Annotated in this window: 58 protein-coding genes, 3 pseudogenes and 1 riboswitch (1 of these 62 running past the window's edge); of the genes and pseudogenes, 23 read left to right on the top strand and 38 right to left on the bottom strand. The window is 63.9% G+C overall.

Features of this window, described 5'->3' with window-relative positions:
- The 5 genes from A3E1_RS0118365 to A3E1_RS0118340 form a co-directional block, all read right to left on the bottom strand.
- Positions 1–113 carry the start of a hypothetical protein gene (locus A3E1_RS0118365; protein WP_026208567.1) on the bottom strand. Its footprint begins 1,114 nt before the window's first position, so only the first 113 of its 1,227 coding nucleotides appear in the window; its start codon is at positions 111–113; its stop codon lies beyond the left edge, outside the window.
- Entirely contained in the window at positions 94–558 is a 465-nt protein-coding gene (locus A3E1_RS0118360) for an RNA polymerase sigma factor (RefSeq protein WP_020522262.1), read from the bottom strand. Before A3E1_RS0118360 ends, A3E1_RS0118365 begins: the two co-directional genes overlap by 20 nt.
- A 5-nt stretch (positions 559–563) precedes the next feature.
- Positions 564–1,364 (bottom strand): sugar phosphate isomerase/epimerase family protein, encoded by an 801-nt coding sequence (locus tag A3E1_RS0118355; RefSeq protein WP_020522261.1) that lies wholly within the window; start codon positions 1,362–1,364, stop codon positions 564–566.
- Between the two features lie 369 nt (positions 1,365–1,733).
- On the bottom strand, positions 1,734–2,747 hold the full coding sequence (locus A3E1_RS40865; RefSeq protein WP_020522259.1) for a dihydrodipicolinate synthase family protein: 1,014 nt from the start codon (positions 2,745–2,747) through the stop codon (positions 1,734–1,736).
- Positions 2,744–3,892, bottom strand: a complete 1,149-nt coding sequence (locus A3E1_RS0118340) for a Gfo/Idh/MocA family protein (protein WP_020522258.1) — start codon at positions 3,890–3,892, stop codon at positions 2,744–2,746. The genes A3E1_RS40865 and A3E1_RS0118340 overlap by 4 nt, the downstream gene beginning before the upstream one ends.
- A gap of 49 nt (positions 3,893–3,941) precedes the next feature.
- Between A3E1_RS0118340 and A3E1_RS0118335 the strand changes: the two genes are divergently transcribed.
- The 3 genes from A3E1_RS0118335 (at position 3,942) to A3E1_RS0118325 (ending at position 6,697) form a co-directional block, all read left to right on the top strand.
- Positions 3,942–4,919: a LacI family DNA-binding transcriptional regulator gene (locus A3E1_RS0118335; RefSeq protein WP_020522257.1), complete on the top strand. Its 978-nt coding sequence runs from the start codon at positions 3,942–3,944 to the stop codon at positions 4,917–4,919.
- A gap of 988 nt (positions 4,920–5,907) precedes the next feature.
- Positions 5,908–6,273 carry an ArsR/SmtB family transcription factor gene (locus A3E1_RS0118330; RefSeq protein ID WP_020522256.1) on the top strand — a complete coding sequence of 122 codons (366 nt, stop codon included), beginning with the start codon at positions 5,908–5,910 and terminating at the stop codon, positions 6,271–6,273.
- The gene (locus A3E1_RS0118325; RefSeq protein WP_020522255.1) at positions 6,239–6,697 is read left to right on the top strand and encodes an SRPBCC family protein; all 459 of its coding nucleotides are present in this window, start codon (positions 6,239–6,241) and stop codon (positions 6,695–6,697) included. The genes A3E1_RS0118330 and A3E1_RS0118325 overlap by 35 nt, the downstream gene beginning before the upstream one ends.
- Here A3E1_RS0118325 and A3E1_RS0118320 read toward each other — a convergent pair.
- Both A3E1_RS0118320 and A3E1_RS0118315 read right to left on the bottom strand, forming a co-directional pair.
- Positions 6,681–7,955, bottom strand: coding sequence for an FAD-dependent oxidoreductase (locus A3E1_RS0118320; protein WP_020522254.1), 1,275 nt, complete (start codon positions 7,953–7,955; stop codon positions 6,681–6,683). The two genes, A3E1_RS0118325 and A3E1_RS0118320, sit on opposite strands and share 17 nt — an antisense overlap.
- Positions 7,956–8,012: 57 nt before the next feature.
- Entirely contained in the window at positions 8,013–8,840 is an 828-nt protein-coding gene (locus A3E1_RS0118315; RefSeq protein ID WP_020522253.1) for a phosphoribosylaminoimidazolesuccinocarboxamide synthase, read from the bottom strand.
- Between the two features lie 18 nt (positions 8,841–8,858).
- Here A3E1_RS0118315 and era point away from each other — a divergent pair, with 18 nt between their 5' ends.
- Genes era through A3E1_RS0118300 form a run of 3 tightly spaced genes read left to right on the top strand, consistent with a single transcriptional unit; the run spans position 8,859 to position 11,280 of the window.
- On the top strand, positions 8,859–9,755 hold the full coding sequence (gene era, locus A3E1_RS0118310; protein ID WP_020522252.1) for a GTPase Era: 897 nt from the start codon (positions 8,859–8,861) through the stop codon (positions 9,753–9,755).
- Complete coding sequence (gene recO / locus A3E1_RS0118305; RefSeq protein ID WP_051105063.1) at positions 9,713–10,507, top strand: DNA repair protein RecO; 795 nt, start codon at positions 9,713–9,715, stop codon at positions 10,505–10,507. The genes era and recO overlap by 43 nt, the downstream gene beginning before the upstream one ends.
- The gene (locus A3E1_RS0118300; RefSeq protein WP_026208566.1) at positions 10,504–11,280 is read left to right on the top strand and encodes an isoprenyl transferase; all 777 of its coding nucleotides are present in this window, start codon (positions 10,504–10,506) and stop codon (positions 11,278–11,280) included. Before recO ends, A3E1_RS0118300 begins: the two co-directional genes overlap by 4 nt.
- A 218-nt stretch (positions 11,281–11,498) precedes the next feature.
- Here A3E1_RS0118300 and A3E1_RS0118295 read toward each other — a convergent pair whose 3' ends face one another.
- From A3E1_RS0118295 to A3E1_RS0118275, 5 genes are all read right to left on the bottom strand, one after another.
- A complete protein-coding gene (locus tag A3E1_RS0118295) occupies positions 11,499–12,854 on the bottom strand; it encodes a DUF222 domain-containing protein (protein WP_083929542.1) in 1,356 nt (451 codons plus the stop codon).
- An 18-nt stretch (positions 12,855–12,872) separates the two neighbouring features.
- Positions 12,873–13,700, bottom strand: a complete 828-nt coding sequence (lgt, locus tag A3E1_RS0118290; protein ID WP_020522249.1) for a prolipoprotein diacylglyceryl transferase — start codon at positions 13,698–13,700, stop codon at positions 12,873–12,875.
- A gap of 117 nt (positions 13,701–13,817) precedes the next feature.
- On the bottom strand, positions 13,818–14,540 hold the full coding sequence (locus tag A3E1_RS0118285) for an energy-coupling factor transporter transmembrane component T family protein (RefSeq protein WP_020522248.1): 723 nt from the start codon (positions 14,538–14,540) through the stop codon (positions 13,818–13,820).
- A 91-nt stretch (positions 14,541–14,631) separates the two neighbouring features.
- The gene (locus A3E1_RS0118280; protein WP_020522247.1) at positions 14,632–15,975 is read right to left on the bottom strand and encodes an ABC transporter ATP-binding protein; all 1,344 of its coding nucleotides are present in this window, start codon (positions 15,973–15,975) and stop codon (positions 14,632–14,634) included.
- Positions 15,972–16,556 carry an ECF transporter S component gene (locus tag A3E1_RS0118275; protein ID WP_026208564.1) on the bottom strand — a complete coding sequence of 195 codons (585 nt, stop codon included), beginning with the start codon at positions 16,554–16,556 and terminating at the stop codon, positions 15,972–15,974. Before A3E1_RS0118275 ends, A3E1_RS0118280 begins: the two co-directional genes overlap by 4 nt.
- 1 nt (position 16,557) lies before the next feature.
- Positions 16,558–16,699: riboswitch (TPP riboswitch) on the bottom strand.
- A 36-nt stretch (positions 16,700–16,735) separates the two neighbouring features.
- Here A3E1_RS0118275 and A3E1_RS0118270 point away from each other — a divergent pair.
- Genes A3E1_RS0118270 through A3E1_RS0118260 form a run of 3 tightly spaced genes read left to right on the top strand, consistent with a single transcriptional unit; the run spans position 16,736 to position 20,391 of the window.
- Positions 16,736–17,743: a permease gene (locus tag A3E1_RS0118270; protein ID WP_020522245.1), complete on the top strand. Its 1,008-nt coding sequence runs from the start codon at positions 16,736–16,738 to the stop codon at positions 17,741–17,743.
- Entirely contained in the window at positions 17,740–18,471 is a 732-nt protein-coding gene (locus A3E1_RS0118265; protein WP_020522244.1) for a TIGR03943 family putative permease subunit, read from the top strand. Before A3E1_RS0118270 ends, A3E1_RS0118265 begins: the two co-directional genes overlap by 4 nt.
- A 39-nt stretch (positions 18,472–18,510) precedes the next feature.
- Positions 18,511–20,391, top strand: a complete 1,881-nt coding sequence (locus A3E1_RS0118260) for an acyl-CoA dehydrogenase family protein (protein ID WP_020522243.1) — start codon at positions 18,511–18,513, stop codon at positions 20,389–20,391.
- Here the strand turns inward: A3E1_RS0118260 and A3E1_RS0118255 are convergent.
- From A3E1_RS0118255 to A3E1_RS0118225, 7 genes are all read right to left on the bottom strand, one after another.
- Positions 20,384–20,998 carry a hypothetical protein gene (locus tag A3E1_RS0118255; protein WP_020522242.1) on the bottom strand — a complete coding sequence of 205 codons (615 nt, stop codon included), beginning with the start codon at positions 20,996–20,998 and terminating at the stop codon, positions 20,384–20,386. The two genes, A3E1_RS0118260 and A3E1_RS0118255, sit on opposite strands and share 8 nt — an antisense overlap.
- 20 nt (positions 20,999–21,018) lie before the next feature.
- Entirely contained in the window at positions 21,019–21,417 is a 399-nt protein-coding gene (locus A3E1_RS0118250; protein ID WP_020522241.1) for a Fur family transcriptional regulator, read from the bottom strand.
- Complete coding sequence (locus A3E1_RS0118245; protein ID WP_051105066.1) at positions 21,414–21,743, bottom strand: ArsR/SmtB family transcription factor; 330 nt, start codon at positions 21,741–21,743, stop codon at positions 21,414–21,416. The genes A3E1_RS0118250 and A3E1_RS0118245 overlap by 4 nt, the downstream gene beginning before the upstream one ends.
- 14 nt (positions 21,744–21,757) lie before the next feature.
- Positions 21,758–22,621 carry a metal ABC transporter permease gene (locus tag A3E1_RS0118240; RefSeq protein WP_040391160.1) on the bottom strand — a complete coding sequence of 288 codons (864 nt, stop codon included), beginning with the start codon at positions 22,619–22,621 and terminating at the stop codon, positions 21,758–21,760.
- Positions 22,621–23,382: a metal ABC transporter ATP-binding protein gene (locus A3E1_RS0118235; RefSeq protein WP_020522238.1), complete on the bottom strand. Its 762-nt coding sequence runs from the start codon at positions 23,380–23,382 to the stop codon at positions 22,621–22,623. Before A3E1_RS0118235 ends, A3E1_RS0118240 begins: the two co-directional genes overlap by 1 nt.
- Complete coding sequence (locus A3E1_RS0118230) at positions 23,379–24,293, bottom strand: metal ABC transporter substrate-binding protein (RefSeq protein WP_020522237.1); 915 nt, start codon at positions 24,291–24,293, stop codon at positions 23,379–23,381. Before A3E1_RS0118230 ends, A3E1_RS0118235 begins: the two co-directional genes overlap by 4 nt.
- A gap of 64 nt (positions 24,294–24,357) precedes the next feature.
- Positions 24,358–24,600 (bottom strand): hypothetical protein, encoded by a 243-nt coding sequence (locus tag A3E1_RS0118225; RefSeq protein WP_020522236.1) that lies wholly within the window; start codon positions 24,598–24,600, stop codon positions 24,358–24,360.
- A gap of 17 nt (positions 24,601–24,617) precedes the next feature.
- On the opposite strand from A3E1_RS0118225, the gene A3E1_RS0118220 reads away from it, so the two are divergent.
- The 5 genes from A3E1_RS0118220 to A3E1_RS40855 all read left to right on the top strand — a co-directional run bounded on the left by A3E1_RS0118220 (position 24,618) and on the right by A3E1_RS40855 (position 27,994).
- Entirely contained in the window at positions 24,618–24,944 is a 327-nt protein-coding gene (locus A3E1_RS0118220; protein ID WP_020522235.1) for an antibiotic biosynthesis monooxygenase family protein, read from the top strand.
- An 8-nt stretch (positions 24,945–24,952) separates the two neighbouring features.
- A complete protein-coding gene (locus A3E1_RS44875; protein ID WP_157631593.1) occupies positions 24,953–25,555 on the top strand; it encodes a hypothetical protein in 603 nt (200 codons plus the stop codon).
- 75 nt (positions 25,556–25,630) lie between these two features.
- On the top strand, positions 25,631–27,004 hold the full coding sequence (locus A3E1_RS0118210; RefSeq protein WP_020522233.1) for a glycine--tRNA ligase: 1,374 nt from the start codon (positions 25,631–25,633) through the stop codon (positions 27,002–27,004).
- A gap of 32 nt (positions 27,005–27,036) precedes the next feature.
- On the top strand, positions 27,037–27,522 hold the full coding sequence (locus tag A3E1_RS0118205; protein WP_020522232.1) for a hypothetical protein: 486 nt from the start codon (positions 27,037–27,039) through the stop codon (positions 27,520–27,522).
- A 52-nt stretch (positions 27,523–27,574) separates the two neighbouring features.
- A complete protein-coding gene (locus A3E1_RS40855) occupies positions 27,575–27,994 on the top strand; it encodes a potassium channel family protein (protein WP_020522231.1) in 420 nt (139 codons plus the stop codon).
- On the opposite strand, the pseudogene A3E1_RS49315 reads toward A3E1_RS40855, so the two are convergent.
- The 4 genes and pseudogenes from A3E1_RS49315 to A3E1_RS40850 all read right to left on the bottom strand — a co-directional run.
- Positions 27,981–28,268, bottom strand: a pseudogene (locus A3E1_RS49315) (Clp protease N-terminal domain-containing protein); the annotation flags it as partial. The gene A3E1_RS40855 and the pseudogene A3E1_RS49315 sit on opposite strands and share 14 nt — an antisense overlap.
- A gap of 30 nt (positions 28,269–28,298) precedes the next feature.
- A pseudogene (locus tag A3E1_RS49310) lies at positions 28,299–28,475 on the bottom strand (Clp protease N-terminal domain-containing protein); the annotation flags it as partial.
- Positions 28,475–28,690, bottom strand: coding sequence for a hypothetical protein (locus tag A3E1_RS0118190; RefSeq protein WP_020522229.1), 216 nt, complete (start codon positions 28,688–28,690; stop codon positions 28,475–28,477). The pseudogene A3E1_RS49310 and the gene A3E1_RS0118190, both read right to left, overlap by 1 nt.
- 9 nt (positions 28,691–28,699) lie before the next feature.
- Positions 28,700–29,344: a hypothetical protein gene (locus A3E1_RS40850; protein WP_020522228.1), complete on the bottom strand. Its 645-nt coding sequence runs from the start codon at positions 29,342–29,344 to the stop codon at positions 28,700–28,702.
- 71 nt (positions 29,345–29,415) lie between these two features.
- Here A3E1_RS40850 and A3E1_RS0118180 point away from each other — a divergent pair, with 71 nt between their 5' ends.
- Together A3E1_RS0118180 and A3E1_RS0118175 are read left to right on the top strand one after the other, a co-directional pair.
- Entirely contained in the window at positions 29,416–30,579 is a 1,164-nt protein-coding gene (locus A3E1_RS0118180) for a trans-sulfuration enzyme family protein (protein WP_020522227.1), read from the top strand.
- Positions 30,580–30,624: 45 nt separating this feature from the next.
- On the top strand, positions 30,625–31,494 hold the full coding sequence (locus A3E1_RS0118175; RefSeq protein WP_020522226.1) for a HEAT repeat domain-containing protein: 870 nt from the start codon (positions 30,625–30,627) through the stop codon (positions 31,492–31,494).
- A gap of 44 nt (positions 31,495–31,538) precedes the next feature.
- On the opposite strand, the gene A3E1_RS0118170 is transcribed toward A3E1_RS0118175, so the two are convergent.
- Positions 31,539–32,018, bottom strand: a complete 480-nt coding sequence (locus tag A3E1_RS0118170) for an RICIN domain-containing protein (RefSeq protein WP_040391140.1) — start codon at positions 32,016–32,018, stop codon at positions 31,539–31,541.
- A gap of 237 nt (positions 32,019–32,255) precedes the next feature.
- Between A3E1_RS0118170 and A3E1_RS0118165 the strand changes: the two genes are divergently transcribed.
- Complete coding sequence (locus A3E1_RS0118165; RefSeq protein ID WP_157631592.1) at positions 32,256–33,875, top strand: hypothetical protein; 1,620 nt, start codon at positions 32,256–32,258, stop codon at positions 33,873–33,875.
- Positions 33,876–33,926: 51 nt separating this feature from the next.
- Here the strand turns inward: A3E1_RS0118165 and A3E1_RS0118160 are convergent, their stop codons facing one another.
- From A3E1_RS0118160 to A3E1_RS0118125, 9 genes and pseudogenes are all read right to left on the bottom strand, one after another.
- Positions 33,927–35,042 carry a peptidoglycan recognition protein family protein gene (locus A3E1_RS0118160; RefSeq protein WP_020522223.1) on the bottom strand — a complete coding sequence of 372 codons (1,116 nt, stop codon included), beginning with the start codon at positions 35,040–35,042 and terminating at the stop codon, positions 33,927–33,929.
- Positions 35,043–35,099: 57 nt separating this feature from the next.
- Positions 35,100–37,169: a RecQ family ATP-dependent DNA helicase gene (locus A3E1_RS0118155; protein WP_026208560.1), complete on the bottom strand. Its 2,070-nt coding sequence runs from the start codon at positions 37,167–37,169 to the stop codon at positions 35,100–35,102.
- A pseudogene (locus A3E1_RS49190) lies at positions 37,120–37,772 on the bottom strand (family 1 glycosylhydrolase); the annotation flags it as partial. The pseudogene A3E1_RS49190 and the gene A3E1_RS0118155, both read right to left, overlap by 50 nt.
- Positions 37,747–37,851 carry a family 1 glycosylhydrolase gene (locus A3E1_RS48460; RefSeq protein WP_245571254.1) on the bottom strand — a complete coding sequence of 35 codons (105 nt, stop codon included), beginning with the start codon at positions 37,849–37,851 and terminating at the stop codon, positions 37,747–37,749. The pseudogene A3E1_RS49190 and the gene A3E1_RS48460, both read right to left, overlap by 26 nt.
- Positions 37,852–37,876: 25 nt before the next feature.
- Positions 37,877–39,271: a glycosyl hydrolase gene (locus A3E1_RS40845; protein ID WP_020522221.1), complete on the bottom strand. Its 1,395-nt coding sequence runs from the start codon at positions 39,269–39,271 to the stop codon at positions 37,877–37,879.
- Positions 39,238–41,610, bottom strand: coding sequence for a glycoside hydrolase family 2 protein (locus A3E1_RS40840; RefSeq protein WP_020522220.1), 2,373 nt, complete (start codon positions 41,608–41,610; stop codon positions 39,238–39,240). The genes A3E1_RS40845 and A3E1_RS40840 overlap by 34 nt, the downstream gene beginning before the upstream one ends.
- An 18-nt stretch (positions 41,611–41,628) precedes the next feature.
- The gene (locus A3E1_RS0118135; protein ID WP_020522219.1) at positions 41,629–42,441 is read right to left on the bottom strand and encodes a carbohydrate ABC transporter permease; all 813 of its coding nucleotides are present in this window, start codon (positions 42,439–42,441) and stop codon (positions 41,629–41,631) included.
- The gene (locus tag A3E1_RS0118130; protein WP_051105061.1) at positions 42,438–43,346 is read right to left on the bottom strand and encodes a carbohydrate ABC transporter permease; all 909 of its coding nucleotides are present in this window, start codon (positions 43,344–43,346) and stop codon (positions 42,438–42,440) included. Before A3E1_RS0118130 ends, A3E1_RS0118135 begins: the two co-directional genes overlap by 4 nt.
- Positions 43,343–44,656 carry an ABC transporter substrate-binding protein gene (locus A3E1_RS0118125; protein ID WP_020522217.1) on the bottom strand — a complete coding sequence of 438 codons (1,314 nt, stop codon included), beginning with the start codon at positions 44,654–44,656 and terminating at the stop codon, positions 43,343–43,345. Before A3E1_RS0118125 ends, A3E1_RS0118130 begins: the two co-directional genes overlap by 4 nt.
- A 120-nt stretch (positions 44,657–44,776) precedes the next feature.
- Here A3E1_RS0118125 and A3E1_RS0118120 point away from each other — a divergent pair, with 120 nt between their 5' ends.
- Entirely contained in the window at positions 44,777–45,787 is a 1,011-nt protein-coding gene (locus tag A3E1_RS0118120; protein ID WP_020522216.1) for a LacI family DNA-binding transcriptional regulator, read from the top strand.
- On the opposite strand, the gene A3E1_RS0118115 is transcribed toward A3E1_RS0118120, so the two are convergent.
- The gene (locus tag A3E1_RS0118115) at positions 45,755–46,777 is read right to left on the bottom strand and encodes a LacI family DNA-binding transcriptional regulator (RefSeq protein WP_020522215.1); all 1,023 of its coding nucleotides are present in this window, start codon (positions 46,775–46,777) and stop codon (positions 45,755–45,757) included. The genes A3E1_RS0118120 and A3E1_RS0118115 overlap by 33 nt on opposite strands.
- Positions 46,778–46,857: 80 nt before the next feature.
- Here A3E1_RS0118115 and A3E1_RS0118110 point away from each other — a divergent pair, with 80 nt between their 5' ends.
- Genes A3E1_RS0118110 through A3E1_RS0118090 form a run of 5 tightly spaced genes read left to right on the top strand, consistent with a single transcriptional unit; the run spans position 46,858 to position 49,621 of the window.
- Positions 46,858–47,553: a hypothetical protein gene (locus A3E1_RS0118110; protein WP_026208558.1), complete on the top strand. Its 696-nt coding sequence runs from the start codon at positions 46,858–46,860 to the stop codon at positions 47,551–47,553.
- Positions 47,554–47,593: 40 nt separating this feature from the next.
- Positions 47,594–47,977, top strand: coding sequence for a VOC family protein (locus tag A3E1_RS0118105; RefSeq protein WP_026208557.1), 384 nt, complete (start codon positions 47,594–47,596; stop codon positions 47,975–47,977).
- Positions 47,974–48,489: a GNAT family N-acetyltransferase gene (locus A3E1_RS0118100; RefSeq protein WP_020522212.1), complete on the top strand. Its 516-nt coding sequence runs from the start codon at positions 47,974–47,976 to the stop codon at positions 48,487–48,489. Before A3E1_RS0118105 ends, A3E1_RS0118100 begins: the two co-directional genes overlap by 4 nt.
- 6 nt (positions 48,490–48,495) lie before the next feature.
- On the top strand, positions 48,496–49,323 hold the full coding sequence (locus A3E1_RS0118095; protein ID WP_026208556.1) for a carbon-nitrogen hydrolase family protein: 828 nt from the start codon (positions 48,496–48,498) through the stop codon (positions 49,321–49,323).
- Between the two features lie 19 nt (positions 49,324–49,342).
- The gene (locus A3E1_RS0118090) at positions 49,343–49,621 is read left to right on the top strand and encodes a hypothetical protein (RefSeq protein ID WP_020522210.1); all 279 of its coding nucleotides are present in this window, start codon (positions 49,343–49,345) and stop codon (positions 49,619–49,621) included.
- 45 nt (positions 49,622–49,666) lie between these two features.
- On the opposite strand, the gene A3E1_RS0118085 is transcribed toward A3E1_RS0118090, so the two are convergent.
- From A3E1_RS0118085 to A3E1_RS0118070, 4 genes are all read right to left on the bottom strand, one after another.
- Positions 49,667–50,482 carry a carbohydrate ABC transporter permease gene (locus A3E1_RS0118085; RefSeq protein WP_020522209.1) on the bottom strand — a complete coding sequence of 272 codons (816 nt, stop codon included), beginning with the start codon at positions 50,480–50,482 and terminating at the stop codon, positions 49,667–49,669.
- Positions 50,479–51,381 (bottom strand): carbohydrate ABC transporter permease, encoded by a 903-nt coding sequence (locus A3E1_RS0118080; protein ID WP_020522208.1) that lies wholly within the window; start codon positions 51,379–51,381, stop codon positions 50,479–50,481. The genes A3E1_RS0118085 and A3E1_RS0118080 overlap by 4 nt, the downstream gene beginning before the upstream one ends.
- A gap of 57 nt (positions 51,382–51,438) precedes the next feature.
- Entirely contained in the window at positions 51,439–52,698 is a 1,260-nt protein-coding gene (locus A3E1_RS0118075; protein WP_020522207.1) for an ABC transporter substrate-binding protein, read from the bottom strand.
- 104 nt (positions 52,699–52,802) lie between these two features.
- Entirely contained in the window at positions 52,803–54,212 is a 1,410-nt protein-coding gene (locus tag A3E1_RS0118070) for a GH1 family beta-glucosidase (RefSeq protein WP_026208555.1), read from the bottom strand.
- Between the last annotated feature and the right edge of the window lie 327 nt (positions 54,213–54,539).

The following is a 54,539-nucleotide window of genomic DNA, read 5'->3' as shown; positions in this document are numbered from 1 at the left end:
GCCACCGGCACGAGCCGGTGCCTGCGCGGTGGTGGCGTGACGAAGGCAGGGCGTTGCGGCACCTCGATCGCCACGATATAGGCACGGACCCGCTCAATCGTTCGGTCGGTCATCGAGGTCCTCCCTCAGCATGATCAGGGCGCGGTGCAGAATCGACTTCACCGTGCCGGGCCGGCACCCGAGTGCCTCAGCGATGTCTGCTTCGGACATATCGAGGTAGAAACGTAGAAACACCGCCGCCCGGTAACGCGGCTTGAGTTTCAGCAGCGCCTTCCGGACAGCGGTGTCATCCGCGTTTGGTGGATCGTGGTGCGCGTTGACGATGCCCCGCGCCAGGTAGCGCCTCGCCACGGTGACGCGGCGCAGCCACGAGATCGAACGGTTGGCCACGGCCCGCCGCAGCCACGCCTCGGGCGTCGTCACGGAGGCCATATGCCGGTACAGCTCAGCGAACACGTCCTGGACGATGTCCTCGGCTACACCGAGGTCTCCGGTCGTGACATAGGCAAAGCGCACCAAGGGGTCGTACTGCGTCGCGTACGCCTCCGCAAAGGTCACAGTCTCTAGTCGTCTAGCCCCGTCACTAGGTTCCATCGGTTTCGCACAGTAGCGATCGTCTCGGCCGCCGGGGTGTCCCAGACAACTTGGTTGAATATCTCGACCTCGGTGAATCCGGTGTAGCCAGCTGCTTTGACGAGGCTCGTGAGGTAGGGAAAGTCGATGTGACCGTCGCCCACGTGACCTCGGCCCAGCAGCATGTCAGCGGGCAGCGGGACGACCCAGTCACAGACCTGATAACTCGCGATCCGCTCGCCTGCCCGTGCGATCTGCTTTTCCAGCTCGGGGTCCCACCAGACGTGGTACGTGTCGACGACGACGCCCACTTCACTTGGTGTGAACAGCTCCGCGATGTCGAGCGCTTGGCCGAGCGTGCTGACCACGGCCCGGTCCGCGCAGAACATCGGATGCAACGGCTCGATGGCGAGCCTGACGTTGCGCTCGCGGGCGAAAGGCACCAGCTGCTCGATGCTGTCCCTGACATTCTGCCGGGCCTTGCCCAGATCCTTTGAGCCGTAGGGCATTCCGCCCACGACGAGGATCAGCTCTTTCGCGTCCAATGTGGACGCCTCGTCGATCGCCTTCTTCGTGTCCTCGATGCCGAGGTGGAAGAACCCACCCCGGCACAAACTCGTGACCGTCAGCCCATGCGCGTCAAGCAGCTTCTTGGCCTCAGCGGCACCGCCAGCCTGCTCCACCACATCGCGCCACGGCCCGATGCCTTCGATCCCGTTGTCAGCACACAACTTCGCCGCCTCAGCCAGGCTGGCTTTCTTGACAGTCGCCGTGTTCAGCGAAAGCTTCATAACCTTTCCTTTCCGATGTCCCGGCGTCGGCTGCGGAGCAGCTTCGGCGCCGCACGATAAGGCAGCGCGCGAAGCGCCGGTTTCTGGTCCAGACCGTCCCTCCCGCGAGGACGTCAAGCTCCGCGCATCCCGGGCTCAGCCCACGTGGGGTCCGCGCGTCTTGGGCTCAGCCCGCGCCGGTTCGTGCATCACGGGCTCAGCCCGCGCCGGTTCGTACATCACGGGCTCAGCCGCCGCCGGGTCCGCGCGAAGCTCCGCCATTCGACTCCGCGCGGCCCGGGCTTCATCATGATCCACATCCCTATCTGAGATCCACATCCGCTGGGACGTGATCGAACAGCCTGTTGATCACGTCTGGCGGGATGTGGATCAGGAGGGGAAGGCTGTGGTGAGGCGGGCGGCGGCGAACTCCGGGTCGGCGATGACGCCTGCTTCGAGAGCCAGCTCGTAGAGCTTCTTCAGGTGCTCAGGTGAGCGGGCCGTTTCGAGACCACCGACCATGCGGAAGTGCTCCTGGTGACCGTTGAGCCAAGCCAGGAAGACGATGCCGGTCTTGTAGTTGAACGTTGGCGTCTCGAAGATGTGACGTGCCAACGGGACCGTGGGATCGAGGAGCGCTCGGAAGCCATCGACATCGCCTGCGTTCAGCAACTTGAGCGCCGCCGCGGCTGGCACCGCGATCGCGTCGAAGATGCCGAGCAGAGCGTGTGAACCTGACGCGATCAGCGACGGGTAGTTGAAGTCGTCGCCCGTGTAGAGCCGGACACCCTCGGGAAGCTTTGCCCGCAGGGCGATTTCCCGGTCAGCGTCCAAAAGCGACACCTTGATGCCGTCAACCTTCGCCGCGTTCGCGTGCATCAGCTCAAGGACCGTGTCGGCTGCTTCGTCCAAATCGGACGATCCCCAGTAGCCGGCGAGCTGAGGGTCGAACATGTCACCCAGCCAGTGCAGGATCACGGGTTTGTCCGACCGGGCGAGCATCCGGCTGTAGAGCGCGAGGTAGTCCGCTTTGGTGGCGACCTTGGCCAGGGCTCGCGACGCCATGAGGATGACGTTGGCGCCCGCTGCCTGAACCACTTCCAGCTGCTCGGAGTAGGCCGACTCGATCGCGGTTAAGTCGTGTGTTCCGGCGGGCAATTGGTCAGTACCCACACCGCAGGCAAGAAGGCCCCCAACGGATCTGGCTTCGGCCCCGGATAGCTTGATGAGCTGCTGGGTCGCGTCCCACGATAGGCCCATGCCGCGTTGCGCGGTGTCCATGGCATCGGCGATCCCGAGTCCCAGTGACCACAGGTGATGGCGGAAGCGAAGGGTCGCGTCCCAGTCGATGTCCGTGTCCGACGTCGCGACCACGTGCGCGGCGGCGTAGAAGGTGCGGCTCATGCGAGGTCCTCAACCTGGAACCGGACGCCCTCCTTGGCTGAGCGCAGCCCCAGCTCGGCGAGCTGAACACCCTTGGCGCCGGCGAGCAAGTCGTGCTCATAAGGCATTCCGGTCACGACAGCGTTGAGGTACTCCTCCCACTGCGCCTTGAAACCGTTGTCGTACACGTCATTTTCGGGAACCTCGGTCCACTGCGAGCGGAAGTCGTGCGTGACAGGCAGATCAGGGTTCCACACCGGTTTGGGTGTCGTGTTGCGGTGCTGAACGCGGCAGCCGCGCAGACCGGCCACGGCACTTCCGTTGGTGCCGTTGACGTGGAAGGTAACCAGCTCGGTGCGGTCGACACGGGTCGTCCAGGTGGTGTTGACCTGTGCGATGATGCCGCCCTCAAGCTCGAACACGCCGTAGGCCGCGTCGTCAGCCGTTGCGGCATAAGGCTTTCCGGCCTCGTCCCAGCGCTGCGGGATGTGGGTCGTGGCGTGCGCGTAGACGGACTTCACCGGCGCGATGACGTGATCGAGCACGTAACGCCAGTGCGGGAACATGTCGAGGATGACGCCGCCGCCGTCTTCGGCGCGGTAGTTCCAGCTCGGGCGCTGAGCGGGCTGCCAGTCGCCCTCGAAGACCCAATATCCAAAGTCGACGCGTACGTCGAGGATGCGCCCGAAGAAGCCAGAGTCCACGAGACGCTTGAGCTTGCGCAGGCCCGGCAAGTACAGCTTGTCGGCCACGACACCGTGTGTCTTACCGCTCGCCACGCCGAGGCGGTGCAGCTCAAGCGCTTCGCCGAGCGTTTCCGCCGTGGGCTTCTCCGTGTAGGTGTGCTTGCCTGCCGCGATCGCCTTCTTTAGCGCGGCGACCCGGGCCGTGGTCACCTGCGCGTCGAAGTAGATCTCGTTGCTCTCGTCGGCAAGCGCCGCGTCGAGGTCGGTGGTGAACCGGGTCAGCCCGTGCTGGGCGGCCAGTTGCTCGAGCTTCGCCGCGTTGCGGCCGACGAGCACCGGCTCGGGCCAGATAACGGTTCCGTCGGCGAGGGCGAGCCCGCCCTGCTCCCGAATCGCAAGGATGGACCGCACCAGGTGCTGGCGGTAGCCCATCCGTCCGGTCACCCCGTTCATGATGATGCCGATCGACTTGCGGTCCATATGCTCACTCCTCGTGGATGGAAAGCGCTTTCCGGCGTACCCTACGCACATGCCACGTGCCACGTCAACCGGTCCGACCTTGCAGCAAGTCGCCACCCTCGCCGGGGTATCCCTCGCGACGGCGTCCCGAGTGCTGCACGGCAGCGGCGGGCGCACGCCAGCGCCCGGCCTAGCGGAGCGGGTGGCCGCGGCGGCCGCTGAGTTGCGCTACGTCCCGCACGCTCCCGCGCAGTCGCTTGCCCGCTCACGCAGCACCGTCGTCGGGTTGCTCGTGCACGACATCGCTGACCCCTACTTCGCCGCCATCGCGACCGGCGCCATGGGCGTCGCCCGCGACCACGACCTGATGGTGCTGGTGGCCAACACGTTCCGCGACCCGGCTCTGGAACGCGACTACCTCGCCCGCCTGCGTGCCCAGCGCGCCCGTGCCGTGCTGCTCGCCGGTTCCGCGTTCGAGGACTTCTCGCTGTCGGCTGAACTCACCGCTTTTGTCGACTCCGGCGGACGGGTCGTGGCCATCGGCCCGCACGGCGACTTCGACACCGTCGAGCCAGCCAACTTTGACGGCGGTGCGCTGGCCGCCGCGCACCTGAAGTCGTTGGGGCACAAGCGAGTTGGCGTCATCACCGGACCGTCCACTTTGGCGACCGTCTCGGCCCGACTCGCGGGTTTCAAGTCTGTGCTGATGCCAGTGTCTGTTGTGGAGGCTGACTTCACCCGCGCGGGCGGCCATTCTTCACTGTCAGCCATAGGTGACGTGACGGCCGTGTTCGCGCTCAACGACCTCATGGCGGTCGGTGCCCTGGCGGCACTCCGCGAAGCAGGCCGCACCGACGTCTCCGTCGTCGGTTTCGACGACCTGCCCGTTGCCGTGGACGTCACTCCGTCGCTGTCGACCGTGCGCCTTGACCTGTCCCAAATGGGAGCCGACGCCATGCGTCTCGTGCTCGACGATCAGCCCCCCGGCCGGACCGTCCCAGCACCAGCCACCTTCATCCCCCGCGCCAGCACCTTCCCCCCACACTGACCTCCGTCTGGCCGGCTTCCCTGCGTTTCCGCGTTTCCGCGTTTCCGCGCTTCCTGCACTTCGCGCTTCCTGCACTTCGCGCTTCCTGCACTTCGCGCTTCCTGCACTTCGCGCTTCCTGCACTTCGCGCTTCCTGCACTTCGTGCTTCCTGCACTTCGTGCTTCCTGCACTTCGTGCCCCTTGCGCTCCCGACCTTCCCGTGCTTCGCGCTTCAAGCCTCCCGCGATTCGCGCGACCTACCAGCGCCCACTTCCTGCGTTTCCAAGCTTCCGCGGCCCTTCGTGCTTTCCGGCATATGCGTCGACGCGCCTCGGCGAGTCCAAATGGGATGCCGATCTTGACAGCTGATCCACATCCACAAAAGGGTGATCCACAGGCCGGGTTGATCACCCTTTTTCGGGGCTGTGGATCACGCTTGAAGATCACCGCTTTACCCAACCGAGATCCACATCCCACCAGACGTGATCCAATGCCCTGTTGATCACGTCCCTAAGGCTGTGGATCTCACTTTCGGCTGTGGATCATGCCTAGGTAGCCCAAGTCGCCGACGACACATCTCGGCCGCCGCCTACTTGGCCCCGATCCTTCGTCGCAAATGGACGGCCGCCTCCGGAGGCGGCCGTGGTTGCGGCGCGGAAAGAGGGCGGGCAAAGGTGGGTGTGGGTAGGGCTGTCACCGCAAGTGGCGACAAGGGCGGCGAAGGGCAAAGCGGCGGGGTAAAGGCGGAAGCGGCGACAAGGGCGGGCGAGGGCAAAGCGCCGCGGGTGGGGGGCAAAGGCAGGGCAAAGACGGCGGGGGTAAAGGCGGGAGGGGTAGCCGGGGTGTGGGAGGCCGGGATGCGCGGAGGTGGCGGCCTCGCGGGAGGGGCGGTCTGGACCGGCGCGGGCGTCGGACATAGATTTTGTATTTAACCAAGGGGTTGACAACACCAATGCCCCGGGCTTTACTTAACTCATCGGTTGATAAACCGAAAGGTTGAATACAGAGATGACAGGAGATCCGCTCAGCGAAGTCTTTGGCGCGCTGGCTGATCCGACGCGGCGGGCGATTTTGGCCCGGCTCGCGGAGGGGGAGGCCACAGTCAATGAGCTGGCCGAGCCGTTTCCGGTAAGCCTTCAGGCGATCTCTAAGCACCTGAAGGTGCTGGAGCGTGCCGGGCTGATCACCAGGGGCCGTGACGCGCAGTGGCGTCCGTGCAGGCTTGAACCTGAGCCGTTGCGGGAAGTGGCCACTTGGGCAGAGCAATACCGCAGGTATTGGGAAGGTCGTTACGACCAGCTGGATGAGTATCTCCAGCGGCTACAGAAGGAGAAAAGCGATGGGCAGCAAGGTGAAGATTCTCAACGACCTTGAGATTCAGATGTCCCGGATCTTTGACGCGCCAAGGGAACTCGTGTTCGAGGCGCATACGAAGCCGGAACACGTGAAGAACTGGTGGGGCCGCGGCAATCCGCTTGACGTGGAGATGGACTTCCGGGTCGGCGGCAAGTATCGCTTCGTGGAGCACGCTGACGGTGAGGCGTATGGGTTCCGCGGCGAATACAAGGAGATCGACGCGCCGGACAAGCTGGTCTACACGTTTGAGTGGGAGGGTATGCCGGGGCACATCTCCACCGACACGCTTGTGTTCACGGAACAGGACGGCAAGACACTGCTCACCGCCACGACCCGCTTCTCCAACATCGAGGATCGTGACGGCATGCTGGCTTCCGGCATGGAGGACGGCGCGGAGCAGTCGCACCAGGCACTCGACGCCTATCTCAAGACGATTTCTTGAAAAGCGTCTTGGCCACGATGGAGGGCCGGAACAAGGCTGACGGCGGGAGCATCAGATGCTGGACGTAGGAAAACACCCGCCGCACCTCATAATCGGACTGTGCCGCCCGCTGAATTCGGGCGGCGTAGCCGTTTAGGAGGCTGATTCCGGCGGGCTTGGGTCCTGTCGTCTCGGGGAAGTTGAAGTCACCGCCCACGGCGAAACGCCACGGCGCCTTCAGAATGTTGCTGACCCGCTGATAGAACTCGCGCGGATTCAACGGCCCGCGATCGAGCAACTGTCCTAACGCGACAGCCTCCAGTGAGGCCGCTGTCATGCCCTGGCCGTAGATGGGGTTGAAGCTGCACACCGCGTCACCCATGGCCACGTAACCGTTGGGCAGCTCTTTGAGCTTTTCGAAATACCGGCGCCGGCTTGACGGGAACGTGCTGAACGCGACTCCGCTGACAGGCTGCTGACTCGAGAGCATCGCGCCGATTCCCTTGTACGGCAAGCTGTGCGCGAACGTGCGGAACTCGGCATCCGTGCGCGGAAAGTCGCCGTGCCAGCCGCCAACCGTTAGCAGCCAACGGTCGCCGTCGACGGGCAGAAGTGCTCCGGAACGCTTTTCGCCCGGAGGGGTTGGCAGAACGAACATTCCCTTGCCCTCCGGCAGGAACGCGTCCCTGTGCAGGAACTGGCTCGCGTAGCCAACATTAATCTTGACCTCAGCCACCTCTGGCGCGGGGAAGCCGAGCTCTTCGAGCCAGCGGTCCGAGCGGCTGCCTCGTCCGCTCGCGTCCACGACCAGATCGGCGTCAATGTGCTCAGCGTCGGTGCGCACACCGGTGACGCCATGCTTGCCGCCCAACAGTCCGCCCACGGCGGTGTTGTCCTTGATGGTGACGTTGGCCGACAAACGCTGGCGCAGCACGGCTTCCAGGAGCGGCCGGCTAAACGACATGAGATCGATGCCTAGTTCCTGCCGTGGCCACAGCCCGCCGTAACGATGAACCCCCAGATCCACACCCGGATCGAATGGAACGGCGCCAGCAGCCGTCATGTCATTGACGAGACCAGGGAACAACTCATCGAGCGCCCGCTGCCCGGCCGCCAGAAGAATATGCAAATGCTTTCCCTGGGGTACGCCGCGGCGCGCACTGTGGTCGGAAGGAAGTGAGTCGCGGTCGAGGATGGTGACTTCGTCGAAGCGGCTGGACAACGCTTGCGCGGCGGTCAGTCCGGCGATGGACGCTCCAATGACGACAGCGTGAGTCATGTCCCCGACACTACTGCGGCTATCGATGCCGCCGCAGCAATGAGTGACGCATTCCCCTTAGCTCCAGCTAGTGCCGGTTAGGCGCTCGTAGATGTCGATGTATAGCTGGCGGGTTTCTTCCACGAGGTCGTCGGGCACTTCCGGCCCGGGAGCGGTCTTGTCCCAGCCTGTGCTGACGGCCCAATCGCGCAACGGTTGTTTGTCGAAGCTGGGCTGGATCTGCCCCTCGTGCCACGTGTCCAGCGGCCAGAAGCGTGACGAGTCGGGGGTGAGCACTTCATCCCCGAGCGTCAGCGTCCCGTCGGCGGTGAAGCCCAGCTCGATTTTCGTGTCAGCGATGATGATGCCGCGTTCCAGGGCGATGTCGCTGCCGCGCTGGAAAACGTCCAATGTGGTCACTCGAAGCTGTTCGGCCACTTCTGGGCCGACCTTGGCTTCCACTTCGTCAAACGTCATCGGCTGGTCGTGCTCGCCCATGGGAGCCTTGGTCGACGGCGTGAAGATGGGTGTCTCCAAGCGGGACGCTTCGGTGAGTCCCGGTGGCAGCACGACTCCGCTGACTGTGCCGTCGCGCAAGTAGTCCCGTAGCCCCGAGCCGGTTAGGTAACCGCGCGCCACGCACTCGACCGGCACCATCTGCAGCGGCTGGCAGCGGATCGCGCGGCCAGCGAACTCGGCCGGCACGTCGGTCGCGGAAATCACGTGGTTGGGCATCGGCAGCTGATCGAACCACCACAGCGACAGCTGAGTGAGGATCTTGCCCTTGTCCGGGATGGGCGTAGGCAAAATGACGTCGAAGACAGACACCCGGTCGCTGGCCACCAAGATCAGGTCGGTTCCGTCGCGGTATACGTCGCGGACCTTTCCCGAATGCATCAGTTCCACGCCGGGTAGCCTACTTAGGTGCCAGATGAGCAGCAGTACCGGGCCGGATTCGCCTGTTTCGTAGGCCGGCCCAACGCCGGGAAGTCGACGCTGACCAATGCGATCATTGGCCAGAAGATCGCGATCACGTCGAACAAGCCGCAGACCACGCGGCACGTCATTCGTGGCGTGCTGCACCGCCCCAACGCACAGCTTGTCCTCGTGGACACGCCTGGGCTGCACCGGCCCAAGACCCTGCTGGGAGAGCGGCTCAACGACCTCGTCCGGGCGACCTGGAGCGAGACCGACGTCATCGGCCTGTGCATCCCGGCCAACGAGGTCGTCGGCAAGGGCGACACTTTCATCGCCAGCGAGATCGCGGAGCTAAAAGCGAAACTGGTCGCGGTCGTGACCAAGACCGACCTGGTCTCCAAGAAGGACCTGACCGAGCAGCTCATGCGCGTCAGCGAGCTGACCGAGTTCGCCGACATCGTGCCGTGCAGCGCGGTCAACGGCGACCAGCTAGACGTGCTGACCGACGTTATGATCAGTCATCTGCCACCGTCACCTCAGCTGTACCCAGACAGCATGCTCACCGACGAGCCAGAGCACGTGCTCATCGCCGAGATGATCCGTGAAGCGGCGCTCGAAGGTGTCCGCGACGAGTTGCCACACTCGATCGCCGTGCTCGTCGAGGAGATCATCCCCTCGGAGGACGGGCGGCTCACCAAGGTTTACGCCGACATTTACGTCGAGCGTCAGTCCCAGAAGGCCATCGTCATCGGGGCTCAGGCGACACGCCTCAAGGAGATCGGCTCGACTTCACGTAAGCAGATCGAGGAACTGATTGGCACCAAGGTCTACCTCGACCTGCACGTGCGCGTAGCCAAAGAATGGCAACGCGATCCGAAGCAGTTGCGCAAACTAGGCTTCTAACCGTGCGCAAACCCCTTTACCGCGATCATGCCCTCGTGCTGCGGGTGCAGCGGCTCGGCGAAGCCGACCGCATCATCACCCTGCTAACGCGCGCGCATGGCCGGGTGCGCGCGGTGGCCAAGGGGGTACGCCGGACGACGTCGCGCTTTGGGGGCCGCCTCGAACCGTTCGGTCACATCGACGTTCAGTGCACGGAAGGGTCCTCTTTGGACACCGTGACACAGGTCGAGGGCATCGAACTGTTCGGGCGCAGGTTCATTGAGGACTACCCGCGTTACACGGCGGCCAGTGCGATCGTGGAGACGGCCGAGCGGCTGACGCCGATCGAACGCGAACCATCGCTGCGGCTCTATCTGCTGACCCTCGGTGCCCTGAACGCTCTGTCGCAAGGGGAGCGTCTGCCGACCCTCGTGCTCGACGCGTACTTCCTGCGCGCGATGGCCTACGCCGGCTGGGCCCCCGCGTTGCGTGACTGCGCCGTGTGCGCCGAGCCCGGACCGCACCGCTCCTTCTCCGTCCCGGCCGGCGGTCTCGTGTGCGTCAACTGCCGTCCGCCCGGTGCCGCCCACCCCACGCAGACCGCGATCGGGCTCATGAACGCGCTGCTCGAAGGCAATTGGGACGCTGTCGAGGGCGTGGATGTCAAAGTTCGCAACGAGTCCAGCGGGCTCGTCGCGGCACACCTGCAGTGGCACCTCGAGCGAGGGTTACGCTCACTGCCGTTAGTAGACCGACGGGAGACCACTTCATGAAACCGCCCACGCCACACCCCTCCGGCGTACGCCCGCCTAAGCTGCCCTCGGGTGCACTGCCAAAGCACGTGGCGATCGTCATGGACGGCAACGGGCGCTGGGCGAAGGAACGCGGTCTCCCGCGCACAGAAGGTCACAAGAAGGGCGAGTATTCGCTCTTCGACACGATCGAAGGCGCCCTGGAGATCGGCATCCCGTTCCTGTCGGCATACGCCTTCTCTACCGAGAACTGGAAGCGCTCGCCCGAAGAAGTCCGCTTCCTCATGGGCTTCAACCGCGACGTCATCCGCCGCCGCCGCGACCAGCTCGTCGACCTTGGCGTCCGCGTCATCTGGTCTGGCCGCCGGGGCCGGCTGTGGAAGTCGGTCATCGACGAGCTCGAAACCGCGGAAGCTATGAGCCGCAAGAACTCTAAGCTCACGCTGCAATTCTGCGTCAACTACGGCGGTCAGGCCGAGATCGCCGACGCCGCCGCCGCGATCGCCTTTGACGTGGCCGCTGGACGTCTGCGCCCGGAGAAGGTGTCGGAGAAACTGTTCGCCAAATACCTTTACCACCCGGAAATCCCCGACGTAGACATGTTTCTGCGACCCTCCGGCGAGCAGCGCACGTCAAACTTCCTGCTGTGGCAAAGCGCCTACGCCGAACACGTTTACCTCGACACCCTCTGGCCAGACTTCGACCGCCGCCACCTCTGGTACGCCTGCGAGCTCTACGCCCAGCGCGACCGTCGTTTCGGCGGCGCCCTGCCGAACCCGGTCGCTCCGGTTTAAGACCAATATTTCCGGCGCCGCACCTGGTGGCGACCGTCCCTCCCGCGAGGACATCCAGGTCCGCGCGCCCCGGCCAGGAACCACGTTTCCTCGCCGCGCACCGGAAGTCACGCCCGCATCGCGGGCATGGCGGATCGTGCCGTGCTCATCAGCAGGAGTGCTTACCCACTGGGTCCTTCAACGGCGAATCTCGCTGGCCGGCCCGACCGGCGGAGTCGTTACGGTGGTTCCGGGCCCACGATGTAGATGCGGCCGAGAGGGCTGGTCCAGGTGAAGTGCCCAGGTCGGGTTTGGACGACGGTCCAGCCACCTTCATCCTTAGCCCGATGATGGTAATCGCAAAAGCGCGCATAGATTCGCGTGATGCGTCGGTCCGCCGTCGCTGTAGCGGATCGTGTGATCGATCTGGCAAGCGACCGCGGCCAGCGGCATCCGGGTGCCCGGCACGTCCTGTCCCGCAACCGAATCCACCGGGTCAGCGCCGCATTCGCCAACCGGTCACCCGCATTCTGTGAAGGCGCCCGCATGAGCCCATCGGCATTCGCCGACTCGACGGAACCGCTTGCCGCCGCAGACAGAGTCCCGGATGTGTTGGCACTGCTCATCCGGCCCCCGGGTGGGCTCGTCATGCTCTGATTCGCTGGGCTGGTTCCGGCCGGTGTGTGGGCTGGGCCGCGATTGGAGCGCCGAGTTAGCCGGGACGCATGGCGTGGTGGCGAGTTAGTGCGGGTGCTGGGGGAGCCCGTGGGTCGGGCGCGGGTAAGGCCTTGCTGGAGCAGTGTGCCGTTCGCATCGCGGATGGCGAATCGCCATTGGCCGCCGGGATGTGCTTGCGCCCACTGACGGGCGATGTCGGCAGCGACAGGACCGTAGGCGCCCAGCCGTCCGGGATTTTCGTCCAGCCCGGCTAGCGTTTCCAGGCTCACATCAAGATTGGCGATGCCGGAAGCGGCGCCGGCATGCTTGCCCTCCAAGAGTTCCAGGAACACATCGGCACGCACCTGCTCCAGTGGTGTCGTATCACCGGGAACCCGTCGTACCCTGGCGATCGCCCCCACACGCGAGAATGCCGCAGCTGCCCGCGTGGCGTCGAGGCCGAAGGCGGAGAGCATTGCCGTGCCATCGTCGGCAGCGTGCAACTGAACGCACCGCGCCGCCTCGGCCTGCTTGCGCCTGGCAGTCGTGAACGCGGGATCTGCCGCCAAAGCTCTGCGCCGCAACATGTCCCGCAGCTGTCCGGATGTCTTGCCGCCTGCTCTTGGCAACACTTCCGCAGCGACAAGCCTTGCGGCCGAAAGGTCCAAAGAGGACAGCACATCAGCGAAGACATGGGCGTGCCGCAGCCCGAGGTCCCCAGCGCACAGGGCCGCGAGCACCTCTGGCAGGCGGACACACAACTCGGCGGCCAGCCGCACTTCGTTTTCCGCCGAGAACCGGGATAGCGCCGTGGCCGCGGCGACTTCAAACGCGGCGAACTCCGGCACGGGGGTAGCCGTCGCGACTTCGTGAATCAGCCGAACAAGCTCACCTTGCGCACGGGCGACAGCACGGACCTGTTCTGCAAGCCGCTCCACCACCCCTTCGAATCCAATCTAGAGCGCCGGTCTGACATTCTCCGAAGCGGCCGACTCGGTTCGCCGTCCAAAGAGGAGGAACGCCACCGCGCCACTGAAGATGATGATTGACGTCCAGACGTTGAGGCGCAGGCCCAGGAGATGGTTGGCGTGGTCGACGCGCAGGGCTTCGATCCATACCCGGCCCAGGGTGTAGGTCACGATGCACAGGGCGAGCAGCCGCCCGTGCGCGAGGGAGAACCGTTTCTCGGCCCAGAGCAGCACGAAGAAACCGGCGACGCACCACAGTAGTTCGTAGAGGAACGTTGGGTGGTACAGAGCTATGTCCGCGCTGTCGGCAGGCCGGTGTGCCGGGTCGATGCGCAGCGCCCAGGGCAAAGTCGTTGGCGCTCCATAGAGTTCCTGGTTGAAGTAGTTGCCCAAGCGCCCGATCGCTTGCGCCAGGAGGAGACCAGGAGCCGCGGCGTCGGCGAAGGCTGGCAGTTTCACTCCGAGCTGGCGACAGCCGATCCACGCTCCAAGCGCGCCAAGCGCGATCGCACCCCAGATGCCCAGGCCACCGTCCCAGATGTACAGAGCCCTGATCGGCTGCCTTCCGGCGGCGAAATACAGTTCGGGGCTGGTGATGACGTGGTAAAGCCGCCCGCCAACGATCCCGAACGGCACCGCCCACATCGCGATATCGAGGACGTCATCGGCCCGTCCGCCACCAGCTGCCCACCGCCGCCGGGTGAGGATGACCGCGACGATGATCCCAGCGATGATGCACAGCGCATACGCGCGGATCGGAACCGGCCCCAAATGCCACACACCGCGAGCAGGGCTGGGAATGCTTGCCAAGATCATGAATCCTCCCGGGTCGGGATGAGCGCCGGTGTCACGATCTCAGCCCACGGTCGCGCTAGCAACCCGAGCAAGGCACCACCAAAGCAGACGACGTCGGGTGCAGATCTCCATTAGGCCCTAGCGGCGGGCGATCAGGAAAGTGGCGGCGCAGAGGGCGAGTGCGGCGAGCATGAGCAGGACGTCGGCGTAACCAAAGGGTGAGGGCCGGGCGATCGTGCGTTGGTGCCCGGCGTCAAAGCCACGGGCGTCCATCGCCACGGAGAGGCGGACCCCACGGCGGATAGCGCCAACGAGTAACGCGAAGGCGGTACTCAGGAAGGCGCGCCGCAATCCACGGGCCCGGCGAGCCGCCCGGATGGTGCCCCACTCGGAACGGAATAGTGACGTCAAACGGAACGCCGCGAGGGCTCCGATAGCGAACCGGGGCGAGACGCGGGCGTGCTGAATGAGGGAGTCCGCGAGGTCAGTCGGGTCGGTCGAGGCGAACACCAGCAGCGCGGGCAACGCCAAGGCCAAGAGCCGCAACGCAAGTGACGTCGAGTCGCGTAGCACCGAAGTAGTGACGAGAAACGGTCCAAAGTCGAGCAACGTGGTGCCGGTGCGGTTGGCTGAAAACAGCGACAGTGTCAGCACGATGCTCACGGCGGCAAGCAGGACCGGCCAGGCCTGGCGCAACAGTGCGCGCGGGCCGATGCCGAAAAGCGGTGCTAGAGCGACGGTTACCACAACGATGAAGCCCAGCGCCGCGATGTCGCGAACGGCTAGGGCCGCGACTGAGAGGATGGCGAGCGCCGCCACCTTCGCGATCGGCGCCCGCCGCGCCAGCACAGCGATCGTCATGCGACGCCACCAAGAGGCCGGACACGCCGAACCAGCCGCAGCCGAACGGCGCCTCGCGAGTGCCGGGCGACTTGGCGAACAACGGCCGTGGTCATGCGGAAGTCCTTGGGGGAAGGGTGATTTCGCGGTCGGCGAGGGTGTGGACGACGGCGGGATCGTGGGTGACGGTGACGAGGGCGTGGCCGTCGTCGCGTAGTGAGGCGAGCAACGACACCAGCTCAATCCAGGTCCGGCGGTCCTGGCCGAATGTGGGCTCGTCGAGCAGTAGCAGCGACGGCTTGGCGGCCAAAGCCGTTGCCACGCTTAGCCTGCGGGCCTCGCCGCCGGATAGGGTGAACGGGTTGGCTCGCGCGAGGTGGTCGAGGCGCAAGCGGGACAGCAGCTCGTCCACTCGCGGCGGTGGGGTGCCGCCGAGCGAAAGCTCGTGCTGCACAGACGAGGTCACGAACTGGTGCTCCGGGTTCTGGAACACAGACCCGATGCGAGACGCCAGAACCGAAGGCCGCCACCGGTGCGGGCGGTCGCCCCAGGCGGTGGAAACGAGACCGCTACCGGGTTTCAACAGCCCGCCCAGCATGAGCGCTAACGTGGACTTGCCCGAGCCGTTAGGGCCAGTGATAGCAACGGCTTCGCCGTGGCACACGGCTAGGTCGGGATAGGACAGATCCCGCACACCCAAGCCAGAGCAGGAAACCGCGACCGAACCCGGGCTGTGGATGGCTGCGTGTCTAGGCAACGGCTCACCTGGTACCCACACACCGCCGGAGGCAAGCTCGGCCCCGAGCGGACCGGAAAGTAGCGACGGTGGCCCATCCGCACGGACCCCGCCCGATGGGTCTAACACCACGACGCGCGTCATCAAGGGAAGCACGGGCTCGATGCGGTGCTCTACCAACACCACCGTGGCGCCGGAAGGCAACGCCGTCAGCGAGGAGATGACTTGCTGTGTCCCAACGGGATCCAGGTTGGCCGTCGGTTCGTCAAGCAGCAGCACGTCAGGACGCGACACCAGGGCACCAGCGAGCACCAGACGCTGTTGTTCGCCACCCGACAGCTCTGAGGTGGAACGCGATCGGTCATAGGGAAAGCCAACGGCGGCAAGCGTTTCGTCCACTCGCTGCCAAAGTGACGCGGGTGGCCAGCCCAGATTTTCCAGCCCGAACGCGACTTCGTCGCCAGCCCGGCTCATCACGAGCTGGCTCTGCGGGTCCTGAAAGACGATCCCCGCGCGTCCGTCGAGCTTCAGCGTCCCCTCGGACTCACCAGAATCCGAGGGGAGCAGCCCTGCGATCGCCTGCAGCAGCGTCGACTTGCCCGCACCGGACGGCCCCAGGAGCAGCACGCGTTCGCCGGCCTCAATCCGGAGGTCGACCCCGCGAACCGCCCAGGCCCGCCGTCCGGCGTGCCGCCAGCCGAAGCCGCTGAGCTGGATCACACCAGTTCGCGTGCCTTGGCGATGGGGAAGCGGTCGAGAACACCCGTGCGGGCAAGGGCTTGAGCGAGGAAGTAGGACCCGAGCCCGGCGATGATGGCTCCACTGCCGACCTGGAAGGCGCCGTAAGCCCACTGCCAGCCCGTGGTGTAGTCACCGATCGAGGTGAACAAGATGTCCATCGCGGTGGCGAATCCACCGGCGAGAGCGCCGCCGAGGAACGCCTGAGTCGCGTTGAAGCGGCGGTAACCGGTGGCCGCGAAGGCGAGTTCGCCCGCCGCGCCCTGAGCTACGCCGTACCAGAAGGTCAGCCAGCCCCAGCTGGAACCAAACAGCATGGAGACGATCGCGGCGACCGTCTCGGTGTAAAGCGCCGCACCGGGTTTGCGGATGATGAGCGGCGCCAGGATCGCCGGAATGAACCAGATGCCGTTCACGACCGCGCGGGCGGGCGGGAACGCGGCGAAGGCGGTCTCTAGCGGGCCATACCAGAGCAGGCCGAGGGCCCAGAAGATAACGCCGAAAACAACGGCCAGAGTGGAGGCGACAACGATGTCGATCGTGCGCCAGCGAGCCATAGTCATATGATCACTTCTCCAGACTTCCTGCGCTGGCATTACCCAGATCAGGTCCAAAGGGTCTGCGGCGGGTGCCGCACTCTCAGCTCTCGCTTCCGCCAGATGACAGTTTCGTCATCCGCGGAACCTCAGCTCCCCTGTCGTGGGCTAGAGACTACACCGGAGCGGCCCTATAACCTGTTGCGGTGACCGTCACAGAACGACCCCACGTTCACGAGCCAGAGACCCCCGCCAAGGGGAAGAGGATCGGCTCGGTCGAAGTCCTAGCCGTCCTGCTCGTGCTGCTGGTGTTCTTCCAGAAGCCCATCGCCGCCTGGATCAACCAATATGAGCAGTTGCGGACGTGGACCACCGTCTTCGTGTCCGTGATGGTCCAGGCGACGCCGTTCCTCGTGTTCGGCGTGGCTCTGTCGGCGACGATCGCGGTGTTCGTGCCCCGGTCCTTCTGGGCCAAGGCGTTACCGAAGAACCCCGCACTGGCCGTTCCGGTCGCGAGTTGTGCGGGCGTGATCCTGCCAGGCTGTGAGTGTGGTTCGGTGCCGATCGCCGGATCGCTGATCCGGCGCGGCGTGACCCCGGCAGCCGCGCTGGCGTTCCTGCTCGCCGCCCCCGCGATCAACCCGGTCGTGCTGGCAGCGACAGCGGTCGCGTTCCAGGGGCAACCGGAGATGGTGGTCGCGCGTGGCGCCGCGAGCCTCGTGGTCGCGATGATCATGGGCTGGCTGTGGCTGCGCCTCGGCAAGACCGAGTGGATCAAAATGCCGCGCCGCCCCGAGCTAGACGGATTGTCCAAAGGCCGGGCGTTCTGGGCCGCCTGCCGGCACGACATCATTCACGCGGGCGGATTCCTCGTGCTGGGAGCCATGGCCGCCAGCACCATCAACGTGATCGTGCCGGAGAAGTGGCTGCTGACCCTGGCGTCCAATGAACTGGTCGCCATCCTCGCGCTCGCGTTCCTGGCCGTTTTGCTCAGCATCTGCTCAGAGGCCGATGCCTTCGTGGCCAAATCCCTGAGCGTCTTCTCTCCTACCGCTCAACTGGTCTTCATGGTGGTTGGCCCGATGGTCGACTTGAAGCTCATCTCGATGCAGACCGGGGTCTTCGGCCGCCGCTTCGCGTTCCGTTTCGCGCCGGCCACGTTTGTCATCGCCGTCGTCATCGCCTCGATCACAGGACTGGTGTTGCTGTCATGAACCGTCTTGCGCAAGGTGTCGTGCTGATCCTGCTCGGCGGGGCCGTCGTTAAGGCGAGCGTCACCGATATGTACCTGCGCTACGTGCGCGAGTGGATGCAGTATTTCCTCATCGCCGCGGGTGCCGTGCTGATCATCGCCGGGATCATGACGATCATCTATGACCTGCGGCACGGGTCGCACGTGGACGATCACGATCATGGCGACGACAAGCCACACAAGGAGCCCCGCGTTGGCTGGCTGCTGATCGCGCCGGTGCTCGGCCTGCTGCTCGTGGCCCCGCCTGCCCTCGGCGCCTTCGCCGCAGGGCAGTCCGGAAGTGCTGTGCTGCAAGCATCAGACCTCTACCCGCCGTTGCCCGAAGGCGACCCGGCCGACATCAGCGTGCTTGACTACGCGACGCGGGGGATCTTCGACAAGGGCGAGTCCATGAAGGACACCAAGGGCAGTTACCGCACCGTGCGGATGACGGGCTTCCTGTCGGCTGGCCCCAATGGCGAGCAGGTGGTCACGCGCATGATGCTTTCCTGCTGTGCCGCTGACGCCCGCCCGATCAAAGTCGGGATGACTGGCCGGATTCCCGAGGGCCTTGGCAACGACCAGTGGGTCGAATTGGTCGGCAAGTACACTACGAAGACGTCAGTCGATCCCGTGAACAACCAGACCATTACTTATATTGATATTGCCGAGTGGCGAAAGATCGATCCACCTCGCAATCAGTACGAGTAGTTGCTACCCGGGAGTGTTACGCGGCGGTAACCTGGGGGCATGACCGCAGCGCAGCGTGAAGTCACCGCCGAACAGGCACGAGGCGTCGCTGAAGCGGCGCGCGAGAAGGAGTGGCGCAAGCCCAGTTTCGGTAAACAGCTGTTCCTGGGCCGGCTGAGGATGGATCTGATCGACCCATGGCCCGATCCTAAGCCGAACGAGGACGCGGAGCGTTTCTTCGAGCAGCTCGAAGAATTCGCGCGCACCAAAGTGGACGGGCGCCAGATCGAGCGGGACGCGCGCATTCCCGACGAGGTGTTCCGGGGCTTGGCCGAGCTTGGCTGCTTTGGCATGAAAATCGACAAGAAATACGGCGGCCTTGGTCTGTCCAATCTGGACTATTGCCGCGCGCTGACCCTCATCGGCTCCGCCAGCCCATCGATTGGCGCCTTACTCAGCGCACATCAGTCGATCGGTGTCCCGCAGCCACTGAAGACCTTCGGAACAGACGCTCAGAAGCAGAAGTTCTTGCCCCGCCTGGCCGCTGGCGAAGTTTCAGCTTTCCTCCTGACTGAACCCGACGTCGGCTCTGACCCGGCGCGACTCAGTGTTACGGCAACTCCCGTCGACGGCGGCTACAAGCTCAACGGCGTGAAACTGTGGGCTACCAACGGTTCCGTGTCGACGTTGCTCATCGTCATGGCCATGGTGCCGGGCAAAGGCATCTCCGCCTTCGTTGTCGAGGGCACGGCCGAAGGCGTGACAGTCGAGCGGCGTAACGCTTTCATGGGGTTACGCGGGCTGGAAAACAGCGTGACGCGGTTCCATGACGTGTTCGTGCCGGCCGAAAACCTTGTCGGCAAAGAAGGTCAGGGCCTCAAGATCGCCCTCACGACCCTCAACACGGGCCGCCTTTCCTTGCCAGCCATGTGCGTGAGCGCCGCCAAGTGGTGCCTCAACGTGGGCCGCGGCTGGTCGTCCGAACGCGTGCAATGGGGCCGCAAAGTCGGCGAACACGAAGCGGTGGCAACGAAACTCGCCTACATAGCGGCGACCTCCTATGGCATGGAGTCGATGCTGGAGTTGTGCTGTCTGCTCGCCGACGACGACCGCAACGACATCCGCATCGAGGCCGCGCTCATCAAGCTGTTCGGCTCAGAGAAGGCTTGGACCATCGCCGACGAGCTGATTCAGATTCGCGGCGGCCGTGGCTACGAGACCGCCGATTCCCTTGCCGCGCGCGGAGAACGCCCGCTCGGGGCGGAGCAACTGTTGCGGGACTTGCGCATCAACCGCATCTTCGAAGGCTCGACCGAGATCATGCACCTGCTCATCGCGCGCGAAGCGGTCGACCAGCACCTGTCCGTCGCGGGCGACATCATCGATCCCAAAGCCCCGTTGGGACGCAAAGGAAAAGCCTTGCTCAAGGCCACGGGTTTCTATGCCCGCTGGCTGCCCACGCTCTTCGTCGGCAAGGGCACATTCCCCTTCGCGTACTCAAAATTCGGCCCCCTGGCCAAACATCTGCGCTACGCCGAGCGTGCGTCGCGGCGCCTGGCCCGCAACACGTTCCGGGGCATGGCCACTTGGCAGGGCCGTCTTGAGCACAGGCAAGCGTTCCTGGGCCGGATCGTCGACATTGGAGCGGAGCTGTTCGCCATCGCCGCCACGTGTTCGAGGGCACGGCGCAGTGGCCGGCCCGAGGAGATTGAACTGGCCGACGTGTTCTGCCAGCATGCACGCCAGCGCGTCATCCTCCTCGAGCACGGCCTGTGGAACAACACGGACAGCGCCGACGTGGCGCTGGCCAAGAAGGTGCTCGCGGGACGTTACGCGTTCACCGAAGACGGTGTTGTCTTGCCGCCTGACGAAGGTGCCTGGGTCGCCTCGGCGGAAGCGGGCCCGTCTACGGAGCCAAACCTGCTGCGTAAAGTCACCTGAGCCGTTTAGCGCTCAAGCCCAGGCTACGCAGTTCCAGCCGCGCGAGGGCGTCGACGCAACTCTGGTCCCCGTTGCGCCAGCCCGACACGACGTCATCGTCGAGGTCGGCCAGGCGGCGCAACGGGGCTTTGGCTAGGGCCCGCAGGGCGAGCAGTTCCGCGCCGCCGGGACGCTTGCGCACCTTCACCGCGGCGGTGGCGGCCCGCATCCACTGGAACCGGAACGGAACCCACAGTGCCAGCGCCAGCAGCAGCGGCATGACCGCGGTCGACCAGGCGAGCACCGTCGCGAGGTCGCCCACGGTTTCCTGCTGCGACCGGCCGGCCTCGGCGATGCCCTGGGCGGCCTCGGCCGCGGCACCGAAGGGGGAGGCGAGGGCGTCGCCGACGAGAGGCACCGATCCTGCCTTGTCCTGGGCGGTAGCCAGGTCACCGGCGAGCTTGGCGCCGGAACTTTCCAATTTGGCCCCAGGAGCGGCCAGGCGGGAGACGAATCCATAGAGCGTCACCCCGGCCCAGATCCAAAGTAGACACCAGCCAGCCATAGCGATGTCTGCGATGATCTGCCGGGTAAGGCGCCATGGCCTTTCGGCGTAAACCTTCACCATGGGGGTTTACTTTCCCCCGGTTAGGCCTTCCTCATGCATTCGCCACACGTGCCAAAGATTTCTAGAGTGTGACTGACGTCGGCGAAGCCGTGTTCGGCAGCGACCTTGTCGGCCCAGGTTTCCACGGTGGGGCCAACGACCTCGACCGTGCGGCCACAGCCGCGGCACACCAGGTGATGGTGGTGGCCGTCTGAGCAGCGCCGGTAAAGGTGTTCACCACCTGGCGGGCGCATCACGTCGATCTCATCGGCTTCGGCCAGCGCCTGAAGCGTGCGGTAGACGGTGGTGAGGCCGATCCGGGTGCCGCGGTCACGGAGCATGGCGTGCAGGTCTTGCGCGCTATGGAAACCGTCCACTTCGGTCAGAAGGGCGGCGACGGCGGAGCGCTGGCGCGTGTTGCGCCCGGCGGAGGTGGTCACGGTCGTTTCTCTCCCACATGAGCGACGGCGTCGGCGACGATGTGCGCGATGTGTTCGTCCACTAAGGAATAGGCGATCTCACGGCCACGCCGCTCGGCTCGCACCACAGCGGAGCCACGCAGCACCCTTAAGTGCTGTGAGACCAGCGGCTGCGGAACGCCGAGTGCCTCGACTAGCTCGTGCACATAGCGCTCGCCATGGGCCGATAGCTCAGTGACTATGGCTACCCGGACCGTGGCCGCGAGTGCACGAAGCAACTCGCTCGCGCGCTGATACGCCTCATCGCTCACATTGATTACGGTAGCGTCACTAGGCCCGGCAGACATCTCGGGCACGAGTTTCACTCGAGAACCCATTCAGGGGCGTCGCTGGACGAGGTCGTGTGACGAGGTCGGCGTACGCGCCGCAGCAGCGGGGTGACCAGGGCAACCAAGGTGAATAGGGCAATGGCGGCCAGCACCACCGTGGCGCCCGTTCCCGTATCGAGCTGGATCGAACCGAAGAAACCGGCCGTACCGGAAACCAAGCCGAAAAGCATCGACAGGGCCATCGTCATGCCAAAGCCGCGCGAAAGCAGTTGGGCGGCGGCGACCGGCACGACCATGAGAGCGCTGACGAGCAGGAGACCGACCGCTCGCATCGCGACGGTGACTGTCACCGCGGCCATGACAGCCAGCAGCAGGTTGAGCAGCCGCACCGGCAGGCCGGACACGCGCGCGTATTCCTCGTCCTGGCAGATCGCGAATAGCCAAGGCCGCAAGCCGAGCGTGACGGCGAGCACGATGACGCCGAGGATGCCCATCACGATCAGATCTTGCTCCGTGATGGTCAGCGGTGAACCGAACAAGTAGGTCATGAGGTTGGCGTTGCTCTTGCCTTTGGCGAGCCCCGTGAGGAAGACACCACCGGAGATGCCGCCGTAGAACATGATGGCCAGGGCCATGTCGCCTGACGTACGCCCACGGGAGCGCACCATTTCGACCGCGATCGCCCCGGCGATGGCGACCGCGATGGCCGTGTAGACCGGCTGGTTGCCCGTGAGCAGTCCTAAACCGACACCCGTGAGCGCGATATGCCCGATGCCGTCACCGATAAGGGACATGCGCCGCTGTACCAGGTAGATGCCCAGCGTCGGTGCGACAAGGGCGGTCAGCAGCACGCCGATCAGCGCCCGCTGCATGAACGGGGAACTCAGCAGGTCAATCATCGCGTGCCCCAGATCCCAGGCTCGTCATGTGGCGCGTGCGGGTGCACGTGGTCGTGCGCGGGGTCGGCGTGGTGCCCGGCCGGGCGGGGGACCGGCCCGTCATGGGCGATCACTCCATCGTGGACGACGACCGCGCGCGTGATCACGGGTTGCAGTGGGCCCAGCTCGTGTGCCACGAGCAAGACGGTCCCTCCATTGTGGACAAACTTGCGCAGGGCACCGGCGAAGGCTTCCTGTGACGTGGAGTCGACTCCTGCCGTGGGCTCGTCAAGGATCAGCAGCTCCGGTGCCCCGGCCAGCGCCCGCGCGATGAGCACGCGCTGCTGCTGCCCGCCGGACAGCGACGAAACCGGGTCCCGTGACCGGTCAGCCAGGCCGACCGACGCGATCGCTTCGGTGACGGCCGAACTATCGTTTCGCCGGGGCGGGCGCAGGAACCCGCGGCTGGCCAGCCGCCCCGCGGCGACCACTTCACGGACCGTCGCGGGAACCCCGCTGCCAGCGCCGAGCCGTTGTGGCACGTATCCGATGCGCTTCCAGTCCCGGAACCGCTTCTGCGCGACCCCGAACAACTCGATGCGGCCGGAGGCAAGGGGCACCAAGCCAAGAGCGGCACGGATCAAAGTGGACTTGCCGCTGCCATTCGCCCCGAGGATCGCGACAACTTCCCCTGAACTGACCGTGAGGTTCAGGTCTCGCAGCACAGGGCGGCCGCCATAGGCGACCGCCCCATGTTCGATCCGTAAGACAGAGGTCATGAACAACCCAACGCTTCTCGCAGTGCTTTTAGATTCGCGCGCATCACGGAAAAGTAATCTTCCGTGCTGCCAGCTTCCAGTCCTTCAAGCGGATCCAGCACCGCGGTCTTGGCTCCGACCTCTTTGGCCAGGGTTTCGGCGACCCGTGGGGAGACGAGCGTCTCAAAGAAGATCGTCGTCGCTGCGTGCTCTTTGGCTTCAGCCGCGACCTCGGCGAGCCGTTGCGGCGTGGGCTCTTCCTCCGGAGTGAGGCCGGTCAGGCCTATCTGCTCAAGGTTATAGCGGTCCGCCAAGTACCCGAAGGCTTCGTGGCTTGTCACGATTTCACGCCGTTCGCAGGTCTTGAGCCCCGCGGTGAACTCTTCGTCCAGTTTGGATAGTTCGGCTCGCAGTGTGGCCGCGTTAGCCGTGTACTCAGCCGCGTGCGCTGGGTCGGCCGTGCTGAGCTTGGCGGCGATACCGTCGGAGACGGTCGCCAGGCGAGTGGGGTCCAGCCACAGGTGCGGGTCGAGGGCACCCTCTTCGGAGGCCGGCTCCTCGTCGCCTTCGTGATGGTGTGCCTCGCCCTTGATCAGCGGGCTGACCGTGGTCACGTCGAAGGCCTTGCCCGCCGCGTTCTGGTCGATCGCCTTATCGAGCTCCGGCTGGAAGGTCTTGAGGTAGACGATGAGGTCGGCGCTGCTGACCTGAGCGATCTGTGAGGGCTTCAGCTCGAGGTCGTGCGGCTCGGCGCCGGGCTGCACCAGGTTGGTCACCGCCACGTGCGGGCCGCCGACGCGCTCGGTCACGAACTGCAGCGGGTAGAAACCGGCCACAACGTCGACCTTCTCCGTGTTGGAAGGTGCGTCATTGCCACACGCGGTCAAGGTCGCGAGCGCGAGAGTGGCGCCTAGGAGAGCCCGTTTTAGCATGCAACCACTCTTGCCGAAAATGAGAATGATTGTCAAAAACGCATAGGTGAATATGACTAGCGTTCTATCTGAAGATCATCGACAGGCCGGTGATCACTAACAGAACGAGCACGGCCGCCCGCAGGATGCGCATGGATCCGGGGACGAACTGCCAGGTCTGAGCCAGCAGAGCGGATAACAGCCCAGCGATGAGCAGAATCAGCAGCCCGCCGATGAAACCGCCGATGAATAGCGCACTGACGAACACGGCGAGGGTGATCAAGAAGACGGCTGTACGGTTGACCCGGGCTAACTTTTCCAACGACATGGCAGGCATTGAATCAAATGCTGGTACTCAACCGTTTTACGGTCACTGAAGATGAAGCTGGGTTCGTCGGGCGTGCTCACGCCGCTCTCGCCGCCCTGGCAGAGGCGCCTGGCTATGTGCGCGGCGAGCTGACCCGTTCCCTGGACGATCCGTCCTTCTGGTGTTTGCTGACCGAGTGGGAAAGTGTCGGCGTTTACCGCCGGGCGCTCGGCCGCTTCGACGTCAAAGTCACCGCGACACCCCTGCTGGCGCAATCGCTGATGGAGCCCTGCGCCTACGAGACGCTAGCCTCGGCACAGCCTGGCGGCGCAGTGCAGACCCGGGCCTCCGACCGGGCCGTATGATTCCGGGCATGACTTCGCCGGAGCCGCTGCCGCAAGGGCACCTTTCCCCTGCGCCGGTCACGCACCCGGCCGCTGCGCCCGCAGCAGGTCCCTATGGCGTGCCACAGCCGCCCGCTGGCTCGCACGAACCGCAGCCTGTGCCGGTCCCGCAAGGCCCAGGTGTGCAGCCTCCCTTTCCGGCACCGCCGGCTGAAGGCCGCGGTGTGCGGCTCGGCTGGGCACTCGGCATCGCTGGCGCGGCGCTCGTGTTGTGTTGCGGCGGCGGGATCACCGCCATCTTCGGCTTCGGTGTGGCCCAGGTCGCCGCGCTCAACGAGCAGTCCCAGGTCGTCATGACCCGCTACCTCGAGGCGATCCAGGACGAGAAATATGACGAGGCTTACGAACTGCTCTGCGACGCCCAGCAGCAGGCGACGACGAAAGACCGGTTCGCCGCACGGGAACGCGCTCGCGGCGATCTGAAGAGCTTCGATATCGGAGAGTTCGATATCAACACCGGCAAACTGCCGGTAACGGAACGCTACGGCAGTGGGCCCTCCGATCAAGTGACCTATGTCTTCGCCAACGATCCGAAGACTGCTCAGCTTGAGATATGCGGTCGAACCGGCTGACGGTGGCCCTGTAACGTTGCGTCATCACGCTCCGCCGACATTCCAGCCGGCGGCTTAACCGAAAGGGACCTCGCAATGCCTGCGGACCGTATTGAATCCGTTGTCAGCCTGGCCAAACGCCGGGGTTTCGTCTTCCCGTCTAGCGAAATCTACGGCGGCACCCGATCGGCCTGGGATTACGGCCCGCTCGGAATCGAGCTGAAAGAAAACGTCAGGCGCCAATGGTGGCGCACGATGGTTCAGCAACGCGAAGACATCGTCGGCCTTGACTCCGCCATCATCCTGGCCCGCCAGGTCTGGGAGGCGTCCGGTCACATCGCCGAGTTCGTTGATCCGCTCACCGAGTGCACCAACTGTCACAAGCGCTTCCGCGCCGACCACCTCGAAGAGGCGTTCCTGGCTAAGAAGCCTGACGCCATCTTCAAACTGTCCGAACTCAACTGTCCAAACTGCGGTAGCAAGGGCACCTTCACCGAGCCGAAGATGTTCAACGGCTTGATGAAGACCTACCTTGGCCCGGTCGAGAGCGAAGAGGGCCTGCACTACCTGCGGCCCGAGACGGCACAGGGCATTTTCGTCAACTACAAGAACGTGGAGACGACCGCCCGCAAGAAGCCGCCGTTTGGTATCGCCCAGATCGGCAAGAGCTTCCGCAACGAGATCACTCCGGGCAACTTCATCTTCCGTACGCGCGAATTCGAGCAGATGGAGATGGAGTTCTTCGTCGAGCCTGGCACCGACGAGCAGTGGCACGAATACTGGCTGCAGCAGCGGTGGGACTGGTACATCGACTTGGGTCTCAAGCCGGAGAACATGCGGTTCTACGAGCACCCGAAAGAGAAGCTGTCGCACTATTCCAAGCGGACGGTCGACATCGAGTACCGCTTCCAGTTCGGTGGCACCGAGTTCTCTGAGCTAGAAGGCATCGCGAACCGCACCGACTTCGACCTGACGACGCACAGCAAGCATTCCGGCACGGATCTGTCCTATTTCGACGCCGAGAAGCAGGAACGCTGGATGCCTTACGTCATCGAGCCGGCGGCCGGTCTAACGCGTGCCGTGCTCGCGTTCCTCCTCGAGGCATACGACGAGGACGAAGCGCCGAACACGAAGGGCGGCGTCGACAAGCGGACCGTCATGCGGTTCGACCCGCGCCTGGCTCCGGTCAAGGTCGCGGTGCTTCCCTTGTCGCGCAACGAAAGGCTCACGCCGAAGGCGAAGGAGCTGGCGGCCCAGCTGCGCAAGCGGTGGATCGTCGACTTCGACGACGCGGGTGCTATCGGCCGTCGCTACCGCCGTCAAGATGAAATCGGCACGCCGTACTGCGTAACGGTGGATTTCGATACGCTCGATGACAACGCGGTGACGGTTCGCGACAGAGACTCTATGCAGCAAGAACGGGTCTCACTCGACCGTTTGGAGCTATTTCTCCTGGAAAAGCTGCCCTAGATTCACAGCATCGGCGGCTGGATACTGTCCACATGGCACGCACCCGTACAGTCGCCGGTGCCGGAACCATCGCCACCGCCGCGCTCGTCCTGATTTTTGGCAACCCGCCAGTCGTGGAATACCTCGACCGGCATGTCAAGGACGATGGCGGCGCCTGGAGCTGGTTTCTGCGCACACTAACGTGGCCGCGGTGGGCTTTTGGGCCAACTGACGGCTCCAGTGAGGCGATGCGGAACTTGCTCGCTCAAGATTTGCGGGCACTGTTCCTCATCGCTTTCGTTGCCCTGATCCTTGTGGGCGTCTCGAAATCCGTCTCAGGGGGTGCAGGCGGATTCTTTATGGGGTGGGCAGCACTTGTGTTCGCCTCAGCCTTGGCCGCCTTTATCACGGCGTTCATCGTCGCTAATCCCTCACTTGTGGGGGCGTTCCAGCTCGCGGCCGCAGGCTCTGCCTACGGCCTTTTTGTTGGCTGGATCGTCGGAGCGGTGACCGCCGGCGCTAAAGGGGCCGGTTCGTAACGTTCAAACGTCCAGGTGCCACAAAGTGGCACCTGGACGGCACTATATAGCGGTGAATCTGCTCAAGAACGCCGTGCTCAAGGCCACGAACTCGCCTCGGGCACTGATCTTTACCTACATCGGGCTGATCGTCGCGTGCTCCATTGGCTACCGCCGGTTCGAGGAAAACGTCAGCATTGGCGATTCCATTTGGTGGGCCGTGGTCACCGCGTCGACAGTCGGCTATGGCGACATAGCCCCCAAGACCTTGCAAGGGCGCATCCTTGGCGGAGTGCTCATCTCGTTCATGGTTCTCATCGTGATCCCGCTGATCACCGCTCACTTCGCGAGCAAGCTGATCGTGGACAACGACGCGTTCCAGCATGAGGAGCAGGAGGAGATCAAGAGCCAGTTGCGCGAGATCAGGTCTTTGCTGGAACAGCAGCGAGCGTCAGCTCCCGCAGCTGGCGAAGGTCGAACCCCTGGTCAGTGAGAATCTTCGCGCCGAGCCCGGCACCTTCGCGCAGGAAGCCCAGCAGGATGTGCTCGGTGCCGATGTAGTTGTGCTTGAGGGCGATCGCTTCCCGCAGGGAAAGCTCAAGGACCTTCTTGGCCCGTGGCGTGAACGGGGTGTGGTTGACGGTCCGCCGGAACCAGCTCTTCTTGGCTGGCGGCGGATCGAAATCAAGGGCACCCGGGCCGAAGGTTTCCTCGATCTTCGCGCGGACCGCGTCGAGGTCGATCCCGATCGCCTCAAGCGCCTCCGCGTCCCCACGGTAGAACGTTTCCATGTCCTGGCGCACCCGTGCCGCCTCGACGCCCGCGCCGGTCAGCACGTCGTTGGCGATGCCCGGCGTTGTCGCCATCGCCAGCAGCAGGTGCTCGGTGCCAATGTGCTTGGTGTGTAACTGTTCCCCCAGTGATGTTGCCTGTTTGACGACAGCACGGGCCTTGTCGGTGAATCGCTCGAACATCACGTCTCCCGTCCGGCGTGCTTTTTGTGCACCGCCTGCTTGCTGACCTGCAGGACCTCGGCGATTTCCTGCCACGACCAGCCGTGCTTGCGCGCGTTGCGCACCTGGAGCGCTTCAAGCGATTCCAGCAGTTTCCGCAAGGCCACCACCGCACGTAACCCGGTGCGTGGGTCGGTGCTGCTGGCCGCGGCGGCTAGATCCTTTGCCTCGGTCATGCTGTCAACTTACGTTGACGGGGCGTCGTTTGTCAACTTGAGTTGACGCCACACGAATCGGGCCCGCCAGGCATCCGATCCGGCCAGCTGCTCGGTGAAGACCGCGATTACGTCATCGACATCTGAGCATATGGCCTGCATGTGATCGCCATCGAGGCCATCGCGATACTCCAGCATGAACCCGCCCGGCAAGGCCCCCGCCCGCGTGCCGAATCCACATTGGAGGAAGTGGTCGTCGTCGCCTTCCAGCGCCATGAACCAGTTGTCGTCATCGAGACCGCGCGCGGCCTGGGCCACGTGCTCGTTCGACGGGTCTTCAATGGACAGCCCTTTGGCTGTCGTCAGATCCATCGCGTCAAACCTGCGCAACAACGGCGGGTTGACCACCGCGTTCTGCGCCGGGTCGAAGCACACCAGCCGGTGCTTGGCAGCCAGATACCTAATCAGGGCAACTGATTTCAGCTCCGTGAAGACCCGCGCGTGTGACTTCTTGTCCCACTTGATCTGCACGCCGGCCAGCTGCGCCGTCAGCTCCTTGTGGAACGCCGCGACCGCCTCATGAGCCGTCGCTGCCTTGCTGAGCTGGGCATACTTGTCTTGCGCTGCCTCGTGACTGATCCGGGCGGCCTCGTGCCAGACTGCTGTCTCCACCATGGCCCAAAAGCATGCCAGATTCACCGGATTGGCACTCACGCCGAGTACCACATTGTGGCAATGCTTTAGGTATGCACCTTGACTCGCGGTTGGTACACCCCGAATTTCCGGCAGTGGACGGCGTTTTCCCGCTCGCCGCGCCGCTCTACCAGACCAGCGGATTCTCCTACGGCGACCCAGACCTGTTCGCCGCCACCATGAATGATCCCCGCGGCGGCTTCGTCTACACCCGCCTTGGCAACCCGACCGTCCGCGCGCTTGAGAACGCCGCCGCCGCATTGGAAGGCGGCGCGGTAGCGTTGGCGACAGGCTCAGGATCAGGCGCGATCAGCGCCGTGCTTCAGGCCGTGGTGCGCAGCGGCGATCACATCGTCGCCCAGAAACGCCTTTATGGGGGTACTCATAAAGCACTCCACGATCTGAGTGAGCGCTTCGGCGTCGGTCTGACCCTCATCTCCGGCGACGATGCCGCTGAGCTGAGCGCCGCCATACGCCCGTCGACCAAGGTGCTCTATCTGGAAACCGTGTCGAACCCCAGTGCCTATGTCAGCGACATTCCCGCGCTCGCCGCTGTTGCCCGTGACGCGGGCCTGATCACGGTGGTGGACAACACTTTCGCGCCGTTGCTCTGCCAGCCGCTCGACTTGGGTGCTGACGTGTCCATCCATTCGACGACAAAATACCTTGAAGGACACGCTGGAGTGATTGGGGGAGTGGCGGTCTTCGCCTCCGCGTCACTTCACGAGCGCGTCTGGCATTACGCGATCGAGCTTGGCGTGACAGCCGACCCGTTCGGTGCGTGGCTCACGTTGCGTGGCATGCAAACGTTGCCTTTGCGGATGGCCAAGCACGTGTCCAACGCTGTGTTTCTAGCGTCCCGGCTTGCCGAACATCCTGCGGTGGCGTCGGTCAGCTGGCCCGGGTTTGACTCGCATCCGAGTCACCTCATCGCGAAGCGAGTGCTTTCGGCGTACCCGGCGACATTCTCTTTTGATCTCAAAGGCGGCCGCGACGCGGGCCGGGCACTGGTCACACGCGTGGGGCTCGCGAAGCTCGCCCCCTCGCTCGGCGGCGTCGAAACCCTGCTCCTGCACCCCGCCAGCACGTCCCACCGCCAGCTCGCCGACCCTGAGCTGACCGCCGCTGGCATCACCAGCGGCACGATCCGCCTGTCCGTCGGCATCGAATCCCCCGACGACCTCTGGGCTGACCTCTCCCAAGCTCTGTCCATTTAGGACGATCGGAGTGCACCGGTTGCGCAGGACTGGAACACTGGCGCGGTGGCAGGTGACGAAGTTTTGGAGCTGCTGTTCGCTGAGCTAGGTGGACCGGGATTCATCGAGCGACTGGAAAGCGACTTTCCCAAGCTGGACGAGTCGGCCTGTGACCGGATAGTGGGGGTCGCAGCTGGCAAACGCGTCACGCCTTTCGGCGCTGCGAAGGCACATCCAAGAGACGTCCACGATGATTTCGGTGAGCTACTCCATCACACGGTCGCGCGCTGGCCTGACCGGTTCTTGACGCTAGTGGCGGCTGACGAGCACCTGCGCACCAGTTCGAGCGTGCTGTGGGTGCTCGGTGATGTCGATCATCCAATGGCCGGCCAGCTTCTGGTAGATGCGGTAGAGATTCGGCGCGCTGGATACAGCTTCACCCGCTGGGCAGCGCTGAAGAGCCTGACCGAGATGAGTCATCCAGACCTGCCTGATCTGCTGGTTGCCCTGGTCAAGGACCGCGACTCCCTCGTGCGATCGTCGGCCACCGATACCGCGATCGGTTTCGGTGACCCACGTTTGCTGCCCATACTGCGCCAAATCGCCACCGCGGAACGAACCCCGCCTGGTACGCGGGAATCCGCATTGGATGCGATAGAAGCAATCGTTGTCCGGTATGGCTTGCCTGACACTGACATCGGATCACGTGGCCGGCGGCTCGTTGAGGTCAGGCGGCCCAGCGATAAAGCACGAGTCGTTTCGTTGGCGCAGATCTATTGGGGCTACGAGGAAGTAGCAACGGGTCAGGAACTCGCGGTGCTGAAGGTTAACGGCCGCAATCAAATAGTACTAGCGCCCTGCGGAGGTGCGGCTGTCATTAGCCTGCTGAGGGTCGGGGGTCTGGCGCCGGAGTTCATGTTCTGGATTCGCCCCTAGCGATGGTGCCGGGCCTGGTGCGCAGGCCCGGCACGGGTGCGTGGTTACCACCACCAGCGCTGGTTGTTGCCGTAGTGGCAGTCGTATTGGCCCACGGGTGCGAAGTCGTGCGTGGCGCTCCACTGGACTTCGAGGCACTTGTAGCTGTGCTGGTTCTGGATGATCCCGGTTGTGCGGTTGAACCACCACTTCTGGTTAGCGCCACCGTGGCAGTCGTATTGCCCGACCGGGGCGAAGTTAGCGGTGCTGTAGTTGAAGACCTCAAGGCACTTTTCGCTGTTGACGTTCTGGATGAGGCCAGTGGACGTGCTGTAGTGCCACTGCTGCATCGGGGCGCCGTGGCAGTAATACTGCCCGGCCTGCACGAAGTTTCCTGTTGCACCGTAAGGGATTTCCAGGCACTTGTAGCTGTGCCGGTTCTGGAACAGTTCGAAGTACCCAACTTCAGCTGAAGCTGGCGCGGGCACCACGACGATAGCGACGACGGCCGCGGCGAGCGCGGCGAGCAATCCCTTGATACGCATGCGCCGAGAGTCGGGCCGGTTGCCGGGAACGGCCACACTACGTCAAAGATCCGACTATGCCGATCCTTAGATGGGGAAATGCTCATATGTGACCTAGGCAACATAGCCCGCCCGAAAACGTAGGTTTTGGTTCTTGGGCTGTCTTGAGGTCCCGTTGTGACGGCGCCGATTGTCCCGCATACTTCCGAACGCGCTGGCCAGGCGGAACCTGCTTATCCCGTACGTTGAAGAGGAAAAATGCAAAGAACGCGAAAGTCACTGTTGCGCACGGCTGCGGCACTTGTGGCCGTCTTGGCGGCCGGCGCACTCCAGTCCGTTCCAGCTAGTGCGGATGGAGGCGGGATTGGCCCCAGAGCGGTACTGATATGCGACCCAGGTTATGGAACACATAAATGGAAGTCGATTCGTTACTATCCGCAGATCACTCACCACGGAACGAAGCACGTAACCGCTGGTACGACGTTTAACACGAGTGCAACGATCGGCGTCGCCGCGACTGAGAAATCGACCTGGAGCACTTCGCTCCAGATGGCCGCAAAGGTCAAAGTAGCCGTGGTCGCGGATGTGGAACTGACGGTCAACCACACCACAGCGGGCGAGAACTCGCAGACCTCAACTGAGTCCTACACAGACACATGGACAATTAATGGTGCGGGTCACTACAACCTCTACAAAGCCGTAGTTGTGGTTCACGGGGAGTTTGAATGGTGGGAATGCAATAGCAGCGGGACCGCGATGTCTCGGATCGGGTCAGGTGTTCTCCACACCTATTACGGTGAGGAAGTAGGTTCTGCGAACTGCGATCCGAATGTACAGGAATACAGCGCAGCCGCTTGGCTGGCGAAGACCAAATGCACCACAGCACCGCTTGCGAGCTATGCGCCACCGGGAACTCCGGCGTGCGGATCGCAGATCTGTGGCCAAATTCAAGTTCCGATGCAAGCCTCTCAGCCAGTTCCTCTGCACCAGATCTACGGTGACAGCAGCGGATGGCATGCAGGTAGCCTCGGCTATCCCATCACCGACACCACAGCTGCTGTGAATATGGGCGCTGCCTGGCCACAGGTTATGACAGTGAAGGACGGCGTGCTCCAGCAGATATACGGGGATACTTCAGGCTGGCATATTGGCAGCACTGGGATCGCCATCAGCGGACCCATCTCAGTCGTAAATATGGGTGGACAGTGGCCGCAGATTCTAACGGTCCGCAACGGAGTGCTGCACCAGATCTATGGAAATTCCGCTGGCTGGCACATTGGCAGCACCGGAATCGCAGTTAGCGGGCCGATCTCTGCGGTGAACATGGGCGGTACGCATCCTCAGGTTATGACGGTGAAGAATGGTGTGCTGCACCAGATTTACGCGGATGGCACCGGCTGGCGCATTGGCAGCACTGGCATCGCGGTTAGCGGGCCGATCTCTGCGGTGAACATGGGCGGTACGCATCCTCAGGTTATGACGGTGAAGAATGGTGTGCTGCACCAGATTTACGCGGATGGCACCGGCTGGCGCATTGGCAGCACTGGCATTTCCACCAACGGAGCTATCTCGGCCGTTAACATGGGTGCTGCCTGGCCTCAGGTTATGACGGTGAAGAATGGTGTGCTGCACCAGATTTACGCGGATGGCACCGGCTGGCGCATTGGCAGCACTGGCATTTCCACCAACGGAGCTATCTCGGCCGTTAACATGGGTGCTGCCTGGCCTCAGGTTATGACGGTGAAGAATGGTGTGCTGCACCAGATTTACGCGGATGGCACCGGCTGGCGCATTGGCAGCACTGGCATCGCGGTTAAAGGGCCTATCTCGGCTGTGAACATGGGGGGAAGCTGGCCACAGGTTTTCGCTGGGGTCTAACACCAGATGGGAGTCGTATTGGACAGCTGGTCCAATACGACTCCCATATCCCTAAAGGATTCCTTTGAAGGCGTCGCGGACGATGCCGCCGGTGATGGCGCACCAGGTGTTGACGTCGACCTTGCCGTTGGTGTCGAGGCCGTGCAGTTCCTGAAGGTCCTTCACGGCCATCTTCGTGGCGTGGTCGTAGATGCCGTTGAGGGCGACATCTGGATAGCCCTTGTGACCGATGGCCTGCTGCACCGCGCTCACGGCATCGCCGGTCGCGTCTTTGTCCAGCTCGGGGACGAGGCAGTCCCAGGTCGCGTTCGTGATGGTGCCGTCTGGCGAAGGCGGCAAGCCGTTGCGGATCTGCCAGTCCTGGATGGCCGCCGTCATCGCCGCGCTCCAGGCGCCGGTGACAGCGATGTTGTAACCACGGTATTTGAGCAGCCACTGCGCCACGCGAACCACGGGCCCGCCGATGGAGCTGTAGATGTCGGCCCAAGTCCGCTCGGGAATATCGCCCGCAGAAGTGCCCAGCGCCGTGGCGATCTCACGCCGAAGTTGCGGGAACTGGGCGTAGAACGCGGCACCCGGGCAGAGCGTGGCCCGGAAATCCCAATGGCCAAAGATGTTGTGCGCCCCCAGCCCATATTGCTGGCTGATCGCCACGCACAAGCGCACCAGCGAGTCCCACAGCGCCTCGGGCGGGGTCTCGTCGATGTAGGTGCCTTCGTTTTCGATGCCGATCGACATCGTGTTCTGGCCGGGACAGTGGGCGGACACGACCTGTGACGTTCCGCTGGCGAGCGTTTCGAGGCTGCGGTGACGGCCTTCGAGGACGTAGCCGCCACGGCTGACCGTGAAGTGCTGGCCGGAGTCGGCCCAGCCGTTGCCCACCTGGTGCAGGCGCTGAATGTCCTGAGCCAGCCAAACAGCCTGCTCACGGGAATAGTCCGTCGAGTTCGGATAGGCGGTGTGGTGAATGATGATTTTGCGGGTCGTGCCGTGGCTCAGGACGATGTCGCTGGTCGGCGGCTTGGCGCCCCATCCGTCACAGTCGATTATCCACGGGAAGGGTGAGGCGGCTTGAGCTGCGGTGGAGAGGGCGGTTTCGCCAACCACAGCAACGGTTGCCGCGCCGACGGTCGCTTTTAGCAGCGTGCGGCGCTGGAACGGGACCATCACGATGGTTAATTCCTTTCACGATGCACTAGCAAAGTGAAAAAATCTAACCATGGATTACGACGTTGAGGCCAGAGCAAACGGCAAGACCATTGTGGCGCCTTGGGTGATCAGCTCGCGGGCGGCTAACGCCATGGTCCAGCCGGACTCGGTGTAATCGTCCACAAGCAACACTGGGCCGTCGCAAGCCGGCGCGGTGATCGTGCCGTAGAGCGAACGCACGCGCTGCGCGCTGTTGGAGCGGGCGTCACCGCCTCCTACCTGGACAGAGGGCAGCAACGGCAGCCGCCCGATCTGGGACAGGTGCGCGGCGACACTGTTGATCAGGAGCGGGTGGCGACGGGAACTCATCGCGACGACGGCAGCGGGCCGCTGTGCCCACGGGTCGGGGCCGGTTGCCCACGCCTTGAGCACCTCGACGACCGCCGCCAGCAGCTCCGGCGTAGCCGGGGCATCGGGAGTGCCTTCGGCCAGGAGGGTACGCAAGCGGGCGCCCCAGCCCAGATCGGTCAGCCGCCCCACCGCGCGGCCCGGTTGGGTCTGCTCACTGGCGGCGATGCGCCCCGCGAGCGGAATGCCAGCGGCCTTCAGCCCACTGGGCCACATCTTGCGCGGCTCGATGACCAGACCGGGCCGGTTAAGGAACCGTTGCGCCGCTTCAAGAGCGGACTGCGGGACTGACGTCGGCAGGGCTCCGGGAGCGCAGCGATCACAGCGCCCGCAGGGCGCGGCGTCAGGATCGTCGAGCTTCCGCCGCAGGAACTCCATCCGGCAGGAGGGCTCAGCAGCGTACCCCCGCATGGCCTTTTGCTCTTCTAAACGAGCGGCCGCGATGCGCTCATGCCGCTCGGTGTCATAGACCCAAGGCTCGCCGGTGGATACCCACCCGCCGCGGACCCGGCGCACCGCGCCATCCACATCGAGCACCTTGAGCATGAGTTCGAGCCGGTTGCGCCGCAGATCGCACTGAACTTCGAGCGAAGGCACGGACACGGGGTCTGAACTAGCCGAAAGCACCTCTAGCACCCGCCGGACTTGATCCTGCGGCGGAAAGGCAAGGGAGGCAAAGTAATTCCAGATCGCGGAATCTTCCGCCCCGGGAAGGAGAATGACGTCAGCGCTGCTGACAGCACGCCCGGCGCGGCCCACCTGCTGGTAATAGGCGATCGGCGAGGGCGGGGCGCCGAGGTGAACGACGAAACCGAGGTCTGGCTTGTCGAAACCCATGCCGAGGGCTGAGGTGGCCACGAGAGCCTTGATTTTGTTGTGCAGCAGGTCTTGCTCGGCTTCCTGGCGTTGCGCGTCTTCGGTCTGGCCGGTGTAAGCCGCGACGAGAAAGCCTTGCCCGTTAAGGAAATCTGCGGTCTCGTGCGCGGCGGCGACGGTCAGCGTGTAGATGATGCCGGAACCGTCCAGAGTGGACAGATGGGCGGCCAGCCACCCGAGCCGGTGGGCGGGAGTGGGCTGCTCAACAACGGCTAGCCGCAACGATTCCCGGTCGAGTGGTCCACGCAGCACGAGCGCGTCGCCCAGCTGGTCGGCGACATCGGCGGTCACACGTGCGTTGGCCGTGGCGGTTGTCGCCAAGACGGGCGTATCGGGTGTGAGCGAAGCGAGCAGCGTACGCAGCCGGCGGTAGTCGGGCCGGAAATCGTGCCCCCAGTCGGAAACACAGTGCGCCTCGTCGACAACGAGCAAACCCGTGGTGGCGGCCAGTTTTGGCAACACGCTGTCGCGGAAATCCGGATTGTTGAGCCGTTCCGGGCTGATCAGCAGGACGTCGATGCCGCCGTCAGCGATCTCGGCCGCGATGCCATCCCACTCCTCCATGTTGGCGGAGTTGATGGTGCGGGCGGTGATCCCGGCACGTTCGGCTGCCTGCACCTGGTTGCGCATGAGAGCCAGCAGCGGAGACACGATCACGGTCGGGCCGTGGCCCCGTGCCCGCAACAGCCCTGTGGCCACGAAGTAAACGGCGGACTTTCCCCAACCGGTTCGCTGCACACAGAGCACCCGGCGCGACTGGGCCACTAACGCTTCGATCGCCGTCCATTGATCCTCACGCAAAATCGCGTGATCACCAGCAAGTTTCCTGAGTATCGACTCGGCATCCTCGCGCATCCCCACGCCCCGGGACTCTACGCCCCACCCCCGACACGAATCGCGCGTACCACCGTGCGCTGGGCTTTAGGGTCCGTTCCTGGGTGGCGTAGTCGACATGGACCAGACCGAGCCGTGGGTAAAACCGTGTGCCCATTCGAAGTTGTCCAGGAGTGACCACACGAAGTAGCCGCGCACATCGGCTCCGCGGTCACGTGCTCGCATAACGGCCTTGATATGGGCGTCGAGAAAGGCGATCCGGTCGGTATCGTCGTCAAAGACCGCGCCGTTCTCCGCGACGTACAACGGAATGCCCACGGCTTCGGCAGCCCTCGCGGCCTCAACATCTTCAGCAGTCGCCGGCACTGATGGTGTCAGGTTCAGCGTGATGCCGAAATGCTGATCCACGGCCCGGCCCGTGACGTCTTGGCCGGCTAAGCGACAGGCCGGAACCTGCGCCTGCGGCGCCGCGGCTCGCATGCGGGAGATGGCCAGGCCGTGGCCGAGGAGAAGGTGATGCACCGCGCGCATGGCGGCGGCGGGGTCGCGGCGGCCGGGGGCGTGAAAGCCGTCGCGGTAGCCGTACATCGCGACACACCAAGGCTCATTGAGTGTGGTCCAGTAACGAACAGCAGAACGTGTCCCAAATGGACGGTCTCCGGCCATCGGCGTGGGTGGCGCCTTCGATCTGATAGGCCGAAGTCGCCACCCCCAGCGAAATGCCGGGCTATCCGTTACGGGAGTGTCCATTGCTGATTCGACTGACCGTTGCACTGCCAGATCTGCAGTCTTGTCCCGTCGGCACTTGACTGACCCGTGACGTCCAGGCACCGGCCGGTCTTGGGGTTCACCAGGGTGCGGGCAGACGAACTGTAGACCCATTGCTGGTTCCCGTTTCCAGCGATGCAGTCCCACAGGTGGACCCGCGTGCCGTTGGCGCCGACGCCACCGTCCACGTCCATGCATTTGCCCAGGGCACGGAGAGTGCCGTCGGTGCCCACCGTCCAGCGCTGCGCAAAGGTGGCATTGCAGCTGTAGAGCTGAATCTGCGTACCGTTGGCGGTGTTGGATCCTTGCACGTCAACGCATTTGCTAGCCAAACCAGCAATCGGGCCGATGCGGGAGCCACCGCCTGGAATCGTGAACTCGCCGCGGTTCAGCACCTGAGGCGCGAAGTAGGACGCCTGCACCGCCGCATTGTTGTTATAGGCCGGATCGATCAGCCACTCCGCCCAGACCATCCACCACGTCCAGCGGGGCTGGGCGTTCATCAAGGCTGGACTCGGCACCCGGCCCACCTCGGCGAGCGAAATCGGTTTGCCGCCAGCGACATTCAGCATCGCCTGGTAGTCGCTCGCACTTGGCTCCATCTTCACCCACACGTCGAGTGAAGCGACGTCCACATAGGACGCTCCCGGCCAGTACTCGCCGATCGAGCCCATGCTCACGTCCTTGACGTTCCATACCCAGACCAGGTTCGTCAAGCCGTGCGTGTTGGTGAGGTGTTCGTAAGCGATCTGGTACAAGCGGCGGCTGCCGTTCGGGCCGGGCCGGCCACCCCACCACGACCAGCCGTCGTTCATCTCGTGGACCGGCCGCCACAAGACTGGAACGCCAGCGTTTTGCAGCTGCCGCAAATACGGAACCGCTTCGTTGAGCCGGTTCTTGTAAGCATTGTTGAGCGCGGTGCCGTTGGCGATGACCTGGCTCCATTGCGCGTCTGACAGATGGCTCAGAATGCCATTGGCATCCCAGCCACAGGTCTGCCCGACGGTCGGCGGGCAGAAGTGCCACGTGAGGGCGACCACCGATCCGCCTTGCCACTGCCGGATCGCCTCATTGATCATCGTTTGCCGGGCGCTGACATCGGCTGGCAGGAAAAGGAAATCGCCTCCCCACAGCCCAGGCGTTTGTCCCGTGATGCCCTGTGCCATCCGGGTGTAATAGGTCGGATCGCTGTTGGGTTCCCGGTTGTGCTGCCCGGACAGCGTGTACTGTCCGGAAATTCCGTTCAGGTAACTGATGAGCGCGGCACGGGTAGAGGGCGGGAAAGCCTGGGCCGGCGGGGCGGCCGCTGTGATGACGACGATGGCAGCTAAGGCTGCGAGCCACCGGAGGGGACGGTGCATGGCGGACTGTCCTTTCGCTCGTTAACGCAGCGCAGGACCGGATAATTGAGGAGGTCATCCGGAGCAAGCGCGGCGCTCGTGCGGATATGGAAGGTGACGCTCTCGCCCGGCAGGAGGGTCACCAGCTGGTCGTCGATTTCGGCGGCCGGGTCGAGCCGGTCAGGGAAGATGGCCAGTTCGCGCAGAAGAGTGCGAGCCGTGATCCGCACGGTCAGCCCGGCCGGCGAAGGCCGCACGTCGGCGTCGAAGGCGGCAGGCGGGTAATCCATCACGGGGTCTTCGGCAAACATCTTCAGCGCCCGGTGCGTGCCTAATTCAGCAACCAGCAGTTCATTCGCTGGTACTCCCGGAGCAGTCAACCGCTCAGAAGGCTTGACGATCGCCACGTCGCGCGGCGGCACCGATAGCCCGATGCCTTCCTTAGCAAGCGGTTCCCCGGTCAGTGCCCGCCGGGTCAGGGTGAGTTCCCCGGTCCACGGCTGGTCGGTGTCATTGACGATCGCGATGCCGTCCTCGTGAAAGGACAGCAGGCGGTCAGCGAACGAGCGGCGCAACGCGTACCAGAGCGGTTTGCGGCGCGCGGCTCCATCGATGGCGGCCCACGAGATCACGGGCCAGCAGTCGTTGAGCTGCCACACGATCGTCCCCATGCAGTAAGGCATGAGCGAGCGGAACCGCTGCACGCCAAAGGAAAGCGCACGGGCCTGGTTGAGCTGGGTGTAGTAATGCCAGTCATCGAACGTTTCGGGTTGCGGGAGATGATCGCCCAGTCCCCGCAGCAGTTTGGCCGCTCCTTCAAACGCCTTCTGATGGTGAGCTAGCAGAGGAGAGTCAAGCGAAAGTGGGCCTGAGATCGCCTCAGTCAAGGTGGCATAGGCGGGTGGACCCTGGAAGCCGTATTCGGCCACGAACCGGGGTGTGTAGGTGCCGTAGTGCGTGTAGTCCTGCTGGTTCCACACGGTCCAGATGTGAATCGTTCCGGTGGAAGGATCACGGGCGTCGCGGTCTGGGTCACCGGAATAGGGGCTTCCCGGCCAGTACACCCTCGTGGGGTCCACTTCGGACACGACACGCGGCAGCAAGTCATAGTAATAGCCGGCGCCCCAGGTCTTTTCGCCCAGCTCTTCCTGCCAGTCCCAGTGCTGATAACCCTCGATGTTCTCGTTGTTGCCACACCACAGCAGCAGGCTCGGGTGGGTCATCAGCCGGGTTACGTTCTCCCGCGCTTCGGCTTCCACTTCTGTCCACAGCGGATCGTCCTCGGGATAGGCCGCGCAAGCGAACGGAAAGTCCTGCCACACCATGACGCCTAGCTCGTCGGCGAGGTCATAGAACGTGTCGGATTCGTAAAGCCCGCCACCCCATACACGCAAGGTGTTCGCGTTCGTCTCGATCGCCTGGGTGAGCCGTTCGTTCAGGCGTTCAGGCGTCACGCGTTGAGGGAAGCAGTCGTCGGGAATCCAGTTGAACCCGCGGGCGAAAACGGGACGGCCGTTGACGATGAAGCGGAAGGCATCGACGTCAACCTCAACGGTGCGGAAGCCAACGCGCTTTTGCCACACAGAGTCACCGGCGCGGACCGTCAGGTCGTAAAGCGGCTGTGCGCCAAAGCCCCGTGGCCACCACAGTGCCACGTCGGCGACTTCTAGCTCGGCGACACCGTCAACTACGGGAGCAGTTTGCCCAGCCAGCGAGACGACCGCATCACCATCACCGTCCAGCGCGACGTGCACGACAGCCTTGCCAGACGTTCCGTTCACGGAAAGCAAAGGGCGCACCGAGGCGATCCGCACCCCGGACCAGCTGTGCAACGACACCGGCTTCCAGATCCCTGACGTGACGAGCGTCGGTCCCCAGTCCCAGCCGAAGTTGCACGCCATCTTGCGGATGAACTGGTAGGGCTCGTCATAGGGACCAGGCCTGCTGCCCAGCCGCTCCTGCATCTCGCCGGTGTAGCTATAGGGAGCCGTGAACTGGACCTCCAGCCTGTTCCTCCCCGGCACGAGCAACCGCGACACGGAGAACCGGTAGGAGCGGTGCATGTTCGCGGTGCGCCCGATCTCGGTTCCGTTCAGCAGCACGGTGGCGATTGTGTCGAGGCCCTCGAAGACGAGGTCCACGTGCTCGAAACCTTCGGGCTGCCACTCGAACGCCGTGGTGTAGGACCAGTCGGTGCGCCCGATCCAGGTTAGCTTGGTCTCGTTGTCATCGAGGTAGGGGTCGGGGATGAGACCCGCGCTCAGCAGATCCGTGTGCACGCAGCCAGGAACTGTCGCCGGAACCTCTTGATGCGCAGCCGAGCTGACAGTCCAACCCTCGTGCAGATAACGGATACTCACGTGCTTTCTCCCTATGCGTTATTTGGTCGCTCCGGCGGTGAAGCCGTTATAGATAAACCTTTGCAGTGCCAGAAAGATGACGAGGGTGGGCAGGATGACCAGGATCGCCCCCGCCGAAATGACTTCCCAGTGTGCCCCGAACGGCCCCTTGAACCGGAACAGCGACGTCGAGATCACCCCTAGGTCCTCAGAAGGCATGTAGAGGAACGGAATGTAGAAGTCGTTGTAGACCGTGATGCCTTTGATGATGACCACCGTGGCGATGGCCGGTTTCAGCAGGGGCAGGATGACACTGCGATAGATCTTGAACGAGGAAGCACCGTCGATGCGGGCCGCCTCGTCGAGCGACACCGGGATGCCCCGCATGAACTGCAAGAAGATGTAGATGGCCACGATGTCGGTGCCCATGTAGAGCAGGATCGGCGCCCACCTCGTGTTGAACAGGCCGAGAGCGTCTACCACCTGGAACGTGGCGACTTGCGTGGTCACCCCGGGAACGAGGGTAGCGACGAGGAAGAGCGAGACAACGAGTTTGCGGAAGCGGAACCTGAACCGGTCAATGGCGTAGGCCGCCATGGTGCCGATGAGAATCGTCCCGCTGATGGAAAACAGCAGGATGATCGCCGTGTTGGCGAAGGCGGGCAGCATGTTGCCCTTGTCGAACGCGGTCCTGTAATTGCTGAAGTTGGTCCAATCACGAGGCAGTGCAAGGGTTTGCCCACCTGCCATCTCCTCGGGCGTCTTCAGCGACGTCAGGAAGATGGTGACGAGGGGGAGCAGCACGACGACCGCGGCCGCGATGAGCGACAAATACTTCATCAAGCGGCTCACGTGAGGTCCGTCCTTTCCTCTGGTACCAGGCGCCGCTGCAACCAGGTGATGAGCAGAACCATCGCCAGGAGAACCACGGCGGCAGCGGACGCGAGCCCCATCTTGTTGAACTGGAACGCGAGTTTCACCGTCTGGATGACGAACGTGAGACTCTCGCCAGAGCCGCCCGTCATGATGTAGGGAATCTCGAAGACGGACAGCGAGCCACTGATGGCCAGGATCACGCTCAGGCTGAGCACGGGCTTGATGCCGGGAGCGATGATGTGCCGGAAGACCTGCCAGCGTGAAGCACCGTCAAGCGAGGCGGCCTCGTGCAGCTCTTGTGGAATCGACTGGATGGCGCCGAGGAACAGCACGAAGTTCAGCCCCAGAAAGCGCCACACGGATACGCCTGACAGCGAAACGTTGACCCAGTCGGGGTCGCCGAGCCAGAACTGTCCAGTGTGGACACCGAAGAAAGCCAAGACGCTATCGAGCGTCCCGCCTTGCCGGAAGAAGTAAAGGAAGATGAACGCGACCGCGACACCGTTGATGAGATAGGGGAAGAACAGCACTCCCTTAAACAGATTGCGAAACCACGTACTGAAGCTGAGAACGACCGCGAAGTACAGCGCCAGCACGATCTGCACGAACGAAGCCACGAGATAGTAGAGGCTGACGAAGAAGACCTGGAACAGCTCAGGCCGGCTGAACAGTTGCCCATAGTTGCTCCAGCCCACGAACTGCGGATCGGGACTGACACCGTCCCAGTTCGTGAAGCTGTACCAAATCATGCTCGCCACCGGCACATACGTAAAGGTGATAAGCAGCGCTAAGGCGGCCGCCAAGTAGAGCCAGGCAGTGAGCTGCGGGCGGCGTTTTGCCATGGCAGCGAAGAAGCCGCCCGCAGCTGGTCTAGATGTCATGAGCCAGCGAGTTTCGCGGCTTCAGACCACTTGCGGGCCAGTTCCCCGAGCACACTGTTGAGGTCGCCAGGTGCCGCACCGCGAGCCACATCGACCAGACGCTGCCGGTAGTCCTGCTTGTTCAGTCCGACCTCGGAAGCGTTGTCAATCTTGTTAAACAGCCCTGCCTTCTCCTGCGACAGCTCGATGAACTGAACGCCGTTGTCGGTGAAGGGTTTCAGTGCCGATGGCAGTGGCGCCCCCTTAACAGTGGAGACGGCTTGATTCGCCTCGGCGAAACCAGACTTGTCCAGCATCCAGTCGATCCAGGCGCGCGCGGCTGGCTTGCTCTTGGAGTGAACGTTGACGGCGTATTGGTAATCGGGGGACAGCACCGAGCAGTACTTGCCGTTCACCTGAGCCGGGAAGGGCATGTAGCCAATCGTCGCCGGGTCTTTGCCCGCCTTCTTGGCGGCGTCCTGCATTTGCGCGATCGCCCAGGAGCCAAGCCACATCGAGCCGACCTTGCCGGTGGCGATCAGTCCCTTGGAGTCTTCCCAGTTAGTCGTAGCCGGATCGGGCTCGGACAGCTTGTTCTTCACGATGTTGAACAGCAGCCCGTCGCCTGCCCGCAGGTCGCTTCCGGCCGCCCACGGATCGGTGGCCGACGCGAGCTTGTCCTGGGCTTTGGTGTCGCATGTCACGGAACCGACGACACTGGACCATGAGGTCAGCGGCCAGCCGTCTTTGTAATTGGTGTAGTAGGGAATGGCTTGCGTCTTGTCCTTGATGGCTTGAAGGGCGGCCAGGAATCCCTCAGGCGTGGTCGGCCATTGCGTCAGGCCGGCCTGGGCCCAGACTTCCTTGTTGTAGACGAAGCCGTTCACGGCACCGAATCCGGCTAGGCCGTAAACCTTGCCGCTGACCGTGCTCTTGTCCGTGAACAGATACTTGCCACCGACAGAGCTAACAGAGCCGAGGTTGGCGAAGAACTTGGGATAGTCGTCGCGCACGATCGTGTTAGGGATCAGCAGGACGTCGCCGTAGTTCTCCGTGTTCATCCGGATCTTGACTTCGCCCTCGTAATCGGTGATGCCTTCGAACTTCACCGTCACGCCCGGGTAGGTCTTCTTGAACTCGTCGGCGTATTTCTTCATCGTGCCGTCAGTGACCAGGTCGGTCCGGTTCGTCAGCACCGTGACCTCGCCGGTGACGCTGGCGGGATCGGCAGGGGGTAACGCGTCAGTGGAACCAGGATCGGCATCGCCACCGCCGCAACCTGCGGCAAGCAGGGCAGCGGCCAGGGCGATGGCTAGCGGTCTTAGCTTCATATGACCAACTCCGCAGCTTTACTGAACCGAGTAAGTGCCCAGACTTTACGACTGGGTTTCGGTAGTGTCAACAAGTCAGCTAGCATTGGTGAACCGAGAAAGCTGGGAGAGGCTGACAACATGAAGCGACCCACCATCGCCGATGTGGCACGCCATGCCGGAGTGTCCAAGGGCGCGGTTTCCTACGCGCTCAACGGTCAGCCCGGCGTGTCCGAGGCGACGCGCAGGCGCATCGTGGAATCAGCTGAGGCCCTTGGCTTCCGGGCCAACAGCGCGGCTCGGGCGCTCGCGGGTGCGGCCTCGAAAGTGGTCGGCCTGACGTTGCAGCGGCCGCCCAAAACCCTTGGCGTCGAACCGTTCTTCATGGAACTCATCAGCGGTCTGGAAGCCGAGCTGTCACTTTTCTCCTACGCGTTGCTGTTGCAAATGGTGCCCGACCATCACGAGGAGATCGCCGTCTACCGGCGGTGGTGGAGTGATCGCAGCGTCGACGGCGTGCTGGTGTGCGATGTCAGAGAGGGCGATCTGCGCATCAGCGCGCTCGAAGAGCTGGGGCTGCCCGCCGTCGTGATCGGGCCGCCCAGCGCGAGCGGATCGCTGGCCAGCATCTGGTCTGACGATGGAGTGTCGTTAGTGGAGGCCGTGGAATACCTTGCCGCGCTGGGGCACCGGCGCATCGCCCGCGTCGGTGGCATTCCAGGTCTCGTGCACACCGCGATCCGCACCGAAGCCTTCGGGCGTGCCGCAAGCGATCTGGGGCTGGACAGTGCGCTCACGGTGCCGACGGACTACACGGGAGAAGACGGGGCGCGCGCGACGAGACGCCTGCTCAGCATGGCGAAGCGGCCGACCGCCCTGATCTATGACAACGACATCATGGCCATCGCGGGTCTTGCCGTTGCACAGGAAATGGGGCTGTCCGTGCCCGCGGATCTGTCCATCGTGGCCTGGGACGATTCGCCGATCTGCCGTTTGGTGCATCCGCCCTTGACGGCACTGACCCGTGACATCGCGGCCTATGGCACCCACGCCGCCCGGATGTTGCTAGCGGCGATCGACGGCAAGCCGGTGGGCAGCATGCACGACGAACCAGCCCGGCTAACTCCCCGCGGCAGCACGGCCAGTGCTTGAGCGCACGACCAGCTGCGCGGTGTGATCGCGCACGCTGACAGGCGGTTCGCCTTCTATAGCTTGGAAAAGCAGCCTCACGGCGTGGGCGCCGTAGGCCTGCAGGTCTCGTTTGAGGACAGTCAGCGCCGGGCGAACGACCTGACACACGGGCGAATCCTCCCACGCCACAAGGGAAAGCTCGGCCGGCACGGCGACACCCATCTCCGTCGCGACACCGAGGCCAGCCACCGCCATCACGTCGTTGTCGTAGAGGATCGCGGTCGGCCGGGCACCCCCGCTCAGCAACCGCCGGGTCGCCCGTGCCCCATCCTCACCGGTGTAGTCAGCGGTAAGAACGGTTCCCTCAATGCCGTTGTGGGTGCAGGCTTGCAAGAACGCGTTGGTACGCGCTGCCGTGTGCAGCAAGCCTTCCGGCCCACTGACACGGGCGATGCGCCGGTGCCCGAGGCCCGCCAGGTACTGAACCGCAACGGCTGCCGCCTCCGTGTCACCTGACCACAGGCAGGTCACGTCACCGGACGGCAGCGGACCGCCAATGGCGACAGCGGGAAGCCCAAGGCCGGCAAGGAAAGCTGGCCGTGGATCGGCGACGAGCACGTCACTGACGATGACCCCGCTGACCCGCTGCTCGGCGCTCCATCGTGAATAGACGGACAGTTCCGCGTCAGGATCGGCGACGAACTGAAGCGCCAGACCATAGCCGCGGCTGGACAACTCCGCTTGAGCGCCGCTGATGAATTCGCGGCGGAACACTTCCACGTGAAACGCCTTGGCCGGCCGCAGCATCGTCATGCCGATCGCCATGGGCCGGGCACCGTGCAGTGAGCGGGCCGGCCCGCTGGCGCGAAAACCCAGGTCTTCAGCGATCTTGCGGATGCGGTCACGCACTTCTGGCGAGACGCCGGGACGGTCGTTGAGGGCATAGGAAACGGCGACGCGGGAAACGCCAGCCGCGCGGGCGATATCGGCCATGGTTGGCGGACGGCCCATTCCTTGCCTCCTCTGTGCCCTGCGAGAATACCCGGGCTGACGCACTACCCAATCTCGATGCGCCCGATTATCGTCGATTCGTGTCGCCGGTGGTTGTGGTCATTGTGGGTGGAGTGGCCACGTCGCTGCTGATGGTTGTCCTGATTGGACTACTGGCCCGATCCCAATACCGCCGTGAGCACGGCATAGCCGACGTTCCGTCGGCAAAGGACTGCTCGGTGCTCGTCGCCCGGGCCCGGGCGCTCGACGAGACGGCAGCTCAGAAGCTTGACGCCGCTCACCGCGCCGCCAATACCCATGAGCAGCTAGCCCGTGACCTCGCCGCGGCTGAGGCCGAAAGGGAAGCCGCCTGGCTGTCCCACTCCGAAGCGGTGCGGGCCAGCCAGGAAGCCCAGCAAACGGAGCCGGAGCCGTCAGCCGAAAACGCCATCTCCGGTGTCGATCAGAAGGACATCTCCGCGGCGGCCCGTGCGGCCTACCGTCGCGGGGAGATCTCGGTCGAAGAGCTGCGTGCCGTCTGGCAGCGCGTTGGTAACTGGGATGACTCGCTGGATGACCGGGCCCATCTGCTGTCGCGACTGCGTGCCGACGAAGCCGAAGCGTGGCGGCGCTATCACGCGGCCGCGTTCGCCGAACGCACCGCGCAGCGTGCCGTTGAACTGGCCGAGGCGGCGGCCCGTGCCCTGACCGATGACGCCGCCGAAGCGGCCCGCCAAGCCGAGATCGCCCGCCTCACCGCCGAAGACTGCATCGCCCGCGCCAAGCGCCGCCGATAAATCGCCTGAGCACCGCTGGCTCGCGGACTAGGGTTTCCCCATGGCTTTACGTATTCAGTGCATGAACTTTGACACGACTGACCCGGCGCGCTTGGCCACCTTCTGGCAGGAGGCACTGGGCTGGCGCCGCACCTATGAGAAGGCCGACGAGGTCGTGCTGGAGCCCCCGGCGGGCAGCAAAGAAGACGGAATCGTCCCTGACCTGCTCTTCCTGAAGGTGCCAGAGGACAAGGCGACCAAGAATCGCCTGCACATCGACCTGCGTCCCGAGGACCAGGCCGCTGAAGTGGCCCGCCTCGAAGCGCTTGGCGCCACCCGCGTCGACGTTGGCCAGGGTCCCGAGGCGAGCTGGGTGGTGATGGCCGATCCCGATGGCAACGAGTTCTGCGTGCTGCGCGCCTACCGCCCTGACGAGCTGGCATGACCGTGCTTGACGGCGCCATCGTGACGCTGCGCCCGATCGAACTCAGCGACCGCGACACGCTGATCGCCATCCGCTCGACGCCGGAAGTCCGTGACCGCTGGGGCGAACTCGACAGCGCGGCCGACGAGGTGGACGAAGACTTCAAAGACACCGAAACCGTTCACTTGGCGGTCGTCTACGAGGGCCGTGTCGTGGGCATGATTCAGTACTACGAGGAAGAAGAGCCCAAGTACCGTCAGGCGAACATCGACATCTATCTCGATCCGTCGGTGCACGGTCGCGGGATCGGCACCGACGCGGTGCGCACCGTCGCACGGTTCCTCCTCAAGGAACGCGGCCATCACCGGCTCGTCATCGATCCGGCCGCCGACAACACTCCAGCGATCAAGTGCTATGCCAAGGTGGGCTTTCGCCCGGTCGGGGTAATGCGGCAATATGAACGCGGTCTTGACGGCACCTGGCATGACGGTCTGCTCATGGATCTTCTGGCCAGCGAGTTCCAGGAGGGATAACGGCGGATGCGGCCACTCATAGCGGCGGCGGTGCAGGCTCACGCCGTACCAGCTGATGTTTCTGGAAATGCTGTCACGGCGGCGAGAATGGTGCGCCGCGCGGCCGAAAGTGGTGCGGAGCTCGCGGTTTTGCCCGAGCTCTTCCTTTCCGCCTATAACCCGCCCGCGCTGAACGCCGATCCCGCCGGGACGTTCCTCAAAGCCAACGAATATGGCGTCATCGACGATCCGCGCCTAGACCCGTTGCGGGACAATCAGATCCCGGTTGTCATCGGTTCGGCTGTGTCCTATCCGGACGGAAGGCACACGTGCTCGGCGCTCGTTATCGATAGCAGGGGCCAGATCACGGCCGCCTATGACAAGCAACATCTCTGCGGCGACGAAGAAAAAGACCTCTTCATCGCTGGTACTAGGGGAGCCACGCTCGTGGTCGGCGATTGGCGCTTCGGGCTCGGCATCTGTTACGACGGTTGCTTTCCCGAGCATGGCCGCGCCGCCGCCGACGATGGGGTGCACGGTTATCTGGTGCCAGCCGGTTACGTGGACGGATCGCAACACCGGCGCGACTTGTATTACGCCGCAAGGGCTCTCGACAACACGATGTATGTCGTCTTCGCCAACTCCGCGGGCGGCGAAGCCCCGTGGAAGCTCAGCGGCGGCTCGGCGATCTATGACCCGGAAGGGCGTTGCCTGGGCCGGGGTGCCGACGAGGGCGAAGACGTCATCCTCGCCACCCTCGACCCGGAGCAGCTGAACCTCACGCGCTCGAAGCAGTCCATGCTCGCCGACAGGCTGCAGAGCCAGGGCACCAACCGGTCACTGCACATCATCTAAGCATGTACGCTCTGCGCCCATGGCTATCGTGCTGTTCATCATCGGTCTGCTGACGCTGGCTGGTGGTCTGTTTGTCCTCGTGACCAAACGCGTACCGCGGGCCTGGGCGGCCGCCCCGCCCTGGATCTTCGCCGGAGTGCTGTTTTCATGTTCTGTGGCGGCCCTGGCGTTCGCCGCTGGCCAGCAGGTGGAGCAGTTCAGCTCGCTGGAGTGGGTGCTGTTCCTCGTGCGCATGGCTGGCTTCGGCGGGATGATCACCTTTGCCATGCTCGGGCGCAAGTACCAAACAAAGCGGTGATGGTGGTGGCCGCCCGTGAGAGGTGCGGGCGGCCACACGTCAGCGTCAGGACTTGACGGCGCCCTGCATGATGCCGCCGATGATGTGCTTGCCCAGCAACGAGAACACGATGATCAGCGGCACGATCGCGATCGTGGCACCCGTCAGGATGAGGCTCACGTCAGCGACGCGGCCACTGGACAAGTTCGACAGTACCGTTTGGACGGTTGGGTTTTCCGCGTTCATGACGACCAGCGGCCAGAAGAATTCGTTCCACGCGCTCAAAAACGTCAGAATCCCCAGCACCGCGGCGGCCGGTCGCGCCGCGGGCAGCACGACATGCCAGAAGATGCGAATCGTCGTGCAGCCATCGGCTCGCGCGGCTTCAATCAGTTCCGTGGGCACAGCAGTCGTCAGGTACTGCGTCATGAAGAAGACGCCAAAAGCACTGACCAGGAACGGAATGATGACCGCTGGCAGGGTCCCGACGAGCTCATAGTTGCTCATCAGGATGAACAGCGGGATCACCGCGAGCTGTGTCGGCACCATCATCGTGGCGATGATGAACAGCAGCACCGCGTTCTTCCCACGCCACTTGAGCTTCGCGAAGGCGAACCCCGCCAAAGTCGCGAAGAACACTTGGCTGAACGTAATGACCGAAGACGCGAGCAGCGAGTTGATGAGTCCCTGCACCATGTGCACGTCTTCGCCAAACGCGCGTTCCAGGTTGTTCATCAGGTTGCCGCCGAGGGTCAGCGGCGGCGGAACCTGCCCCAGCACCGAATTGTCATGTGACGCCACGACAATCGAGTAGTAGAACGGAAACAGGGATAGCAGCGCGACAACGCTCAGGAAGAGGTAAGTCCGCTTGCGTGGCTTCATTCCGCGCCTCGCATCCGCCGGGTGAACAGATAGTTGACCCCCGCCGCGATGAGAATGATGACGAACATCATCCACGCCGCCGCCGAGGCGTAACCGAAGTCGAACCGGCTGAACCCAAGCTCGTAAAGGTAAAGCGCGATCGTCTGGAATTGGCGGTCCGCTCCGCCGGTCATGCTGCCCACCCCGAACACGAGTGGCTCGGCCAGCACTTGCATGCCCCCGATGGTGGAAACGATGACCGTGAAAATGATGGTCGGCCGGATCGCCGGAATCGTGATGCGCCGCAACTGCTGGAAACTCGTTGCCCCGTCAAGGGAAGCGGCGTCGTAGAGATCCTTGGGCACGGCTTGCATCGCCGCCAGGTAAATCAGCGCGTTGTATCCGGTCCAGCGCCAGTTAATCATCACCGAGATGGCGAAGACCGAACTCGCTTCGCCCGTGCGCCAGTCGATGTGGCCGAGATCGAACAAGCCGAGCACCCAGTTGATGAGACCGAAGTCGCGCCCGAAGAGCTGGCCGAAGATGATGGCGACCGCGACGACACTGGTGATGTTCGGCAGGAGCACGCTCATGCGCCAGAACGTCGAGCCCTTTAGGCGCATGTTGAGGATGTGCGCGAGCCCGATCGCCATCAACAGCTGCGGAACGCTTGATAGCACGAGGATCTGCAGCGTGTTGGACAGCGCGTTCCAGAAGTACTCGTCCTTGAGCAGCTCCGTGTAGTTCGTGAACCCGATCCACGTGTGGCTCTCCTCGACCAGGGTCCAGTCGTGCATGGACACCCACGCCGTGTACACCAGTGGGAACATGCCCACGGCTAGGAACAGCACGAAGAAGGGCGCCACGTATAAGTACGGTGAGGCTTTGAGGTCCAGCCGGTAAAGCTTGTGCCTGAACAACTTCGGTCCTTCCAAAGGCGGCCGCCCCCAACCGGTCTCGGGGGCGGCCGCAGCTTCTTAGAGGAGGGCTTTGACGTCCTTCTGGACTTGCGCCCACGAGTCGTCAGCGCCCTGCTTGCCGTCCTGCACCCGGGTCAGGCCGTTGATGATCGCGGTGTTGATGTCGCCTGACTTCGGTCCCATGAACTGCGGGACCATCGTCGCCACCGACTTGGAGTAGATCTGGCCAATCGGGGCGTTGTTGAAGAAGGCGCTCTTGTAGTCCGTGATCACCGCGTCCTTGTAGAGCGTGACCGTGGACGGGAAGTTGCCCTTGGTGCGGAACACCTTCGCCTGCTGCTCCGGAGCGGTGAGCCACTTCGCGAGCTCAGCGGCCGCCTTGGCGTTCTTGCCCTGCTTCGGCAGCGTCAGGTAAGACCCGCCCCAGTTCCCCGTGCCGCCCGGGATATCGGCGATGTCCCACTTGCCGGCGTGCTCCTTGGCCTGCTCCTGGATAATGGTCGTCATCCAGGACGGGCACGCGATCGTGGCGAAGGTTCCCTTAGCGAAACCTGCGTTCCAGTCCTGCGACCAGGCCTCCACCTTGGCGGACAGCCCAACCGTCATCGCCTTCACCGTGGTGTCCCAGGCCTTCTTCACGCCCGGGTTGGTGTCGACCACGACCTTGTCGCCGTCGTAGATGCCGATCGGCTGCTGTCCGAGCACGGAACGGTAGATGACCTGCGGGCCGTCGAAGAAGCCGGTGACCCCGGGGAGCTTGGCGCCCATGAACTTCTGGCCCGTCGAGATGTAGTCATCCCAGGTCGGCCACAACTTGGAGACCGCTTCACGGTCACCCGGCAGGCCAGCCTTCTCGAACAGGTCCTTGCGGTAACACATCGCCATGCCGCCGACATCGGTGCCCAGTCCAATCACGACACCGCTGGCGCTGGAGCCCGCACGCCACTTCCACTCGGGCCACTGGGCTTTGACGTCCCCGCCGCCGTAGTCCATCCAGTTGTAGAACTTGCCCGGCTGTGACGTGAACTGACCCGCCCAGCCTTCTTCGATCGCCTCGATGTCCGAGGCACCCGAGTTGGCCGCCAGGTGCGTGATCAGGTTCTTGTGGTGGTCCTCGGTCTTGGTGATCCGCTCGACGACCTCAATGTCCGGGTGCAGCTTCATGTACTCGGTGTAGAGATCCTTGTAGCCAAAGTCGCCGAACGTCGCGATCGTCAGCTTGGTCTTGCCACCTTGCTCACCGCTGCCGCCGCTTCCGCAGCCGGATGCTATGAGCGCCGCGGCGACTAAGGACGCCGCTATGGCCGCTTTGCGCATTAGTCCTCCATGAATCCGGAAAGTGCCGCTGATAGGGGAGAGCGCTCTCCGGTTCGGGAGAGCATCGTCCCTGAACACACGGCATGTCAAGGGGTTGCGATTGTTTAGGCGGTTATCCCACCGGCGTTGATCACGTCGCGGTACCAGAGCGCGCTCTGCTTGAGCGTCCGCACCTGCGTCTGGTAGTCGACGTGCACGATGCCGAACCGTTTCCCGTATCCCAGCGCCCACTCGAAGTTGTCCAAAAGCGACCACACGAAGTAGCCCCGCAGGTTCGCACCCTTGTCCAGCGCTTGATGCGCCGCCGCGAGGTGCCGGTTGAGGAAGTCGATCCGGTCGTTGTCGTGCACGGCACCGTCGACCACTTGGTCGGGGTAGGCGGCACCGTTTTCGGTGATATAGAGCGGAATATCGCCGTAGTCCCGCTTAACGCGAAGCAGGATTTCTTCCAGCCCGGTCGGGTCGACCGGCCAGTCCATTTCCGTGCGTGGACCGCTGACGCGGTGCCACTTCACCTTGTCGTTGTTCGGGTAGGGCCCGTCTGTCTCGCCTGTTCCCGGCTCGGCCGCGCCAACGAGATCAGGCTGGTAGTAGTTGAGGCCGAGGCCGTCGATCTTCTGGGAAATGATCTGAAGATCCGTTTCCTGAACGTGTGCCCAGTCGGAGATCGTCTTGGTGTCCTCGATGACGTCCTGCGGGTAGTGGCCCTTGAAGACCGGATCAAGGAAGATCCGGTTCAGCAGGCCGTCAATCCGCCGCGCCGCGTCCACATCGGACTCTTTCTCCGACACAGCGCGTACGACGCCAGCGTTGATAGCGAGCGCGATCTCCGCTTGACTGGTGTTGGCCCGGATCGCTTGAACGGCAAGGCCATGCCCAAGCAGAAGGTGGTGCACCGCTTTCAGGGCATCGGCGTGGTTCTTCTTGCCTGGCGCGTGTGCCCCCGAGCCGTAGCCGAGAAACGCCGAGCACCACGGTTCGTTCAGCGTGTTCCACAGGGCGACTCGGTCACCGAGCTTTTCGGCCACGTCGTTGGCGTATTCGCCAAACCGGTGCGCTGTCTCGCGGTTGGCCCACCCACCCTGATCTTCCAGCTCCTGCGGCAAGTCCCAGTGATACAGCGTCGCGACCGGCCGGATTCCCTTGCTCAGCAACTCATCCACGAGCCGGTCGTAAAACGCCAGCCCCTTCGCGTTGGTCTGCTGCCCTCTCGGTCGCACCCGCGGCCAGGCCACGGAGAACCGGTAGGCACCCAGCCCAAGCTCGGCCATCAAAGCGACATCGTCCCGATAGCGAAAGTAGTGCTCTGTCGCGGGATTCCCGCTGTCGCCGTTGGCCACCTTGCCCGGCGTCGCCGCGAACGTGTCCCAGATACAGGGCGTGCGGCCGTCTTCGCTGACAGCGCCCTCAATCTGGTAGGCGGCAGTCGCCGCTCCCCACCAGAACCCCGCCGGAAACCTCCGCTTCACCGCCTGGTCCTGGATCGAAGTACCGGCCGCCATGAGGGCAGTCATCCCATATCACCGCTTTCTCGTCCGCTCCCCGCCGCTGCGATGGAGAGCGCTCTCCAAGTGCGTCCAAGCGTGGGGGCGGGGTCGGGTCCGTGTCAACCCCAGATTTCCCAGGTGTTTCCCACAAGATCGCGGATTTGTGGCCGTTTTCGCAGGTGACTTACGGCCCGCTAGCTACGTAACATTCCGATCACTTCGGGAAACGTTTCCCACCGCCCATCGCTGTCCCGCCCCGCTCCCCGCCCCGCTCGCCGCCCCACCCACGGGCTTTGCCCGCCCCCCCGCCCCGCTCCCTGCCCCGCCCACGGCCTTTGCCCGCCCCCCGCCCGC

The sequence above is a fragment of the Catelliglobosispora koreensis DSM 44566 genome (assembly GCF_000379685.1).
In the GTDB taxonomy this organism is placed as follows: domain Bacteria; phylum Actinomycetota; class Actinomycetes; order Mycobacteriales; family Micromonosporaceae; genus Catelliglobosispora; species Catelliglobosispora koreensis.
Note: the sequence above shows the minus strand (reverse complement) of the source record. Positions and strands in the feature narration are given on the sequence as shown.

What these genes read in the sequence shown, in the direction of transcription:
- A3E1_RS0118180 (WP_020522227.1), top strand. Translation starts at nt 29,416, where the DNA reads ATGCACCTTGACTCGCGGTTGGTACACCCCGAATTTCCGGCAGTGGAC.
- A3E1_RS0118325 (WP_020522255.1), top strand. Translation starts at nt 6,239, where the DNA reads ATGGGCAGCAAGGTGAAGATTCTCAACGACCTTGAGATTCAGATGTCC.
- A3E1_RS0118300 (WP_026208566.1), top strand. Translation starts at nt 10,504, where the DNA reads ATGAAACCGCCCACGCCACACCCCTCCGGCGTACGCCCGCCTAAGCTG.
- A3E1_RS0118330 (WP_020522256.1), top strand. Translation starts at nt 5,908, where the DNA reads ATGACAGGAGATCCGCTCAGCGAAGTCTTTGGCGCGCTGGCTGATCCG.
- A3E1_RS0118130 (WP_051105061.1), bottom strand. Translation starts at nt 43,346, where the DNA reads ATGACATCTAGACCAGCTGCGGGCGGCTTCTTCGCTGCCATGGCAAAA.
- A3E1_RS0118235 (WP_020522238.1), bottom strand. Translation starts at nt 23,382, where the DNA reads ATGACCTCTGTCTTACGGATCGAACATGGGGCGGTCGCCTATGGCGGC.
- A3E1_RS0118285 (WP_020522248.1), bottom strand. Translation starts at nt 14,540, where the DNA reads ATGACGATCGCTGTGCTGGCGCGGCGGGCGCCGATCGCGAAGGTGGCG.
- A3E1_RS0118260 (WP_020522243.1), top strand. Translation starts at nt 18,511, where the DNA reads ATGACCGCAGCGCAGCGTGAAGTCACCGCCGAACAGGCACGAGGCGTC.
- A3E1_RS0118320 (WP_020522254.1), bottom strand. Translation starts at nt 7,955, where the DNA reads ATGACTCACGCTGTCGTCATTGGAGCGTCCATCGCCGGACTGACCGCC.
- A3E1_RS0118085 (WP_020522209.1), bottom strand. Translation starts at nt 50,482, where the DNA reads ATGAAGCCACGCAAGCGGACTTACCTCTTCCTGAGCGTTGTCGCGCTG.
- A3E1_RS0118255 (WP_020522242.1), bottom strand. Translation starts at nt 20,998, where the DNA reads ATGGTGAAGGTTTACGCCGAAAGGCCATGGCGCCTTACCCGGCAGATC.
- A3E1_RS0118210 (WP_020522233.1), top strand. Translation starts at nt 25,631, where the DNA reads ATGCCTGCGGACCGTATTGAATCCGTTGTCAGCCTGGCCAAACGCCGG.
- lgt (WP_020522249.1), bottom strand. Translation starts at nt 13,700, where the DNA reads ATGATCTTGGCAAGCATTCCCAGCCCTGCTCGCGGTGTGTGGCATTTG.
- A3E1_RS0118205 (WP_020522232.1), top strand. Translation starts at nt 27,037, where the DNA reads ATGGCACGCACCCGTACAGTCGCCGGTGCCGGAACCATCGCCACCGCC.
- A3E1_RS0118335 (WP_020522257.1), top strand. Translation starts at nt 3,942, where the DNA reads ATGCCACGTGCCACGTCAACCGGTCCGACCTTGCAGCAAGTCGCCACC.
- A3E1_RS0118220 (WP_020522235.1), top strand. Translation starts at nt 24,618, where the DNA reads ATGCTGGTACTCAACCGTTTTACGGTCACTGAAGATGAAGCTGGGTTC.
- A3E1_RS0118115 (WP_020522215.1), bottom strand. Translation starts at nt 46,777, where the DNA reads ATGGGCCGTCCGCCAACCATGGCCGATATCGCCCGCGCGGCTGGCGTT.
- A3E1_RS0118070 (WP_026208555.1), bottom strand. Translation starts at nt 54,212, where the DNA reads ATGACTGCCCTCATGGCGGCCGGTACTTCGATCCAGGACCAGGCGGTG.
- A3E1_RS0118245 (WP_051105066.1), bottom strand. Translation starts at nt 21,743, where the DNA reads ATGTCTGCCGGGCCTAGTGACGCTACCGTAATCAATGTGAGCGATGAG.
- A3E1_RS0118075 (WP_020522207.1), bottom strand. Translation starts at nt 52,698, where the DNA reads ATGCGCAAAGCGGCCATAGCGGCGTCCTTAGTCGCCGCGGCGCTCATA.
- A3E1_RS0118265 (WP_020522244.1), top strand. Translation starts at nt 17,740, where the DNA reads ATGAACCGTCTTGCGCAAGGTGTCGTGCTGATCCTGCTCGGCGGGGCC.
- A3E1_RS0118125 (WP_020522217.1), bottom strand. Translation starts at nt 44,656, where the DNA reads ATGAAGCTAAGACCGCTAGCCATCGCCCTGGCCGCTGCCCTGCTTGCC.
- A3E1_RS0118120 (WP_020522216.1), top strand. Translation starts at nt 44,777, where the DNA reads ATGAAGCGACCCACCATCGCCGATGTGGCACGCCATGCCGGAGTGTCC.
- A3E1_RS40850 (WP_020522228.1), bottom strand. Translation starts at nt 29,344, where the DNA reads ATGGTGGAGACAGCAGTCTGGCACGAGGCCGCCCGGATCAGTCACGAG.
- A3E1_RS0118170 (WP_040391140.1), bottom strand. Translation starts at nt 32,018, where the DNA reads ATGCGTATCAAGGGATTGCTCGCCGCGCTCGCCGCGGCCGTCGTCGCT.
- A3E1_RS40845 (WP_020522221.1), bottom strand. Translation starts at nt 39,271, where the DNA reads ATGCACCGTCCCCTCCGGTGGCTCGCAGCCTTAGCTGCCATCGTCGTC.
- A3E1_RS0118340 (WP_020522258.1), bottom strand. Translation starts at nt 3,892, where the DNA reads ATGGACCGCAAGTCGATCGGCATCATCATGAACGGGGTGACCGGACGG.
- A3E1_RS0118160 (WP_020522223.1), bottom strand. Translation starts at nt 35,042, where the DNA reads ATGGTCCCGTTCCAGCGCCGCACGCTGCTAAAAGCGACCGTCGGCGCG.
- A3E1_RS40865 (WP_020522259.1), bottom strand. Translation starts at nt 2,747, where the DNA reads ATGAGCCGCACCTTCTACGCCGCCGCGCACGTGGTCGCGACGTCGGAC.
- A3E1_RS0118190 (WP_020522229.1), bottom strand. Translation starts at nt 28,690, where the DNA reads ATGACCGAGGCAAAGGATCTAGCCGCCGCGGCCAGCAGCACCGACCCA.
- A3E1_RS0118095 (WP_026208556.1), top strand. Translation starts at nt 48,496, where the DNA reads ATGCGGCCACTCATAGCGGCGGCGGTGCAGGCTCACGCCGTACCAGCT.
- A3E1_RS0118105 (WP_026208557.1), top strand. Translation starts at nt 47,594, where the DNA reads ATGGCTTTACGTATTCAGTGCATGAACTTTGACACGACTGACCCGGCG.
- A3E1_RS0118100 (WP_020522212.1), top strand. Translation starts at nt 47,974, where the DNA reads ATGACCGTGCTTGACGGCGCCATCGTGACGCTGCGCCCGATCGAACTC.
- A3E1_RS0118225 (WP_020522236.1), bottom strand. Translation starts at nt 24,600, where the DNA reads ATGTCGTTGGAAAAGTTAGCCCGGGTCAACCGTACAGCCGTCTTCTTG.
- A3E1_RS0118230 (WP_020522237.1), bottom strand. Translation starts at nt 24,293, where the DNA reads ATGCTAAAACGGGCTCTCCTAGGCGCCACTCTCGCGCTCGCGACCTTG.
- A3E1_RS0118165 (WP_157631592.1), top strand. Translation starts at nt 32,256, where the DNA reads ATGCAAAGAACGCGAAAGTCACTGTTGCGCACGGCTGCGGCACTTGTG.
- A3E1_RS0118090 (WP_020522210.1), top strand. Translation starts at nt 49,343, where the DNA reads ATGGCTATCGTGCTGTTCATCATCGGTCTGCTGACGCTGGCTGGTGGT.
- recO (WP_051105063.1), top strand. Translation starts at nt 9,713, where the DNA reads ATGGCAACGCGATCCGAAGCAGTTGCGCAAACTAGGCTTCTAACCGTG.
- A3E1_RS0118355 (WP_020522261.1), bottom strand. Translation starts at nt 1,364, where the DNA reads ATGAAGCTTTCGCTGAACACGGCGACTGTCAAGAAAGCCAGCCTGGCT.
- A3E1_RS44875 (WP_157631593.1), top strand. Translation starts at nt 24,953, where the DNA reads ATGACTTCGCCGGAGCCGCTGCCGCAAGGGCACCTTTCCCCTGCGCCG.
- A3E1_RS0118275 (WP_026208564.1), bottom strand. Translation starts at nt 16,556, where the DNA reads ATGACTATGGCTCGCTGGCGCACGATCGACATCGTTGTCGCCTCCACT.